Here is a 57,671-nt window from a genome sequence, read left to right on the forward strand (position 1 = left end):
CTCGCGATCCCGGCCAGCCCGTACCCGGTCCGCATGCACTGGCTGGCCCTGCGGTACCGCGCCGCCGCGGCGCCATGGGCGGCACTCGCCAGGGGCGGCGGCGAACCCGGCTGCCGCAAGGCGGTCGCGAGCGCGGCGCAACGCCTCGCCGGCGACCTCGCCGGCACGGTGCTGGACGCGTCCGAGCTGTGGCAGGACCTCCACGGCGCGCTGGGCGTGAGCCCGGACGCCGGCGCGCCCCGTGCCGTGGAGACGTGGCGCCACTGGTCCGCAGGCCCCGTCCGCCAGGCCTGCTTCACCCCACGCGACCCGGCCGACGCCGTCTCGCTGCTGGGCCGGTCCGTCGCCGCGGCGACGTTCACCTGCACCGCCTACTCGATCACCCGCCCGTTCCCGAACGGCCCGGCCCACGTCACGGCCACGGTCCGCCTCGGGGTGTCGAGCCAGCAGTTCTGGCTCACCCCCGAACGTGTCGCCGCGAAGCTGGGCGTCCGCCTTCTCCCGGCCACCGGCCGTCAGGCCCGGAGCACCTTGGCCACCCTCCCGCTCGCCTGACGTCGTCCCGGCATCGGGAGCTGTCAGCCGGGCGTCGACAGGGGGCGCAGGCCGTCGAAGACGATGGCGAGCATCCGGGTGCGCACCTCCTCGTCGAGGTGTGTCTGGGTGGCGGCGCGCGAGGTGGCGACCAGCAGTGCGTAGACCTCGGGCAGTTCAGCGTCGTCGCGTACGGCGCCCGCCTGTTGCGCACCCGCGACGAGCTTCGCGCGCACTTCGGGCCGACCGGCGCCGGCCCCGAGCTGGACCGCAGGGCGGCCGGCATCGTCATCCACGAGACGGCCGGCCCCGAGGTCATCGTCGCCGAGTTCGAGTACCGGGGCACGGTCGTCGACACCGGCAAGTCCTTCGCGCTGCCCGGCATCTTCGTGCTCCGCGTGCGTGACGGCGAGATCGTCAGCTCCCGGGACTACTTCGACCACGTCACCGCCGCCAGGGTCCGCGGCAGGCTGGACGCCCTTGTCGACGCCGTCAGGGCACGCGCGGTGGACGACTAGACCCCGGGGAAGAGGGCCGCGGCGCGCTGGGCGGTCCGTTCGGCCCACGCCCCGGTGCTGACGAGCGTCAGGAGCACGAGACCAAGACCGAGGCCGAGGAGCATCCACCACACGCTGTGCGCGGTGGTGGTGAACGCGACCCCACCCCGCCCCAGCGCCGGTCCGACGATGGCGCCGGCGATCGCGACGCCGAGCGTGGTGCCGGTCTGTCGGCCGGACGACGCGAGCGCCCCGGCCAGGCCCGCCATCGACCGTGGCATGCCGGACACGGCGGTGTTGGTGATCGGCGGGTTGACCATGCCGAGGAAGACGCCGACGAGCAGGTACATCCCCATGACCAGCGGCAGTGCGGTGTCGGGCGTGAGCCACAGCAACACCGCGCCGCCAACGGCGAGCGCGCCGCCGGCGACCAGGAGCGGGCGCCGCGGACCGTGTGCCGCGACCAGGCGGCCGGAGACGATCGAGAGCAGGAGCACCAGGCCCCCGATCGGGAGGAGGCACAGGCCCGCGGCCATGGGCGACAGGCCGCGCACGTCCTGCAGATACAGGGTCGTGACGAACAGGAACGCCTGGAACCCGCACAGCGCGAAGAGGGCCATCACGATCGCCGAGGCCAGCGGGACGCTGCGGAACAGGCGCAGCTCCAGCAGCGGCTCACGGCGCCGGGACTCGTAGCGCACGATGCCGACGAGGCTCAGGACGGCCGCGGCGACCAGGGTGAGGATCAGGCTCCAGCTCAACACCCGGGCCTCGATGACCACGTAGACGACACAGCTGAGCAGGAGCGCCACCAGGAGCTGGCCGACCGGGTCGAAGCGGCGGGCGCGTGCGGCGCGGGACTCGGGCACGAAGCGCAGCGCGGCCACGATCGCGGCGATGACGATCGGCACGTTGACGAAGAACACCGATCGCCAGCCGAGCGTGTCAACCAGCACGCCGCCGAGGACCGGCCCGAGCGCGAGCGCCAGGCCGCTCATCGAGCCGAACACACCGATCGCCCGGGCCCGCTCGGCGGGATCGGTGAACGTGTTGACCACGATCGCCATGGCGACGGGGTTGAGCATCGTGCCGCCGACCGCCTGGGCGACACGTGCCGCGACCAACCAGCCGATGCCCGGGGCGAGCCCGCAGCAGAGCGACCCGAGGCCGAAGATCGTGAGCCCGATCAGGAAGACGCGCCGCCTGCCGAACCGGTCGGCCATGGAGCCCGCGAGCACCAGGAAGGCGGCCAGGACCAGCGTGTAGCCGTCAATCGTCCACTGCAGGCCGGACGGGGAGGCGCCCAGGTCGCGCCGGACGTCGGGCAGCGCGACGTTGACGATGGAGATGTCCATCACCACGACGATGATGCTGGCGCAGCAGATCGTAAGGACCAGCAGCCGGGCGCGCCGGGTCGCGTCGGGGCCGGGGGTCAGGAGCGTTGAGGGTTCCACGTCAACCGACCGTAGGATTTAGAGCGTGCTCGAAGTCAAACCGAAGCCGGCCGAGGCGGGTCCCGTTCCCGCGGCCGGCGTGACCATCGCCGAGGCGGCCCGCCGTACCGGGGTGAGCGCGCACACGCTCCGCTACTACGAACGCACCGGTCTCGTCGTCACGCCCGTCGACCGCACGAGCGCCGGCCGCCGCCGGTACCGGGAGCTCGACCTCAAATGGATCGTCGTCTGCACGAAGCTGCGTGCGACCGGCATGCCCATCAGAGGCATCCGCAGGTACGCCGAGCTGGTCGCCGCCGGGCCGGGCAACGAACAGGAGCGCCTCGACCTCCTGGAGGCACACCGCGCCGAGGTCGTGGCGAGGCTCGCCGAGATCCAGGAGAACCTCAAGGCGATCGACCACAAGATCGACGTCTACCGGGGCAGCCTGGCCGCCGGCGACGCCGACCGCCTGTGGGCGCCGGTCGAACGGCCCGTCTAGGGCCTGACGTCGGCCCGCGACCTCGGAGTGCCGGGCCGATCCACCCCTGACCGGCGCCGGCACGGCCTGCGCGCCGCCGCCGAACCTCACGGCGTGAACCGGTCGGGCCTGAAGTCGGTCAGCATGGCGGACGGCGTGCCGAACACCTCGCCAGCCACGAGCTCGCCGAGCAGTGGGGCGAGGGTGATGCCGCTGTGGGTCGCCACGACGTAGAACCCCGGGTCGGTGAACCCGGCGACCGTGCGTCCGTCACCCGGTATCGCACGCTGCCCGATCCGGACCGCCTCGACCGGCACGTCGTCGGCGCCCGCGAGCACCTCGGGCAGCCTGCGGACGAACTCGGCCGCGACACCGGGGGCCGGCGCGGCGGGGTCGGCGAGCCCGTCGAGGTCGAGTGCGTGCAGCATCAGCCGGCCGCCGCCGTCCGGGCGGACGTGCAGCCGTGACGTGTGGAGCACGCGGGACAGCCGGACCGGCACCGGCGCGGTCGTGGCGAGGAAGGCGACGGCGGGGGAGCCGGCGAGATCCGGGTCGATCATGGGCACGTCCGCACCGGCCATGGCGGCGACCCGGGTGGTCCAGCGGCCGGCGCAGCTCACCACCACGTCGGCGTCGTACCGGGTGCCGGCCGCGGTTCTGACCTTGCCACCGTCCACCTCGGTCACCTCGGTGCGGGTGCGGACGGTCGCGCCGCGGTCCCGTGCCTCCGCGAGGAGGCGCGCGAGCAGTGGGACCGGCAGGACGTACGCCTCGCCGGGGAAGAAGGCGTGGTCGGCGCCGTCCGTGTGGGCGAGGTCGGGCTCCAGCTCGCGAGCCTGCGCGGCGGTCAGCCGGCGGGCCGGGTAGCCGCTGGCACCCAGCCGGTCCAGCTTCGCCGCGAGAGCCGCGCGGTGTTCGTCGGTGGTCGCCCGTTCGAGGTTGCCGGTGGGGAAGTACCAGGGCGCGTGGTCGCCGGCGAGGTCCCGGTGGGCCCGCATGCCGGCGACGTTGAGCGCGAAGTAGGACTCCGGCTCCTTGTTGGCGGCGTTGACCCAGGCGAACGTGGTGCCGCTGGTGCCTGCCCCGGGCCGTCCCGCGTCGAGAACCGTGACCCGCGCGCCCCGCCTGGCCAGACCGGCGGCCACGGCCACCCCGATGACGCCGGCCCCGATGACGATCGCCCGCAACTCCGCGCCTCCCGCCGAAACGCACTGAAGGATCCTTCCGGGGGCGTTCCAACGCCTCGAAAGGATCCTTCAGTCTGCCCAACGGCTAGCGTAGACGGGACTCGATGGCCTCGATGATTCGTGGCCGAAGCTCCGCGGCGCGGATCACGGCGTCGACGGAGCCGACCTCGACCGCGCGCTGGATGTTGTGCACCCGGTCGAACTCCGCGGCCACCTCACCCAGCTTCTCGGTCCGGACCGACGACCGCAGCTCGTCCAGCTCCGCCGCCAGCGACGCGCGGTCGGTGCCGGTCGCGGCCGCGACCCGGGCCTCCAGGTCGTGCACCCGCTGGTCGGCCGCCGTGCGGGCGTTGACGTCGCCGGTGAACACGACCGCCGCGGCCGGCGCGCCGCCGAGCACGGAGGCGAACGAGCCCTCCAGTGCCAGCACGGTCATCTCCGGGTTCAACCGCTTCGAGAACACCACGAACGCGCCGCCGTGGTACCGCGAGATCACGCAGAACACGATGGGCCCGCGGAAGTTCACGATCGCACGGCCGATCTCCGCGCCGTACTCCAGCTGCAGCTTGCGCATCGACTCCGGGGAGCCGTCGAACCCGGACAGGTTCGCGAGCACCACCAGCGGCCGGTTGCCCGACGCCGCGTTGATCGCGCGGGCCGCCTTCTTGGACGACCGCGGGAACAGCGTGCCGGCGGTGTAGCTGTCCGGCCCGTCCGTGGGCGGGAACCCGCGCCGCTGCACCGAACGCGACTCGATACCCAGCAGGCACACCGGCAGCCCACCGAGGTGGACGTCCTGCACGACCGCGGTCTCCGCGTCGGCCATGCCGGCCCAGCGTTCCAGGACCGGATGGTCCTGGTCGGCCAGCGCCCGCATCACGGTGCGGATGTCGAACGCCTTCTTGCGGTCCGGATTCGCCGTCGCCGAGAAGATCTCGCCGACCGTGGTGAAGTCGCTGTCCGCCACGGTGTGCGGGAAGTCGGAGATGTCCCGGTCGATCGGGTCCGTGGTGGCAGCCCGGCGTGGTGCCGACTCGCCCGGCACGACGTAGGTGTGGTCGTAGTGCGCCATCAGCACGTCACGCGCGGCGGCGAGGTTCGGCGCCCAGTACTGCGCCTGCCCGTTCGGCCCCATCACCCGGTCGTAGCCGCCGATGCCGAAGTTGTCCTCCGCCGACACGCCGCCGGAGAAGTCCAGGGCCTGCTTGCCGGTCAGCACCATCGCCGAGTCCGGCGTCATCACCAGGACACCCTTGGTGTGCATGAGCATCGTGGCCTCGGCGTTCCAGTACGGCTGCGCGCCGACGTTGACGCCCGCGACCACGATGTTGATCTCGCCGCCGTCCTGGGTGAACTCGACGATGCGCTTGAGCGCCGCGGCCACCCAGTCCATGTTCTCCGTGCCCGAGCTCATCGAGATCCGGGCGCCGGAGGACAGCGAGTACCACTCCAGCGGCACGGCCATCCGCTCCGCCAGGTCGAGCGCGGCGATCACGCGGCTGCACTCCGGTTCCGACAGCGCGCCGAGCGACTTGGTCGGGTCACCGAGCAGCACCACCCGGGTGACCCCCTCCGGGTGCCGCTCGGTCGGGGTCGTGACCACGCCCGCGACCATGGCCGCGGAGTTCCGTCCCTTGGGCCGGTCCACCGGCACCAGCGCGCCGTCGACGAGGTCGTGCTCGACGAACCGGCCGAGCAGCCCGGTCAGCTCGTACGGGTACACCGTGTTGCGGGCCGCCGCGCGAAGCACCTTCTGCCGGTAGCCGTCGAGCGGCTCGACCGGCGCGTCCGTCGGCGCGCCGACGGTCAGCTCGCTGCCGCCGGTGGCGTCGAACGTGATGCGCACGGCGATCTTGGTCAGCGTCCCGCTCTCCGGGTGCCGCTGCCGTGCGATGAACTCGATCTCCTCCAGCCCGGCGCCCGCCGTCGTCGGCAGGACGCGCTCGGCGATCGTCTCCAGCTCCGCGCGGGTGATGTCGGCCGGCGGCCACACGTAGACCACGATCCGGTTGGTGTTGAGCCGTTTCTTCGACGGCCGCCGCGACTGCTCACGGCGGATCGAGTCGAGGCACGCCGCGATCGTGTCCTCGGCCGTGGGCAGCGCGACCAGGCGGCCGTCCTGCTCACGCAGCTCGGTCAGGTCCCGCACCTGGGCGAACGCGACGAGCCGCTCGTCGGACGGGTTCTCCCGCGCCGCGCACTGGAACAGGTAGACCTCCTCGTCCGCGGCCGGCAACCGGGTGAGGTCGAACTTGCGCAGCCGCTCCAGCTGCATCCGCTGCGCGATGTACGGGTGCAGGCCGCGGATCAGCCGTTCCTCGGTCATCCCGGTGGTCGACGGGCGGAACGTGACGTGGTGGTGCATCACCGCGCCGCCACGGCCGGCGATGGTGGCGGTGAGCCTGCGGACCCGGATCGGCAGCGGATGGGCGCCGACCACCTCGTACAGGGCCGCGGCCATCGCGTCGGAGTCCTCCGGCTGGTCGTCCCAGGCGAGGTAGATGTCGGCGTCGACACCGTGGTCGCCGTTCACCAGCTCAGCGAGGCCGCGCAGCGCGTTGCCCAGCGCGTCGAAGCTCACCGCGGCGGAGACGAGCCACGCCCCGGCGCGCTCGGCGACGACGAACTCACAGCCCGCGGCCGTCATGGTGCGGACGCCGGTGAGGCCCTTGTTGCCGTAGTACCGCCTGGTCAGCACCTCCAGCATGACCGAGTTGTCCAGGTCGGCGCGGGCGAGCCGCTGGCCGAGCAGCCGCACCAGCGGCTCGGTGCTGCGCACCATCTCGGCGATCCGCTCCGCGCGGTCCGGCGCGTCCGGGTGCGCGTCGAGGTGCCGCAGGTGGTTGCGGATGTTGGCGTACACGCGGGCGCGGTTGCGGCGCAGCAGGGGCTGGCCGAACCAGGCGAACACGACGCCACGGGCGAGGTCGGCGATCACCGGGAACCGGACCTGGGTGGCGGCGACCAGGCGCTCCATCGCGAGACCGGCGGGCTCGCGCAGCGTCTCGTCCGGCGGCACCTCCTCCAGCCAGGCCCGCGTCAGCGCCGTGACCACGGCGGCGTCGGCGGCCCCGCGCTGCAGGGCGAGGAAGATGCGGAACACCGCGGCTTCCAGCTCCGGCGTGCGCTCCAGGTCCTTGACGCCGTAGTGCCCCAGCGCCGTGGCGAGCTTGGCCTGGAACGTGGCGGGCAGCCCGGCCCGCTCGACGTCGAGGCTCTGCAGGTAGGTGTGGAAGTACTCGCGGGCACTGTGCACGTGCCGGTCCCCGCCGGTCTCCTCACCGGCGGGCAGGTTGCGGCTCAGCTCCGCGAGGTCGGCGAACACCTCGACGAGCTCCAGCTCCTCGGCCAGCGGGCGGTAGCCGTCCTCGGTGGCCGCCCGGCGCGCGACCAGGTAGTCGTCGAGGACGCGGCGCTCGTCGTGCGGGTCGACGTCGAACCCGAGCAGGAGACTGCGCAGGTCCTCCTGACCGCGGGTGGCCCGCGCCCGCGCCGGGACCGTGGCGGGCGCGGCGGGCAGGTCCAGCTCGACGGTGTCGCCGGCCGAGGTGTCCTCGGCCTCCTCGTCGGCGAGCGGCTCCAGCCGCAGCAGCGGGGCGCCGGTCTCGACCTGGCTGCCGACGGACACGGCGCTTTCCTTCAGCCGTGCCTTGAACGGCGCACGCAGCACCGTCTCCATCTTCATGCTCTCGATGACCAGCACCGGCGCGCCGGCCTCGACCTCGTCGCCGACGGCCAGCGGGGTGGCGACGACCAGCGCGGGCGCGGGGGAGCGGACGACGCCGCCCTCGTCGCGGCTGACCCGGTGGGTGACGCCATCCACCTCGACCAGGTGGATCGGGCCGTGCGTGGCGGTGAGCAGCTGGTACCGGGCGCCGTTCACGGTGATCTGGCCGGTGTGCTGGTCGAACCGGTCCAGCTCGACGTCGGCGGTGCGGGCGTCCTCACCCGCCTCGATGCCGACGCGGAACCGGTGTGCGCCGACCCGTGCGACCCGCACGCGGTAGCCGATGCCCCGCAGCTTGAGGTCCAGCGGACGGCCGCTCTCGTGGCGCACCTGGGGGCGACCGCCGAAGGCCGTGGACAGCAGCCGCTGCCGCTCGGCGCGTTCCTCCTCCTCGTAGGCCTCGATGGCCGCGGCCGCGAGCGCGACCGCGGAGTGGCGGTGGGAGACGAGCCTGCCCTCGGCGCGGACGCGGTCGATCCAGCCGGTGTCGGCGCTGGCGTCGATCACCTCGGGCTGGTCGAGCAGGTCGAGCACGAAGCTCTTGTTGGTGGCGCCGCCGTCGATGATCACCGTGGTGTCGGCCATGGCGCGGCGCAGCCGGCCCAGCGCCTCGTCGCGGTCGCGGCCGTAGGCGATGATCTTGGCGATCATGGAGTCGAAGTCGGCGGGGATCGTGTCGCCCTCGCTGACCCCGGTGTCCACCCGGATGCCGGGGCCGGCGGGCAGGTCCAGCCGCGAGATGTGGCCGGGGGACGGCGCGAAGTCGCGGTCGGGGTCCTCGGCGTTGAGCCGGGCCTCGACGGCATGGCCGGACTCGGCGGGCGCGTCGCCGGTGAGTCGGCCGCCGGCGGCGACGTGCAGCTGGGCCTTGACCAGGTCGAAGCCGGTGGTGGACTCGGTGATCGGATGCTCCACCTGCAGGCGGGTGTTGACCTCGAGGAAGGCGAAGATCCGGTCGCCGGGGTGGTAGAGGAACTCGACCGTGGCCGCGCCGCGGTACCCGACCGCGACGGCCAGCCGCTCGGCCGAGGACTTCAGCTCGGCGGCCTGCTCGGGGGAGAGCACCGGCGAGGCCGACTCCTCGATGATCTTCTGGTTGCGCCGCTGCACCGAGCAGTCGCGCACCCCGAGCGCCCACGCGGTGCCCTGTCCGTCGGCGATCACCTGGACCTCGACGTGACGGGCGCCGGTGACCAGGCGCTCGAGGAACACGATGCCGCTGCCGAACGCACGCGCGGCCTCCTGGCTGGTGCGCTCGTAGGCGTCGTCCAGCTCCTCGGCGCTCCTGATCACCCGGATGCCGCGCCCACCGCCGCCGGCGGTGGCCTTCAGCATGAGTGGATAGCCGATCCGCGCCGCGGCCTCCTTGGCGGCCTCGAGCGTCTCGACGGCGCCGCGGCTCCACGGCGCGACCGGCACGCCGACCTCCTCGGCGATCAGCTTCGCGCCGATCTTGTCGCCGAGCTTGCGCATGGCGTCCGCGCTGGGGCCGACGAAGGTGACGCCGACCTTCTCACAGAGCTCCGCGAAGGCCGGGTCCTCGGCGACGAAGCCCCAGCCGACCCAGGCGGCGTCGGCGCCGGTGTCCACCAGCGCGCGTTCCAGCGCCTTGAGGTCGAGGTATGGGCGCGCCGAGGCCGGCCCGAGGTCATAGGCGATGTCCGCCTCGCGCACGAACGTCGCGGTGCGGTCGACGTCGGTGTGCAGAGCTACGGTCTCGATCCGTGACCCGGTCTCCGCGGTGAGCTCCCGGACGGCGTGGATGAGCCGCATTGCGGCCTCACCACGGTTGACGATGGCGATACGACTGAACACCCGACCGAGTCCCTGCGTGTAGGCGAATAGTGACGGGGGTGAGTGTATTGGCCGACGCGAACGTCAGGATTGAACATCGCTGGAGGCGTGACCCGGTAGTGTGTTGGTACGCGGGAGTACCAGTCCGGGAGGTGCCGCACGATGACGGGTCTGGCCAAGCCGGCGGTCCGCTGGGGCGTGACGCACGGCCTGCCGAGAGCGGCGCTGCGGGTCGCCGCGCGGCGCGGTGATCTGCAGGCACGCCTGTTCGTCGAGAGCGCGACCCGGCCGACCCGGGCGCTGACGGGGTTGTTCGACGAGGTCCGCGCGCATGGATCGCTGTCGCGCGGGACGTTCTCGTACCTGACGGCGAGCCACGCCGTGGTGCGCGAGGTGCTGGGCAGCAACGACTTTCGAAGTGGCATCACGCCGGCCGCCGGGATGTGGGGCCGGCTGGCGGAGTGGTCGGCCGCGGAGTTCCTGCACCCGATGACGCCCCCGTCGCTCCTGGTGACCGAGCCGCCGGACCACACGCGGTACCGCCGGCTGGTCACGCGGGTGTTCACGGTCCGCGCGGTCGAGAACCTGCGTGCGCGGACCACGGAGATCGCGAACGAGCTGCTCGACGCCCTCGACCCGAACGACGAGGTCGACCTGGCCGAGACGTACTGCGGACTGCTGCCCGTGACGGTGATCGCGGAGGTCCTGGGGGTGCCGGCGGCACAGCGGCGGCAGGTGCTGACGCTGGGGACCGCGGCGGCGCCGAGTCTGGACATGGGGTTGCCGTGGCGACAGTTCCGGCGGGTGGACGCCGCGCTGGCGGCGTTCGACAGATGGCTCGCGGAGCACCTCGACCACCTGCGGGCCCACCCCGGCGACAACCTGTTGAGCCAGCTGGTGGCGGCCCGTGAGGACGGCGTGGGCCTGAACGACATGGAGCTGCGGGCGACCGCGGGCCTGGTCCTGGCGGCCGGTTTCGAGACGACGGTGAACCTGCTGGGCAACGGCATCGCCCTGCTGCACGACACCCCGGGTGCGCTGGCGACGCTCCGCGAGGACCCGGAGCTGTGGCCGAACGCGGTGGACGAGATCCTGCGGGTGGACCCGCCGGTGCTGCTGACGGGACGGACGTGCGCCCGCGACACGACGGTGGCCGGGGTGGCGGTGCCGGAGGGCGCGGTGGTGACGACGATCCTGGCGGGGGCGAACCACGACCCTGCGGTGTTCGAGGACCCGGAACGGTTCGACGTTCGGCGAGCGAACGCACGCGACCACATCTCGTTCTCGGCGGGCCGGCACTACTGCCTCGGGGCGGCCCTGGCCCGCATGGAAGGCGAGGTCGGGCTGCGGGTGCTGTTCGAGCGCTTCCCCGGACTCCGCCTGACCCCGGGCGCGACCCACCGCACGACACGGATCCTCCGCGGCTACGAGCACCTCCCGGCGAGGCTGATCGACTGACCGGCTGATCGACTGGACAATAACCGGTCATTCAGATCGTTGTGTGGCAACACTTTCCGGGGCCCACCTACAGTGGGTGAGTCGTCGTCAGCCCGGAGGCGCCCGATGCCACAGTCGTGGTACGAGGATCGTGTCAGGCAGCTGCTGGACGGGCTGAAGGCCCTGGAACGGAGCGACGAGGAGGCCGACGCCGCCAGGCGGGACGCCGAGGCCAGGCTCGAGAAGATCAGGTCCGGCTCCCGGCTCAAGGACCGCTACCTGTGGTTGTTGGTGTGGGCGAACGGGGACCGCGAGGTCTACAACCGGATGAAGCCGTTACGCGACGAGATCAAGCTCCGCAGGCAACAGATCGCGGACATCCCACACCGGCACCGGACGATGCTGGCCGAGTTGGACGACATCATCACCGACGACCTGGGCCAGAACGACCCCGAGTTCCAGGCGCTCCTGAGCGAACAGCGGGGACTCAGGCGGAAACGGGACACCTGCGACGACGCGCTCAGGACGATCTCGGCGACACGCGGGAACATCACGAGCATGTCATCCTCGATGCCCATCAGCCCCAAGGGCAGGGAGCTGGCCGCCGCGGAGAAGAAGACAAATGAGATCACGGCCCAGGTCGGGGTGGTGCACGAAAAGGTCGTCAAGGTCAACGGCGTCGCCGGGACCTACGGCTCGGTGAGCGGCGCGCTCGTCAGGAAGCTGAACACAAGCTTCCTGAGCGGCGAGTTCCGCTACCAGCAGCGCAAGGACGAGCTCGACACCGCGCTCAGGACACTCGGCGAGGTCGACCGCAAGGTCCGCGCGATCAGCGGCAAGATCGAGAAACGCCTGCGGGAGCTGGACAGCCGGCGCACGAGGCTGGTGAAGGCCAAGCGGGACCGCCTCCTGGCGGCACACGGGATCAGGGCGACCTAGCCCGGTCGTCATCCCTACAGTGCTACGCGTTCCTACAGTGCTACGCGTTTCCCGCGCCGGACAGGCCGTAGGCGCGGATCACGGTCTGGGTCACGGTGTTGCCCGACGAGTCGGTCGCGTGGGCGCGGAGCGAAACGTACCTCGCCCCGCGTGGCTGGGTGATCTCCACCGAGCCGTCCTGGCCTACCGGGACCTGGCGCCAGGTGCGGCCGTCGTCGAACGACGCCTCGACGGACAATGCGGTGACGGTGGCCTCGGGCGCGTTGTACGGCCGCTGCACGATCACCGGGACGCGGACGGTGCGCGCGGTCACCGCGTTGTGCGACGACAGACCCGGTGGCGCGAAACGGACGGCCATCAGTGGCAGGCCCTCGCCACCCTTCCCCTTCCGGCCCGGGTCCTCGGCATGCGCCGACGTGAACGTCCACACGCACGACACCGAGGTGGACAGGTCCGAGACGCCGGAGCGGCGGGACCGCACCTCCAGCCGGTAGTTCGCCGGCTCCGGCGGCACGTCGAACTGGCCGAGACCGGGCTCGGCGGTCTCGCCGACCTTGACACCGTCCCGGTACAGCACCGTGCTACCGGAGTCCACTTCGGACTCGCCGAACCGGTCCAGGCCGGCGTCCGCGTACAGCGGGAGGTTCAGCGCCAGCAGGTCGCCGAACCGGCTCGCGAAATCGCCGTCCGCGGTGAACCCCGGGCCGAACACCGCGGAGTTCCAGTCCTCCACATAGGACCTGCCGGGCTCGTGCTCGACGACGCCGCCGGTCACGACCGTCTCGGTGTGCACCTGCTTGTCCACGTACGCCCACTGCTGCAGCTCACCCGACCACAGCAGACCGTCCACGTTGTGGAACTCGGTGCGGTCCAACGGCAGCCGGAACCCGAACCCGAAGCCGTTGCTCACCCCGGCGCGTGGCTCCCTCGCGACCCAGATCTTGGTGCCACGCTTGCGGTCCGCCTGCGTCCGGTAGGTCACTCGCACCTCCGCCAGGTCGCGGTCCACGATGTGGCGGGTGAACCCGGTCGGCACCGTGCCGTAGGCGAACCAGGCCAGGTTGTACGACACGGCGCTCCGCGTCACGTCGCCGCGTGAGTCCGGCACGGCCCAGACGCCCCCGAGGCTCGTGATCATCTCCTCGTCGGGCACCGGCGCCCCGACCTGCCCCATGCCGATCCGGTCGAACGTGTCCCCGAGCACGCCGGTGGTGATCTGGCTCTCCGGCGTCACCCGGCTGTACGCCACGGCCACCGCCTGCGGCGCCACCCGGGTGCGGTCGAAGGAGATCGACACCGGCCGCGCCGAGCGGGCGTCGAGCACCACGGTGGTGTCCGCGCGCACGTCGACCGTCGGGTGGACCACCTTGGCCGTGTCCGCCAGGTCGCCGCGCGGCGTGTTGATCGCGCCGTCCACGTGGTAGCGACCGGCCCGCACCCGCAGCGTCCCGGCGCCGCCGACCCCGGGCACCGGACGGAACCGCGCCCGGTCGAGACCGAACACGAACGCGAACACGTTGTCGGTCGGCGCACCGGTGGCGTCGAGTGTGCGCAGGGTCAGGTCGTAGCTCTCCGGTTCCCGGTCCACCGCGACCGGCGTGTTCACTCGCACCTCGCCGTCGGTGGCCACGATGTGCGTGCCGAACGTCCCCTCCGCCGCGGGCACCGCCGTGTTCACGGTGATCGCCACGCCGGCGTCACCGTGCGCCGGAACGGTCAGGTCCTGTTGGGACAGCTGGAACATGCCGTCCGGCGCGTCGTCGGGAAGGTCGAGCCGCAGCTGCCGGGGCCGCGCACCAGGGTTGTGGTAGGTGACGGTCTCGGTCACCTTCTCGTCGTCCTCGTGTGGCCAGCTCATCCGTCCCATCGAGACGGTCGCGGGGGAGGCGTACACGCTCTGGCCGACCGCCCGCGCCACGTCCACCCGGCCCGCGCCCTGCTCGAAGACGCCGGCGTCCTCGAGCCGCTTGGCCGAACCGACGAGCCCGGCCTTGAGCTGCTGGCCGGTCCAGTCCGGATGCCGCTGCGCCAGGATGGCCGCGGACCCGGTCACGTGCGGGGTCGCCATCGAGGTGCCGCTCAGTGACACGTACCGGTCGCGCTTCTCGCCGAGCGAGGAGAACCGCGACCGGGCCGCGGTGATGTCCACGCCCGGCGCCACGATCTCGGGCTTCAGCGCCGCGTCGTGGACCCGCGGCCCGCGGGCGGAGAAGCCGGCGAGCGCGTCGTGGTCGTCCACCGCGCCCACGGCGAGTGCGGCGTCCGCGCTGGCCGGGGAGGACACCGTCTCCGCGCCGTAGCCGCCGTCGTTGCCGGCCGCGACCACGAACAGCGTGCCGTAGCGGGCGGTCAGCCGTTCGATCGCCAGCTCGAGCGGGTCGTCGTCGGCGGTGTCCTGGCCGCCCAGGCTGAGGTTGACCACCTTCGCCCCGGCCGCCGCGGCCCACTCCATCCCGGCCAGGATCGCCGACTCCGGGCAGCCCGACCCCGCGCACACCTTGCCCACCAACAGATCCGCGCCCGGCGCGACGCCCTTGTACCGGCCGTGCGACGCGCGGCCGGTGCCAGCGATGGTCGAGGCCACGTGCGTGCCGTGCCCGTCGGTGTCGCGGCTGGACGGATCGGCGGTGAAGTTCCTCCTGGCCACCACGCGGTCGCGCAGGTCGGGATGCGTGTCGTCGATCCCGGTGTCCAGGACCGCGACCGGGACGCCGGCGCCGGTGAGGCCCGCCTGCCACGCGGCCGGCGCGCCGATCTGCGGCACGCTCACGTCCAGCGTCGGCCGGCGCGTCCCGTCGAGCCAGACACGTCCGGTGCGGGACCGCCAGAACTCCGCCGCGCTCTGCTTGGGCTGGCTCACCGCCACCGCGTCCAGGGCAGTCAGTGCCAGCCCGGTCCGCCGGCCACCCTGGACGATCAGCGGGATGTCCGTGCGGCCGGCGTCGCCGTAGCCGTCCCGCAGCAACGCGGCCACGTCGAACAACCGCTGGTCGAGCCGCCCGGCACGCAGCGGCGCCCACGCGTCGTCCGGCACCACCAGCAGCGAGTCGCCGGCCTGGGTGGTCGCGAAGTGCACGTGCGCACGGCCCGCCGCCGGCTGCACCTGCGGCACGAGCTGCGCGCCCACCTGCCGCACCGTCACGTGGTCCCCGGTGACGAGCGTGACCGACCCGACGAACCGGCTCGCCGCGGCCGGCGAGGGCACGGCCCGCGACGGTGTCCAGGCCACCGAGACCGCCACCGTGAGCAGGACCATGGACAGCTTCGCCCCGACCGGCATGGCGCCTCCCGTTCGCTTGTCTTCCAACAAAACGAATCGCCGCCGCCCCGTCAATAGCCCGGGGCGGCGGCGATATTCCCAGATCAGAACGTGAACGCCTGCAGCTCGGCGATCCGCACGGTCTGCGCGACCGTCGGGTTGCCTGTCGTGCAGTCGCTCGTCGACCGCGGGTCGTTGTCCTGGTCACCGGCGTACAGCGGCCCGCCGGTGCACTGGTTCGTGACCACCCGGATCATCAGGTGGGTGGCCACGGTCGGCGCGATCCGGAACGACCGGATCGACAGGTCGGGTGCCGTCGGTCGCGGCAGGTCCGCCGGAAACGCGTTCGGCCTGCTGTTCAGCACCCGCCGGTAGTTCGCCGGGTTACCGCAGTCGGCCCCGGACGCGGCGTTGCACGACAGGATCTCGAACTGCCGCAGCGCCGTGAACCGGTTCTGCGTGCCGGTGTCGGCGTCCCCGGTGATCGCGGGCCGCAGGTACGCACTCACCTGGACCCGCGTGACGAGCTGCGGGTGCGTTCCCGTGAGGTCGACCGTGACGCTCTTGCCGGCCACCGGCGAGCCCACCGACGCCCAGTCCGTCGCCTCGGTGTCGTCGATCAGCTTGCCCTGGTTCACGCCGTCGCCGGTCGCGGTCGCGCCCTGGCCCGCGGAGGCCAGGTTGCGTTGCAGCAGCGGCCGTACCGCGGCGCGCTCGTGTGGCCGGATCGTCTCCTGGACCCGGCTACTGCCGAACCCGTTGGCCACGACCACGAACGAGTACCTGCCCGGCGCGATGTCGATCGTGTCGGGCAGCGGGGTGTTCGGGTCGGTGTCGGCCACCGGCATCGCCCGTGCCTCGTAGTCGCCGACGTAGAGCCGTGCCGGCGCGTCGGAGCCGATCGGTGCGAACCGCAGCGTCGCGTTCCGGCCCGACGCTGACGCGAAGCTCGGCGTCGGGTCCTGGTCGTTCGGCCCGGCGCTCGCCGCGTCCCGGCCGAGGCCGTTCTGGGCGTAGACGTCCTGCAGCAGCGACACGTCCGCGCCGCCGAACCGGACCTCGTTGGCCGCGATCGTGGCGTCCCGCATGTCCACGAAGCTGACCGCGCCGGAGGCGGTGAGCAGCAGCGCGTCGAACGCCTGCTGGACCCAGCGCCGGTTGCCGGGGCACTTCTCGACCGCGACCTTGCCGTCGGCGCAGGCCCGCTGCAGTGCCGGCGTGCCGAGGCCGTACCGGTCGACCATGGCCTTGCGGACGTCGAAGCTGATCGCGTTCCAGACCTCGCCGTCCGCGTGGACCTCCTGGCCGACGATGTCGAAGGCGACGTCGCTGTAGTTCAGCGGGCTGTCACTCATGTCGTAGTCGCGGATGCCCGCCTTCAGGTCGCCGGTGACGTACCCGCCCGTGACGAACGGGGTGTCGCCGCGCGGCCGGTACCCGTACTCGTACAGGTACTCGGTGGCGAACAGGTCCGACGTCGACTCGTTCATCGCGCCGGCCTGCTGGCCCGACCAGCCCTGGTTCGGGCCGGCGATCATCCGGCCGCTGATGGCGTGCGAGTACTCGTGGCCGATCACCGACATGTCGTAGTCGCCGTCGACGCACGGCGGGTAGAAACCGCCGGGGGTCGGCTGCCACAGGTACATGTTCGTGGTCGGCGGCAGGCCGTCGGGCGGGGTCGCCTGGTTGGCGTTGTTGCGGGACGCGAAGTCCGGCGGCGCGCCACCGGCCCGGCCGCCCGCCTGCGCGTTGCCGCGTTCCGCGTCGCCGCCGAGCCCGCCGTTGGTGCCGTTGGACACCTGCATGTTCCACGTCTCCTCGGTGAAGCCGAGGTGGTAGGACCAGTCGTGCATGCGGTTGTGCATGGCGAACAGGTTGGTGAGCGCCGCGTCGATGTCGTTCTGCCGCGCGGTCGCGAACACCGCCGGGTCGCACTTGCTCTCGTGCCACTGGTTCGTCCACGCGTAGGTGTAGTCGCGGGTCGGGCTGGGCGCCGCGGTCCTGGTGCCGACCGTGTTGCTGGCGAGGCTGTCCCACTTCTCGGTCGCCTTCTCGGCGTTGCCGGCCGAGGTGAGGCTCGGCGCACCCGTCGCCGGGTCGATGTCCCACGCGACGCCGCCGTCCGCGGTGCTGACCGTGCGGGCACACCCGCGTTCCGGCGTGAGGCACCACCGCTCCCGCCGGTCGCGCGAGGAGTAGTCGGCCGGCGGGTTGGCCGGGAAGACGTCCCATTCTGGGTTGTCCGTGTCGTGGTCGACCAGGTCCTCGCGGAGCAGCACGGCACCGGTCCGCGCGTCGACGTAGGTGGCGTAGCCGACCTCCGCCCCGCCCATGAGGACGACCTGGTACGCGCTGCGTGGGGCGGCACCCGGCATCGGGACCGCGCCGAGGCGCACGCGGGTGGTCGACAGCGCGCCGGTGGGCACGCCGGCGTCCGCGGCGGCGGCATCGAGCGCGGCCTCGGGGGAGATGGCCGCCGGCTCGGGGGAGGACCGCTCGGGGCTGACGGTCGAGCTGAGGTAGATCACCGCGCCGTCGCGGATGCCGAACGCGGCAAGCCCGTCCACGATCGAGGGCAGGTCACCGAACCGTTGGCGCAGCAGGACGAAGGCGCCCTGGCCCATCGGCCGGCTGACCAGCACCTCCATGGCGTCGACACCGGCCGACGAGACGCCGAACGTCTCGCTGTTGTCCGCCAGGAAGTTCCGTGCGATGGCGACGGGATCGGCGGTCGCGCCGCGCCGCTGGGCGTCGGCACGCGGCAGGAGGGTGGCGGGCGCGCCGTACCGGTTCCACCGGACGGTCGTGCTGGACCGCCCGGCGAGCGTGCGCTGGCGGTCGGAGGGCTGCGCGGTCGCGCCACGGTTGTCGACGTCGCGGTCGGGGGCTACGTCTTCGTGCGCGGCGGCGGGATCGGGTGCCGCGGGGGTGCCCGCCGCGGTGCCCATCGCGAGCGAGCAGGTCAGGATCGTCGTGGTGACGAGCGCGAAGGCTCTTCGGAGATGGTGTCTCCGCATCTGTCGGCGCCTCTCTTAGCAGGGAAAGGACTGACCCAGCCTTCCCTCGCCGGACGCCGAAAGATAGTCACCGTTCGTTGGCCGTCGTTGCCGTCTTCCCGGTCTCGTACGGCGACGGAACCGGACGTTGCGCGAGCCGCCGCAGCACCCTCGGGGTGATCTTGCGGTAGGACCTGGGGTTCACCGGGTTGATCCAGTGACCGGCACGGACCGCCGCGCTGATGTTGACGTCCAGGTCGCCGAGCACCTCGTCCACGTTGTGCATCGAGAACGGGATGATCTTCGTGCCGCGGCAGTGGTGGGTGTCGGTGGCCTCGTCCATGAACGCCAGCTGCGCCACCACGGCCTGGCGCATGTCGGCGTCGTCCGGGAGCGGGAGCTCGCCGGCGAGGTCGGCGGCGATCCACACCGCGGCCATCTCGGCGTTGAGGGGGCTGAAGAACGACGAGTTGTAGCCGTTGAAGTACAGGCCGGGCACGCCGACCGGCCGGATCTGGCGGTACAGCAGGAAGTTCCCGCGCTCGTCGAGCACCCGTGCCTGGATCTCGGCCGGCAGGAACGGCACGCCCTGGGTGAAGCCGGTCGCGCACACGACCAGGTCGGCCGGCAGGCGGGTGCCGTCGGACAGCTCCGCGTGGGGCCGGCCGTCCGCGAGCAGCCGGGTGATCGTGCGGTCGCGGTGCACGGTGATGGCGCCGGCGGTGACACCCTCGAAGAACCCTTCCGTGGCAAGGCCGATCGCGCCACGGACGATGTCCTCCATGTGGCCGGGTGGGACCAGTGCCAGCTCACGCAGGCCGAACTGGCGCACCGACACCGACCCGATGGAGTTGAGCATGTTGCGGCGCAGGCGGTTGCCGGGGCCGTGCAGGAACCGCTCGAACCCGCGCGGCCGCAGGTAGCGGAACAGCGCCTCGCCCATCCTGGTCAGCAGCAGCATCTTGAAGTTCAGGAACCCGCCGACCCTGCGTGGCACCTTCCACAGCATCTGCCGGGCGATCACGTCGGTGCTGGCCGCGACCTCGCTGATCGGCACCGTGACGTCGCAGGCCGACTTGCCGTAGCCGACGACGAGCACGTGCTTGTCCCTCGCCCCCTCCGCGTCGTGGAACTCCGTGCCGGCACACAGCTTCCCGCCGGCCGCGGTGAACTCGTCGAGTCCGGGGAAGGCCGGGACCGCGGGCTCACAGAACACGCCGTTGGCGACGACGACCCGGTCGAACAGCTCGGTCGTGCCGCCCGCCTCGACCACCCAGTAACCGTCGCTGGGCTGCACGCTCGTGACCTCCGTGCCGAGCCGCAGCACCCGGTCGACACCGAACTCCGCGGCGTAGGCGGCGAGGTACTCCTGCACCTGCACGCCGGTCGGCCACTCCGGGAAGTCCTTGGGCATCGGGAAGTCCGACAGCGAGTACTGCGCCTTCGGGCTCTGGGTGGTGAGACCCGGGTAGCGGCGCGTGCGGCTCCAGACACCGCCGACGTCGGGCGCCTTGTCGTACACCATGACGTCGTGACCGGCCTGCAGGAGCACCTTGGCGGTGACGAGTCCGGCGACCCCGGCGCCGATGATCGCGACGTGCACGGCTACCTCACCTCGGGCGGGAGCCGCAGCTCGATCCCGAAGTCGGCCATCACGCCCTTCATGACGTTGATGTCCTTCGGCCCGGGCGGCAGGTCGGCGAGCGCCTGGTAGTACTGCTCCAGCCCGGCCGGCGAGACGACCGAGATGACGCGCGACTCCTCCTTGTACGGGTTGCGGAAGGCGTGGATGACATTACGCGGCAGGAACAGGTAGTCGCCGAACTCGATGGTGAAGTCCTCGCCGCCGAGGTGGACGTCCAGCCGGCCGGCGAGGCAGATGAAGGACTCGTCCTCGCGGGTGTGCACGTGCGGGGGAGGCCCGTCGGTCTCCGGCGGGACGGCGTACTCGAACATCGAGTAGGCGTCGTGGGTGGACTTCCCGTCGGTCTTCATGGTGATGCCGAGCCCGATCGCGGCGATCTTGTGGCCTTCGCGCGAGGGGAGCAGGTATCCGCCGCCAAGAGTCATCGTCGTCTCTCCGTTCGCCTTCGGGGGGCGAGCACAGATTGAGCGCGGCCGGACGGAACCGCAAACTCCGGTCCCGCTCACCGGGACTGGTCCGTCTCCCCGGCTCTCGGCGTTGGTGACGTTCCGGCCGATGGTGCGGGTGGCGGCGGTCAGCGCGTCGAGTACGCACGCGACGCGGCGGCAGCCGCCAACCGGACCGCCGGGCCGATGCGGTCCGCCTTCACCATCCCCGTCGGACCGGTGACCGACAGCGCCGCGGCCACGTCGCCGAGCGGCCCGAAGATCGGCCCGGCCACGCAGCTCACGCCGATGTTGCCCTCCTCGCGCTCCAGCGCCCACCCCCGGTCGGGCACCGCGGCCAGCTCACGCCGCACGGCGACCGCGCTGGTGAGCGTTCGTGGTGTCCGCCGCGGCATGTCCGCCACCAGCACCTGGTCCACGACCTCCGGCGGCGAGTAGGCCAGGATCGCCCGCCCCAGTGCCGAGCAGTACGCCGGCACCGTCCCGCCCACCTGGGACAGCATCGGCATCGGCCGGTGCCCGGTGATCTTCTCCACCACCAGGATCTGCGTGCCCTCCAGCACGCCGAGCTGCACGGTCGTCTTCGCCGCGTGGTAGAGGTCCTGCAGGAACGGCAGCACTGCCTCCCGCAGCTCGAGCCGGATCGGCGCCAGGCCGGACAGCTCGAACAGGCGGTTGCCGATCCGGTAGCGGTCCTTGGGCTTGTCCAGCCACCCCAACCGGATCATCTTCTCCGCCGTCCGGTGCGTGGTCGACCGCGGCAACCCGCTCCGCGTGACCAGGCTGGCCAGCGTCAGCTCCCGGTGGCCGGGGTCGAACGCCGACAGTATCGCCGCGGCGCGGTCGAGGCCGCCCATCCCACCGTCCCGCTCAGCGGGACTCATCGTTGGCTCCCGGAGTCATGCCGGCCAGGCTATCCCCATGTCCAGCAGGACCGCGTTCGTCGGTGGCGGCGCCACCGGTATCGGGTACGCGGTGGCCGAGGCCCTCGCGTGGGCCGGCCACCGGGTCGTCATCACCGGCCGCCGGCTCGAGCCGCTGGACGCCGCGGCCACCCGGCTGCACGAGTGCACCGGCGCCGAGATCCGGACCCTGGTGCAGGACATGGCGGAGCCCGACCTCGGCAGCCTGCCCTATGTGGACGTCCTCGTGCTCAACGCGGGTGGGCCGCCGCCGGGCCGGATCCTGGACGTGCCGGACGACACCTGGCGCGACGCGGCCGACCTGCTCCTGCACGGCCCGCTGCGCCTTGCCCGGCACGTGCTGCCTCGCATGGCCCACCGGGGCTTCGGCCGGGTGGTGTTCGTGACGTCGACGGCCGTGCGCCAGCCCCAACCGGACCTCGCGACGTCGGTCGTGCTGCGTGCGGCGGTCACCGCGGCCGCCAAGCTACTGTCGCTGGAGCACGCGGACCGGGGCGTGACGGTCAACTGCGTCGCACCCGGCGCCACGGACACCGAGCGCCGCCGCCGGATCCTCGCCGGCCGGCCCGGCGACGCCGAGCGGCGCGACCTGGAGACGATCCCTGTCGGGCGGGCAGGGCGCCCGGAGGAGATCGGCGCGGCCGTGGCCTTCCTGGCCTCGGCCGCTGCCAGCTATGTCAACGGGACCGTGCTCACGGTCGACGGTGGCAGAACGGAGACGATCTGATGGCACAGTCCGGGCCCGACTTCAGCATGGCCGACTTCCTCGGCGCGATCTCCGACACCGTCCGGCCGAGCACCGCGCGCCCGATCGTGGTGCGGGCGGCGGAGCTGGAGACGCTGCCGGCCGACCAGGTCCACAATCCCACGACGCTGTCCATCGCCGGCCGGCTGCCCACTGCCACGTTCGAGATCTTCCGCCAGACGATCCCGCCCGGCGAGAGCTCGGACATGCAGCGCCACCACCACGAGACCGTGCACTACGTCATCGCCGGCACCGGGCACAGCGAGGTCGAGGACGGGACCGGGTCCTGGGCGACCGGCGACTTCGTCTACACCCCGCCCTGGACCTGGCACCGCCACTACAACGACTCCACGGAGCACCCGGTCGAGTTCCTCACCATCGAGAACTCCCGCCTGCTCGGACTGCTCGGCGTCACGCGCCGGCAGAGCGCCGGGCTGGTGACGGTCGCGGAGGCGCGGGCGCGATTCAAGGAGGAGACCGCGTGAGCGAGCACATCAGCATCTGGGGTGAGCTGTCGGATGTGGACCATCAGCTGTCCCACGTCGAGGTCGCCGGCGTGCGGACCCGGGTGCTGCGTGCGGGGTCGGGACCGGACCTGTTCCTGCTGCACGGCACCGGCGGCCACCTGGAGGCCTACGCCCGCGACATCGCCGGCCTGGCCAGGGACTTCCGGGTCACCGCGTACGACATGGTCGGCCATGGCTGGTCGGACCTGCCGGACCACCCGTACACCATCGACGTCCTGTCCGACCACCTCGTCGGCCTGCTGGACGCGCTCGGTGTCGAGCGCGCGCACCTGTCCGGCGAGTCGCTCGGCGGCTGGGTGGTCGCCTGGACCGCGGCCCACCACCCGGACCGGGTCGACCGGCTCGTGCTGAACACCCCCGGCAACATCGCCAACAAGCCCGAGGTGATGGCCAAGGTGCGGGACACGACGCTGGCCGCGGTCCTCGACCCCAGCGACGCGAACGTGCGCCCGCGGGTGGAGTTCCTGTTCCACCACAAGGAGATGGTGACCGACGAGCTGGTGAACCTGCGCCGTGCGGTGTACGGCAGGGCGGGGTTCGAGCAGGCGATCAGGAACACGCTCGTCCTGCAGGACCCCGAGGTGCGCAGGGACTTCGCCTGGGAGCCGGGCTGGGTCGGCAAGGTCACCGCGCCGACGCTGTTGCTGTGGACCGAACACGACCCGACCGGCGGGATCGACGAGGCGGCGATGCTGCTGGAGTGGCTGCCCGACGCCCACCTGCACGTGATCAAGGACGCCGGCCACTGGCCCCAGTGGGAGAAGGTCGACGAGTTCCTCCACGCGCACCGCGACTTCCTGCTGTCGAGGTGGACCGGTCGTGGCTGACATCGTGGGGTTGGTCGCGATGTCCCACTCACCGTTCGCGACCCTGTTACCGCCGGCCGACCCGTCCGGCCCCGGTGGCGGCTTCCTCGCCGATGCCGAGCGGGTGGCCAGGGCGGCGGCCAGGCTGGCCCCGGACGTCGCCGTCGTGATCGGCCCGGACCATTTCCACGCGAACTTCTACGACGTGATGCCGCCGTTCGTGCTCGGGGTCGAGGAGGCGACGGGTTTCGGCGACTTCGGCAGCCGTGCCGGCGCACTGCCGGTGGCGACGGACCTGGCGTGGTCGATCCGGGACGGCGTCGCCGAGGCGGGGTTCGACGTGTCGCTGTCGTACTCGCTGACCGTCGACCACGGCGTGGTGCAGAGCTACGAGATGGCGTGCGGCGGCGAGATCCCGCTGGTGCCGCTGGTCGTCAACACGGCGGCGCCGCCACTGCCGAGCATGTCCCGGTGCGTTGAGCTCGGCCGGGCGTTGGGCGACGCGATCCGCGGTGCGGCCCTGCCCGCCCGGGTGCTGGTGATCGCGAGCGGTGGGCTGTCGCACTGGCTGCCGTCCAACGACCCGCGCGACCCGTCGGTGGTGGGGGAGCGGCGGGAGGCGATGATCCACGGCCGCAAGTACGCCGAGGCGTTCGCCGCGGCACGGGAGCCGCGGGTGCGTGCCATGGCCGGCAACCCGGACGCACGGGTCAACGCGGAGTGGGATGCGTGGTTCCTCCGCCAGCTGTCCACCACGGACCTGGCGCCGGTCGTCGCACTCGGCCACGAGGGCCTGGAGGAACGAGCCGGCAGCGGCGGCCACGAGATCCGCACCTGGCTGATCGGCCACGCCGCCACCGCGATGCCGTTCGCGTGGACCAGTTACGAGCCCGTCCCGGAGTGGATCACCGGCATGGGCATCGGCACGACCTTCGCCGTCAGTTGACGCAGCCCTTCTGAGGGGGGTTCGGCTGCTGGGCCTGCACCGGGTGGGAGCCGGACAGGCCCAGCAGCGGCTCGTGGGCCAGGCCGTCGCCGCCGGACTCCGCGTTGCCCGAACCGGACGAGCCCGGGCCGCCGTAGTCCGCACCCAGCAACACGGTCACGCTGCCGGCCGGCAGGTTCGAGTCCTCCTCGACCCGCGGGTTGCCGCCCAGCGCGGTCGCCACCCGGTTGCCGCTGTCCTGCTCGCCGGTGGCATGCCTGACGACGGTGTCCTGGCGCGGGTTGGCGTTGCCGACGTCGCCCTTCGCGAAGCCCTTGGCGGCCAGCTCCTCGGCGACGTCGCCGGCGAGACCCCTCCGCCCCGACGCGTTCCGCACGTTGACGGTGATGCTCTCGTTCTTCGCCGCCGCGTTGTCGGGCGGCTCCGAGGCCGACGTGCCGCTCTTGTGGTCCTTGGGGCCGATGAGGCCCTGGACGAAGTCCCTGACCTGGCCCGGGTCGATCTCGATCGCGGAGCCGTCCCCGCGGGTCCGCAGGTCGATCGTGCCGTGCGGGATGGTCTGGAACCCGACCTTGCCGCCGGTGATGCCCATCATCTGCTGGGCGAACTGGAGCACGTTCCAGTCCTTGTCCAGCACGACCGACTTCTGGATCGCGGACTGCAGCTGGTCCAGCGCGTCCGACCCCGGCGCCAGCATGTCCCCGGACAGTACCTTCCTGGCCATCCCGGACATGAACACCTGCTGGCGCACGATGCGGTCGAGGTCACCGTTGGGCAGCCCGTGCCGCTGCCGCACGAACGCCAGTGCCTGCTTGCCGGCCAGCGTCTGCGGGCCCGCCGGGAAGTTCGCGCCGGAGTAGCGGTCCTTGACCGGCGCGTTCAGGCAGACGTCGATGCCGCCGATGGCGTTCGTGATGTCGTAGAAACCGAGCAGGTTGATCTGGGCGTAGTGCTCGATGGTGACGCCGGTCAGGTCCTGGATGGTCGCGATCACGTTCTTCGCGCCCTCCTTGTTGGACCGGACCTGTAGCTCGGCCTGGTCGCTGACGCCCTCGCCACGCAGCTTGCCCATGGCGTCGTTCTTGGCCCGCGCGTACGCCGAGTTGATCTTGTGTTGCCCGTAGCCGTTCGCGATGTCGACGTAGGAGTCACGCGGGAAGGACACCCCGACCACCGGACCGCCGTCGTTGGGGATCCGGACCATGATCAGCGTGTCGGTGTTCAGCTCGCCGTCGGCCACGCCGGCGCTCAGCATCGCCAGCTGCTCCTTGGACATCGGGTTGCCCTGGTTGTCGTTGCGGCTGTCCAGGCCGACCATCAGGATGTCGATGGCACCGTCGGCCGGCTTCTCCACCGGAGGCGCGTCGATGACGTCCGCGGTGGTCAGCCCCTCGGTGAAGTCGTTGAGACGACTCGAGTAGTACCCAGTCCCGACCAACACCACCGCCGAGATCACCGCAACGAACACCTTGCCCGGCAGCAGCCCAGGCCGACCCGCGCGCGCCGCCTCGCCCCGCACCTCCCGGCGTGAGTCCGACGTACGGGGGACCGGCCGGTCGCGCGGGCTCGCGGGGTCCACGCCGAGCCGACCGGACACCCGGTCCGGCACCCCCGGCCCGACCCGGTTGGCGACGCGGTTGTCCCCTGCGGGCGCACCACGTTCGGAGTCGCGCCGCTCCGGTACGGGACGGCCGTAGCGGTCCCTCCGCCCGTCGTCGCCCTGCCGGTCGCGTCCCACGCCAGACCGGCCAACCACGCGTCCCGCATTGCCCGGCGGCGGCGTGCGTCCACCAGGACGAGGCGGCTGCTGCCGCCCCCGTCCCACTCCGGGTTCCTCCGACCGCGGCGACCGATAGTTCAACTCCGCTCCTCCTGCACGACGACCCCCACCCGAAAACCAGAGACGTTCCGCACCGCACCCGGTTGTCCGTCACGCCCACCACCTTGATCCACTCCCCTTCCATTTCATGATCTCCTATTAACTATATAGATGTCCAATTTATCGGCGCGCCGATGGGCAGCCGACGACCCACGGTCACCTCCACACCCAAAAAAGCATCCGAAGGGGAAGGCCCACCCCGGCGCGAGTCCCGCGTTCAGACATAGCGAGTCCCGCGGTCGCACACCCCGAGTTGCGATTTCGTGCAGATCTTGCCGCGTACGAAGGAACCCTTGGTGTGACGTCCCGACCTGACGTATCGACCTTCGATGTGCATGAAACCGCAACTCACCATGTCTGAACGCGAGACTCGGTGTGTTTGAACGCGGGACTCGCGGTGGCTGGACGGGGGCTTGATCGTCTGCCTGGTCGGAATGCGGGGACAATGGGAATCATGGGGAACCCAGTAGCAACTTTGCCGTCCTACGACTTTCTCGACGCGGACAATCCGTTCGACCGCCTACTGCAGATCGGTGCCGAGAGTCCGTTGAGCTGGGTGCCGTCGCTCGGCGGATATCTGCTGACCGGCTATGACAACGTGCTGGCGGCGCTCAAGAGCGACAAGATGCGTGCGGCCAACGCCACGCAGCGGTTCGACCAGCTGAGTGAGGCGGAGCAGGCCGCGCTGCGGCCGTTGCGGATGTCGATCGACATGTGGATGGGGCATGTCACGGCGGAGGGACATCACCGGTTCCAGAAGCTGCTCAAGCGGTACTTCACGCCGTCGTCGGTGAACGACCTGCGGCCTCGGGTGCGTGAGCTGACGGGGGAGCTGCTCGACGCCGTGGCCGGGCGGGGCCGGATGGAGGTGGTGAGTGAGCTGGCGTATCCGTTGCCGGCGAACATCATCGCGGAGATGTTCGGGATGCCCGTGGCGGATCGGGAGCTGTTGCGTGCGTGGTCGAAGCAGGTCGGGGCGGTCTTCCAGAACGCGGACGTCGAGCGGTTGACTGCCAGCCAGGTCGGTGTCCTGGAGATGCAGGACTACCTGCGGGAGATCGTCGCCGACCGTCGGGTGCGGCCGCGGGAGGACCTGATCAGCATGTTCACCGCCGCCGAGCGGGAGGGCCTGGTGAACGAGGACGAGATCGTCGCGAACTGTGTGCTGCTGCTGTTCGCGGGGCACGAGACGACGATGAACGTGATCGCGCGTGGGTTGCATGTGCTGATGGCGAACCCGGACCAGCTGGCGCTGCTGAAGTCGAGGCCGGAGCTGATGCGGTCGGCGGTGGAGGAGGTGCTGCGGCATGCCGGTCCGGTGGGCTCGGTCGTGCGTGAGGTCATCGAGCCGGTGACGGTGTGCGGGTACGACCTCGCGCCGGGCGCACATGTGTTCCTCGCGGTGTACTCGGCCAACCACGACCCGGCGGTGTTCCCTGACCCGCTGCGGTTCGACATCACCCGGAAGAACAACCGGCACCTGGGTTTCGGCATGGGGACGTACTACTGCCTCGGCGCGTCGCTGGCGCGGGTGGAGTCGGACGAGTGCTTCCGGTCGCTGCTGAGCCGGTTCCCGGACGTGCGCCCGGCCTCGGGTGCGGAGGCGGCGTTGCGTGCGACGGTGATGGGTCAGCGGATCGACACGCTGCCCGTGGAGTTCTGACCGTCACACCAGGTCGAGGAAGACCCACCGCCTGCCCGGGGCGAGACCGGCGAGCGATCTGCCGCAGTGCTGTAGTACGACGGGCCCGGAGGTCACGTGCTGGGTGCCCGCGTGCAGGTCGCGGAAGTACCGCTGGAGGTCGCCCCGGCGCAGGGCGGTGGTGCCGGCCCACTGGTAGGCGGCCTGGCCGACGGCGTGCGCGGACCGGGTGGTGTTGTTGAGCATCAGCAGGGTCAGGGACTCCTGTTCGGTGGTCAGGTGTTCGCCGCGGTCGAGGGTCGCCTCGTTCTCGGCCCAGAGCTCGAGTGCCCAGGCCCGTGCGGCGCGTAGTTCGGCTTCCGCGTGGGCGTAGGCGGCGTGGAAGTGGCCGGTGTCGACCGTGGCGTTGTGGGTGCCGGTCTTCTGGCCCGCCAGGGCTTTGAGCTCGTCGAGCATTCGTCTGCCGACGCCGAGGGCCCACCCGGTGTGGACGGCGGCGGCGAGGAGGACCAGTCCGAGCCGGTACACGGCGCCGCCGTGGTGGTTGTCCTTGGTGGGTGCGTCGAAGACGTGTGTGGCGGGGACGAAGAGGTCCTCGCAGACGTAGTCGATGCTGTGGGTGGCGCGTAGGCCCATCACGTCCCAGTTGTCCACGAGTCTCGCCTGTTCCTTGGGGAACGTGCACACGAGGGCTTCGCCGGTCTCGGCGCAGTAGGCGGCGGTGTGGATGTGGCTGGCCATGGAGATCCCGGACGCGAAGCTCCAGTGGCCGTCGATCCGGTATCCGCCGTCGACCCGGGTTGCCTTGCCGGGCCGGGTGCCTTGGCCGGCGACGAGTGCGTGCCGGCCGGCGGCGGTATCGGGGAACAGGTCGGCCGCGGCTTCGGCACCGAGGTAGGCGGCCGTGACGCCGGTGACCAGTTGCAGGGCCATGACGGTCCAGCCGGCGGAGGCGTCGTGGTAGGACAACGTCTCGATGGTGCGCACGATCTGGGAAGGGGAGAACTCGTACCCGCCGAGTTCTCGGGGAATGCCGATTCTGAGCACGCCGCTGGATTTCAGGGCGTTGGCCAAGGTCTCGGTCGGCCGGCGCAGCTGTTCGCTTTCCTCGGCTTCGGCGCGGAGGATTGGCGCGAGCTCGTCGGTTCGCTGGCTGAGCGTGTCGAATTCCGGGCTGATGTGTAGCTGTCCCATGTTTCCCCCAAAGGACGACGACACCTCCCAAACTAGCCCTCGGTTCAGATTCGTGGTGGGCTCTGCGCTATCCGGCGCAGGATCGGCCCGGTGCGGGAGGACGGCGACGTCGTCGAGTCCGACACCGAGGATCATGCGGCCGCCGGTGAGGCGGTCGAGGGTGGTGACCTCCCTGGCGAGTCGGGCCGGTCGCCGGCGGGCGACGGGGGTGATGGGCGGTGCCCGGGCGGATCCGGTTGGTGGCCAGGGCCGAGCCGGGATGGTGCACCCGACCACCGACGCTCACGGGGTGGCGAGTGCCTCGGTGGGGGTGAGGCGGGCCGCGCGGACGGCCGGGTACAGCCCGGCCAGCGCGCCGATGACCAGGGCTGACGCGACGCCGCCGAGTGCGGCGGCCGGCGGGATCGTGGCGGGCCAGTCGCGGGCGGCGGCGTAGCTGGAGGCGCCGAACACGCCGAGTCCGACGCCGGTCAGGCCGCCGAGCAGGCACAGTACGACGGACTCGGTGAAGAACTGGACGCGGACCTGGCCCTTGGTCGCGCCGAGGGCTCGGCGGAGCCCGATCTCGCGTTTGCGTTCGAGTACCGAGATCACCATCGTGTTGGCGACGCCGACGCCGCCGACCAGCAACGCCACCCCGGCGAGTCCGAGGAAGAGGCTGGAGAAGGTGCTTTCGGCGATGCGTTTGGCGGCCAGGGCGTCCGAGGGACGGCTGACCTGGATCCGCGCCGGGTTCTCGGGGAAGACGGTCGCGGCGAGCACCGGCCGGACGGACTCGAGCTGTGACTCCTGTGTCCGTGCGTAGACGACGGTGGGGTGGCCGTCGAACGCGAGCCAGGTGCGTGCGGCGGGCCAGCCGACGAGTACGGCGCGCTCGATGTCGGGCGCGAGTGGGACGGGTGCGAGCACTCCGATGACGGTGAACCAGCGGTTGCCGAGCCAGACGGTCGGTGCGGGTTCGCCGCGGGTGACCTCGGTGATCCCGAGGCGGGTGGCGGCCTTGTCGCCGAGGACGGCGACGGGGAGGGCGCCGGTGCCCTGGGTGAGGAAGTGTCCGGAGGTGAGTCGTGCGCCGATGACCGGCAGCAGGTCGCCGCGGGTGGCGAGGACGGTGAGTCCGGAGGACTGCTCGGGTGGGATGCGGTCCGAGCGCCGGACCTTGGCGTGCGTGTTGGCGACGGCGCTGGTCTGTTGCACGGGTCCGATGCGTGCGGCCATGGCGGCGGCGTCCTCGGGTACGGGTGGGAGTTTCTGGGTGACCTGGTCGAAGGTGGCGGATGCCTGGAGGAGGTTGGTGCCGAGGGCGGACAGTTGGTGGTCGAGGGCTCGCTGGCTGGATGCCGGTATCCCGACGACGACGACCATGGTGGCGATGCCGATCGCGATGCCGAGGGCGGCGAGGACGGCCCGCAGCGGCCGGGTCCGCAGGCCGACGAGCCCGAGCCCGAGCAGGTCGACGGGGCTGAGCCGGACCGGCCGGGACTCGTCGGTCATGGGAGAACTCCTTGCAGGGATCGGGTGTCCGCGCGGATGCGGCCGTCGCGGAGCTCGACCTGGCGGGGGAGTGCCGCCGCGATCTCGCGGTCGTGGGTGATGACGGCGATCGTCGTGCCGGCGTGGTTGAGCTCCATCAGGAGGGCCAGTACGGTCCGTCCGGTCGTCGTGTCGAGTGCCCCGGTGGGCTCGTCGGCCAGGACGATCGCCGGTTCGTTCACCAGTGCCCGCGCGATCGCAACCCGTTGGCGTTCCCCGCCGGACAGTTGTTGTGGCCGGTGGGTGAGCCGCTGGCCGAGTCCGACCCGCTCCAGTGCCACGGTCGCGAGTTCGCGGCGGTGCCGGCGTGGCACTCCGGCGTACAGGAGTCCGGTCGCCACGTTCTCCACCGCGGTCAGGCCTTCGGCGAGGTGGAACTGCTGGAACACCAACCCGATCCGCCGTGCCCGCAGCGCCGACAGCCGCCGGTCCGGCAGGGATGAGACGGCCAGCCCGTCGATGTCCACCGTTCCGCTGCTGGGCCGGTCGAGCGTTCCCATGAGGTGCAGCAGGGTCGACTTCCCGGACCCGGACGGTCCCACGATCGCCAGCAGCTCGCCCGGGTCCACGGTGAGCGACACGTCGTCCAGGGCACGCACCCCACCGGGGAACACCTTGCTCGCGTGCCGGACGGCCAGCACGGGGGTCACGACGCCCGCACCACGCGCATGCCTTCGGTGAGGCCGTCGCCGCTGACCTCGACGAGCTCGCCGGCGAACATGCCTGTCCGCACCCCCAGCAGGCTGGTCCTCCCGCCGGAGACGACCTGGAGTGCGTACCCGCCCTCGCCCAGCGCGAGCAACGCGGTAACCGGTACGGCGAGGACGGCCGAGCGGGTCTCGGTGACCATGCGCACCTGTACCGGGCCGGAGTCGGCGGGGACCGCGGTCTGGTCGTCGATCGCGATGTTCGCCACCTGGGTCGGCTGGCCCTCGCCGGATGCCGCCTGTGTCGTGACGCCGGCGACCGTGCCGGCGGTCTCGGTGCCGTCGGCCAGGACGAGCGTGACCCTGTTGCCCGTCACGACCACGGCGACGTCGACCTGCTGCGGGTCCAGTTCGGCGGACACGGACCGCTCGACCGACGTGTACCCGAACAACGCCGCGTCCGCGGGCGCGCCGGGCTGTGCGGTCACCGAGTCGATCCGTACCTTGCCGGGCAGCACCACCGCGTCGCCGGCGTCCAGCGCGCCGGTCTCGGCCAGCCCGCTGTTCTTCTGCCATCGCTTCACCGCGTTCTGCGTGCTCTCGGTGAACTCGTCGGCGCGGCCGGGGTTGCGGTAGCCGAGCGTGCGCAGGTTCACGATCAGCTCCCGCACGTCCGGCCCCGGCGGCGTCCCCAGCTCCAGCCGCCGGTACAGCGGTGTGTCGCCGAGCAGGAGCGGTACCGGCCGGGCGTCGACCGCGTACAGCTTGTCGCCGCGGTCGACGACCGTGCCCACCGCCGGCAGCCAGGTCAAGGTCCCCGGTTTGCGGCCGGTGAGCGTCGTCGGGGGACCGAAGCCGAGCGTGCCGCTGATCGTCACCGAGGTGACCAGGTCGGTTCGCTGTACGGCGACGGTGTCCGCGGCGGCCGGCCGGGTCGGTCCCGGGTCGAGCGGCGGCTCGTTGAGCCTGCTGTAGGCGAACACGCCCGCGGCGCCCAGGACCAGCACGGCGGCGAGAGCGGGCAGCAACCACCGCCTCACCTGTGTGCCTGCTCCTTCTCACAGGAGCCGACCAGGTTGAGGCCCTTCGAGATGGAGTCCGAGTCGTTGTTCGGGCCGCCGAACGAGATGGCCCTGCGGTTCTCACCCGGCGTGGGCGGCTCCTCGTCGACGTACTTCACGCCCTTGGCCCGCAGGCACTGCACGACGCCGTGCACGAAGTCGGCGGACTCCGGGTTCGACGTGTCGTACTCCCACGGCGGCAACGGTTCCTGGCCGACGCACGCGGCCTCCGCGGCGGCCTCCTTGCCCGAGTCGGGTCGGGAGTCCTGTACGGGTCCGCTGCCGTCGCCACCGCTGGGCTTGCCCTTGGGGAGGCCGTGCTCGCTGAGGCACTCGCCGTAGGCCTCGTACAGCTCGTTCACCTCGTCGACGGTCATGTCGAGCCGTTCCCTCGGGCGGCTCGCGGCGGGCGACGTGCTCGAGACGGTCACGCTGGGGACCGACCCGGTGGTCTCCAGGGAGGCGACGTGGTCATCGGTTTGGGGTGGCGTCGAGCAGCCGGCCAGCACGGCCAGGCAGGCGAGTCCGACGACACGCAGGACTGGGTTCATGTGGTCCAAGGGTGGCCCGCCGGTGTGAAGATCCTCTTGGGGACTTGTTCGGGTTTCTTCATAGTGTGCCGGGCAGGCGCAGTGTGAACGTGGTCCCGGCGCCGAGTGTGCTCGTGACGGACACCGTGCCGCCGTGTGCCGCCACGAGCTGCCGGGCGATGGCCAGGCCGAGTCCGCGGCCGCCGGTGGCGCGGCTGCGGGAGCGGTCCGCGCGCCAGAAGCGGTTGAACACGTGCGGCAGGTCCTCCGGTGCGATGCCGCTTCCGGTGTCGGCGACCTCGATGACGACCTCGTCGCCGGCGCGGTGGGCGCGCAGCGTGATCTCGCCGTCGGCCGGGGTGTGCCGGACGGCGTTGGTGACCAGGTTGGCGACCGCCTGCCGCAGCCGTACGGGGTCTGCCCGCAGCCGCAGGTCGCCGGTGGTGACCACGGTGACCCGTGCCGACGCGGCGAGCTGGTTGAGCAGCTCGGCGGCGTCGACGGGCACCGGCCGCAGCCGTAGCTCGCCGGCGTCGGCGGCAGCGAGGTCCTGCAGGTCGTCGACGAGGTGCTGGAGCACGAGTGTCTCCTCCAGCAGGGACTCGACGAGTGCCGTGTCGAGGTCGGCGACGCCGTCCTGCGCGGCGACCAGCCAGCCGCGGATGTTCCCGAGCGGCGTGCGCAGCTCGTGCGAGACGTCGTTGACCAGGTCCGTGCGTTGCTGTTCGACCCGCGCGAGGTGCTCGGACATCTGGTTGAACGCGGCGGCCAGCTCGGCGACCTCCCAGCGGGTCCGTACCTCCGCCCGTGCGGTGCGGTCGCCGGCCCGCATCCGTTTGGTCGCCGCGGTCACCGCGCGCAGTGGCCGCAGGACGGGGCCGGCGAGCAGCATGCTGATCCCGACGGTCAGCACCAGCACGATCGCCGCGGCGGTGACGATCCGGACGGTCCCGGCCGCGGGCAGCCCGACCACGGCCGGCTCGGCCGGGGCGCTGACGAACAGCAGCGCCGCGGGCGTCACGTACGGGGTGAGCAGCAGGTGCCGGCTCCAGCTGAGGCAGTCGAAGAAGGCCTGCCGGTCCACGTCCGGGGCGGTGGCCTCGAAGCCGCCGGAGGTGATGAGCCGGACCTCGGAGGTGTTCGTTGCCCGGTCCTTGAGGCAGGTGCCCAGGTAGTCGTTGAGGATCAGCAGGGCCTGCTCCTCGGAGGGCGTCACCCTGACCACGGCCGAGTCCTCGGCGACCCCGTCGCGGACGCAGTCGCGGTCGGTGGCGTCGGGGGAGCGCACGAACGACCGCCCGGTCGCCGTCTCCACGACGGTGGCGGTGAACCCCTTGGCGCGCATGCAGTCCGCGGCCGTCCCGGCCTGTTCGCGGACGCCGGCGGCCTCCTCGGGGAGCAGCCGGAACGGGCCCACCGCGCGGGCGTCGATCCGGTCGTCGGGGACCCGTGGGTCGAGGGTGACGTCGACGGCGAGCGGGTCGGCCACCGCGGCCGGTTTGGCCGGCAGCGGCGGGTCGTCCGGCCCGAACGCGCCGGCGATCGGCACCCGGTTGCCGGTGGTGAGCCCGATCCGCAGCCCGGTCGCGTGGCTCAGGTTCGCGAGGACCGGTGCGACGCCGTCCCAGCTCGGGTGGGTCGCGGCGTAGGCGAGCACGCCGTCGTAGATCCGTGCGACGCTGGCCCGGTTCTGGCCCTGTTGGGCCTGGATGGTGCCGGTGGTGCTCTGTACCGAGAGCCACGCGGTCGCGCCGATCGAGCACATGGCCACGAGCACGGTCCCGGCGAGCAGCCTGGCGCGCAGCCCGTGGCGCCAGTGCGGCTCAGAGTCGCCGGCCATCGGTGACCTTGTAGCCGACGCCGTAGACGGTGCGGAGGTACTCGGGGTCGCGCGGGTCGGCCTCGATCTTCCTGCGCAGGTTCATGACGTGCACGTCGATGGTCCGTTCGGTGATGTGGCCGTCGAGCCCGTAGGCCTGCTCGACGAGCTGTCCGCGGCTGAACACCTGGTCCGGTGCGGCGACCAGGGTGGCGAGGAGGCGGAACTCGGCGGGGGTGCACGGGACCGGCCGGTCCCGGATGCGGACCTCGTGCCGCACGGGGTCGAGCACCAGGTCGCCGATGCGCAGCCGTGCGTCGGCCGGTCCGGCGGCGCGGCGCAGCAGCGACCGCACCCGGGCCATCAGCTCACGCGGGTCGTAGGGCTTGGTGAGGTAGTCGTCCGCGCCGAGGTCGAAGCCGAGCAGCTTGTCGTCGGCGCCGGCCCGGGCGGTGACCATCAGCACGGGCAGGTCGTACTCGCGGCGCAGCACCCGGCACACGTCCAGGCCGTCGACGCCGGGCATCATCACGTCCAGTACCAGCAGGTCGGGCCGGTTGCGCCGGACCTCGTCGATGGCCGACCGCCCGTCGGCCACGACGCGGACCGTGTGCTCCTCGCGGCACAGATACCGGCGCACCAGCTCGGCCTGCTTCGGATCGTCCTCGGCTACCAGCACATATGCGCACACGCGCGCCATGATGCCAGGAGTCAGCGGACGACCATCCAGTCCAGCACCGGCGTGCTCTGCAGGAACACGAGCACGCACATGAACAGCAGGAAGATCAGGCTCCACCCGAGCACGCGGCGGAACAGGTCGCCCTCCTTGCCCTGCATGCCGACCGCGGACGCGGCGATCGCCAGGTTCTGCGGCGAGATCATCTTGCCGAGCACGCCGCCGGAGGAGTTGGCGGCGGCCATGAGCGTGGCGGACAGGTCCGCGTGTTGTGCCGCGGTCACCTGCAGGACCCCGAACAGCGAGTTCGACGAGGTGTCCGACCCGGTCACGGCCACGCCCAGCCAGCCGAGGATCGGCGACAGGAACGCGAACGCGGCGCCCGCGCCGGCGACCCACAGGCCGAGCGTGGTGGTCTCGCCGGACTGGTTCATGATGAACCCCAGTGCCAGCACGAGCATCACGGTCAGGATCGCGAACTTCAGCTGGTCCAGTGTTTTGCCGTACGCACGCAGCGCCCGGCCGGCGCCCACGCGCAGGATCGGCAGCGTCAGCAGGCCCGCGATCAGCAGCAGCGTGCCCGGCGAGGACAGGTAGTTGAGCTTGAACGTGGTCGCGACCTTCTCGCCCGCGTCGTTGAAGATGTGCAGGCCCGGCCAGTTGAGGATCTGTGTCACCGACTCCAGGCCGGTGCCGGACTGGCCGGGTTTGGCCGGTGGTTTGCCCGTGATGGCCGGCACCCGGGTGGCCAGCACGAACACGGCGATGATCACCAGGTAGGGCGCGTAGGCGCGGAACACCTCGACCCGGGTGTCGGCCCTGGTCTCGACCTTGGTGGTGGTCTCGACCTCGGTGGTGCCGCCGGTCTCGGTGTCCTCCGTGTAGCTCTCGGCCGGGTGCCAGACGCGGGTGAACAGGAGCACCGCGAGCGCCGACGCGAGCGCGGCGACGATGTCGGCGAGCGGGATGGACCAGTAGTTCGAGGCGAGGAACTGGAACACGCCGAAGACGACGCCGCAGACCAGCGCGGTCGGCCACATCTGCCGCACCCCGCGGCGTCCGTCCACGATGAACACCAGGGCGAGCGGCACGAGGACCGACAGCACCGGAGTCTGGCGCCCGACCATGGCGCCCAGATCGTCCAGCGGCAGGTCGGTGACCCCGGCGAGCGTGACGATCGGCGTGGCCAGCGCCCCGAACGCGACCGGCGCGGTGTTGGCGACCAGGGCGAGCGCGGCGGCCTTGATGGGCCGGAACCCCAGAGCGATCAGCATGACCGACGTGATCGCCACCGGCGTGCCGAACCCGGCCAACGCCTCCATCAGCGCCCCGAAACAGAAGGCGACGATGATGGCCTGGACCCGCTGGTCGTCGCTGATGGAGACGAAGGACCGGCGGAGCACGTCGAAGTGGCCGGTGTCGACGGTGAGGTTGTAGACCCAGATGGCGTTGATGACGATCCACATGATCGGGAAGAACCCGAATGCGGCGCCCCAGAGACCGCTGTTGAGCGCGTCGAGCACCGGCATGGAGTACACCCAGACGGCCAGGACGACCGCCACGGCGACGGCGATCAGGGACGAGAGCCAGGCCCGCATCCGAACCGCACCGAGCAGGACGAACAGGACGAGCAGGGGGACGATGGCGAACAACGAGGAGAGCCCCAGCGAGTCCGCGACAGGGCTGTAGTCCTGCTGATAGTCGGCGATGACCATGAAAACACCCCTTGGTACGCAGGGACGGGGAGTTCAGCACGATCAAGATAGCCCCGCCGCCGACCCCGGCGCACCGTCCGGCGCCCGGGTTTTCGCGCGGCGCGGGAATATCGTCCGAGTAACCTGCGCCCATGACCGGGGCAGGCATCGCACGCGCGATCATCGACGCGCAGTCGTTCATGACACTGGCCACCGCGGACGAGGCCGGCGTCCCCTGGGCCAGCCCGGTGTGGTTCGCGACGGAGGACTACCGGGACCTGTACTGGGTTTCGTCGCCCACCTCCCGGCACTCGCGGAACCTGGCGGTCCGCCCGGAGCTGTCGATCGTGGTGTTCGACTCGGCGGCGACCCCGAACGTCGTGCAGGCGGTGTACGTCGAGGCGCGGGCCGCATTGGTGGCGGACGCGGACCTGGAGGGTGGGTTGGGTGTGTTCTCCCGTGCGTCGGTGCGCGCCGCCATCGGCGAGTGGACCCGGGGCCGCGTCACGGGCGCGGCCCACCTCCGCCTCTACCGCGCGACGGCCACCGCGCACCACATCCTCGACCCGGACGCCGCCACCGACACCCGGATGGCCGTCTCGCTGTAGCAGCTCTCCTAGCTGGGAAAACCCTTGTTAGACGCCGCGTTCCGAATTGTGCTGCCCGTCTGAGTAGGATCTTGGTCGCCCGTTAGAGTCGATCTTCACTCGACAGGAGGAACTTCTCCCGTGCATATCAAGGGCCGCCTGTTAGTCGCAGGCGTCGTTGCGGCCGGCGTTCTGGTCATGTCGGCGCCTGCCGCGGTCGTGGCGGCCGAGCCGCAGACCGACGGAGCCGACAAGACGGTGGCGCTGTTCGATCCCCACCGCGTGACCGACGGCATTGATCTTTTCGATCCCCACGCCATCACCAACATCGTGGATCTCCTCGATCCACGTGGGGCAGTTGCCTAGTTCGTCTGGCGGTGAGCCGTTCATCCTGGCATCGGCCGACTACGACGCCGCGCGTCGGCCGGCCGGTGCCAGGTAGACGCCGGCATACATGACAGTTAATGGACTTCCCGCGCGCTACCGATCAGTTGGCTACACATCAGCATTTCATTTTCGTCACGCGCCCTCGCCCGCGACCGACGCTCAGTAGTATCCGCTCTAGTTGATGCCGCCACTAAGGGCTCACCTGGGTGATCTGAATACCCAGCTTCGGGGGGTGGATTCCGATCGAAACGATGTTTGGCGTGCTCGGCCGGACCGCATTGTTGATCGACGGTGTCGTGATCGACCACTGGGGTCGGCCCAGAGAACGGGCGATATTGGGAGCTCTGCTCATACAGGCTGGTCGCTGGGTGTCCGTCGACGCCCTGATCGACTGGGCGTGGCCGGCGGAGAACGCACAACCACTTAACCGGGGACCGACTTTCCACACATATGCCGTGCGCATCCGCAAATGGCTGCGGCAAATGCCGGTACCGGCGGACCTCGACCCCGGCAACGGTGGTTATCGGCTCAACGTCGACAAATCTCAGATCGACTACTACAGATTCACCGCGCTACTCGGCGAGGCCCGGGCGCACGCGAAACAGCGCGATTCCCAGAAGGCCGTGGCGTGCGCGCGACGTGCGCTGAACCTCTGGCGCGGCCGCCCGCTCGACGACCTCGCGGGCGAGCCGGCGCGGGCCTGGCGACAGCGGGTCGTGCAGGACGACTGGCTCGGCGCCAACCGAACGCTCCTCGCCGCGCTGCTGGACCTCCACGACTACGACGAGGTGCTGACCCGCACCGGCGAGCTCCAGGCCGACCACCCCAACGACGTCACACTCGCCACGCAGCGGATGTCCGCACTGCACGGCCTCGGCCGGTACGAGGACGAGACGGCCTTCTACTTCGCCGTCCGGAACCGGCTGCGTGACGACGGCGACGACTCCGCGGCCGGGCACCTGTGGCGACACCACGAAGGACTCCGCACGAGCGGCGGGCCGAGTTCCGTGCCGGTCGCGGAACCGGTCCTGGTTCCACGCCAGCTCCGCCACGACATAGCCGACTTCGTCGGACGCGAGGCGCTTCTGCGCGCGCTCGACGCGGCGGCCACCGACCAGGCGGGCAGAATGGCCGGCGGCGTGGTCGTCGTCGACGGCATGGCCGGCGTCGGCAAGACCGCGCTCGTCAAACATTGGGGACACCGGGCCAGACGCCACTTTCCGGACGGCGACCTCTACGTGGACCTCCACGGGTTCGCCGAGGACACCGCGGTGACGGTCCCACAGTCCACCGTGGTCGACGACTTCCTCATCGCGCTCGAACGCCCACCGCACGCGGAGCTGAACGCCCGGGCACGCGAACTGCTGCTGACCCGTCTGATGTCCGGCCGGCGCATGCTCATCGTGCTCGACAACGCCCGCGATGCTGGCCAGGTCGAGCACCTGCTCACCCTGCTGCCCGACGCGCTGGTGGTCGTGACCAGCCGGCGGCGGCTCGGCTCGCTGAGCACGACGACCGGTGCGCGCCGAGTCCAGGTGGAGCCCATGACCACGGCCGAGGCGACCCGGCTGCTCGGGGTGCGCATCGGCACCCGCCGCAGCGTGACGCACGACGACCAGGGCCGTCTCGCGGGACTCTGCGGCGGACTGCCGCTGATGGTCAGCCTGCTGGCCGAGCACGTCGCGACCCGTCCGGCCAGCCAGCTGCCCGCGTTCACCGAGCAGCTCGACCGCCACCAGCTCGTCTTCGACGTCGGCGAGGACAGCGGTTCGGCCAACGCCCAGACCTTCTTCGAGTGGTCCTACCACTCCCTGGCCGAGCCGGAACGGCGACTGTTCCGGCTGTTGGGCCTCCATCCGGGAGCGGACTTCAGCATCGAGGCCGCGGCCGCACTGGACGGTCGGGGCGGCGACGAGACCGCACGCAGCGTCCGGGCACTCGTCGGCGGCCACCTGCTCGAACGAGCGGAGACACTGGACCGCTACCGGTTCCACGACCTCATTCGCGTGTTCGCCACGCACTGCGCGGAGTCGGACGAGGAAACCGCCACCCGGCAGGCCGCGAGCCGCCGGCTCGCGAGCTTCTACCTGGCATCGGCCGTGAACGCGAACCACCGCCTCTACCCCAGCCGGCTCAGCGCGGACGCGCTGACGATCGAGGACGCGGTCGAGCCGGTCGAGCCCGCCGACACCACACAGGCCAAAGGCTGGTTCGACACGGAGCGGAACAACGTGCTCGCCATGATTCACCGCGCTGCGGCCGACGGGCACCACGGGCACGCCTGGCGGCTCACCGACGCCGCCGTGATCTTCTACGACAGACACGGCTACTACGAGGACAGCCTGTCCGTGCAACGGGTCGCGGCGCGGTCGGCCAGAGCCGCGGGCGACCAGGTCGGCGAGGCGTCCTCGTTGATGGGGATCGGCAGGGTCTACCTGGCGATCGGCGACCACACCGAGGCGCGGCGCCACCTCGACTCCGCGCTCGGCCTCGTGGAACGCATCGGGCACGAGGTCGGGCAGGTGAACGTGCTGAGCCTGCTGGGCAAGCTGGAGACACAACGCGGTGACCTGTCCGCGGCACTCGACCTGTACCGGCACAGCATGAAGATCGCCCAGCGAACCGACTCCGAGCAGGGCCTGTGCTGGACGTCCTACCGCATGGGCGAGGTGCTGCGTGCGATGGACCAGCCCGACCGGGCACTCGTGTACCTGACCCGAGCCCAGTTCCTCGCGGAACGCAGCGGAGACCAGTCGGCACAGGCGAGCACGATGATCGAGGTCGGCCTCGTCCACCACGACCGGGGCGACCACGCGTCCGCGGCGGCGCACTGCACACAGGCGTTGAGCATCGCGGAGGCCATTCCCGATCTGGCCGTCACCGTGGCCGCGTGCGTCGCGCTCGCGAAGATCAACAAGGCGCGGGGAGCCACCGCCGCCGCCATCAGGTTCGCCCAGCGGGCCATCAGCAGGTCCGAGCACGGCGCCGCCGCCCACGCGTACGAGGTGCTCGGCGACGTCCACCACGCCAGCGGCGACCTGGCCGGCGCGTCATCGGCGTGGCAGGAGGCCGAGGAGCGCTACGAACAACTCGGGAACCCCACCCGCGCGACCGTGGTACGCGTGAAGCTGACGCGACTCCCCGGCACGGGCCCGGACATGGGCCGAACCGGCTGACCCACGCCGGCACGCGAATCCACTCCGTGACGTACCGGTGTGGATTCGTCATGTTCAGGGGGTCACGTGAACCACTGGGCGGGCGATTCGTAAATAGCCGATGACCCAGTGGAGGTAGCGATGGCAGCGACGAGTCAGCGGGCACGGCGGCGGGCCGTGCCCCCGGTCTTACGGGCGCGATGGGTGGTGATCACGTTCGTCGTGGTCAACGTCGCCGTCGTCGAGGTGCTGTTCCTCGCCGCGGGGGAGGGCAAGAACGGCACCCTCACCGTGGCGAAGTTCTTCGGGTTGCACGCCGCACTGCTCATCATGTTCCAGCTGCTGCTCGTCGCCCGGCTGCCCTGGCTGGACCGTCGCGTCGGGATGGACCGGCTCACCGTCTGGCACCGCTGGATCGGGTTCACGCTGCTGTGGACCATCCTCACCCACGCCACCCTGATCATCCTCGGCTACGCCCAGCACGACCACGCCTCGTTCGGCGGGACCTTCCTCTCGCTCGCCGGGGTCACCGCCACCCTGCTCGGCATGTCCGCCGCCGCCACCATCGTCATCGTCGGGGTCGTCTCCACCCGCCCCCTCCGCCGCCGCCTCGGCCACGACACCTGGCATGCGCTGCACCTGCTCGTCTACCTCGCGCTCGGGCTCGCCTTCGGCCACCAGCTACTCGAGACCACCACCTTCCGGTCCTCCGTGTTCGCCACCGTCTACTGGTGGGCGCTGTGGCTCGGCGCATTCGGCGCGCTCCTCGTCGGACGGTTCGTGGTTCCCTTGTGGCGCAACGCCTACCACCAGTTCCGGGTACAGGCCGTCGTGCCCGAGGCGGACGACGTCGTGTCCGTGTACGTGACCGGCCGCCACCTCGACCGGCTCCCGGCCCGCGCGGGACAGTTCTGCGTCTGGCGGTTCCCCGGCCACAACAACTGGTGGCTCGCCAACCCGTTCTCCCTGTCCGCCGCCCCCAACGGACACACCCTGCGCCTCACCGCGAAGGCCGTCGGCGCCACCAGCGCGGGGCTGCGCCGCGTCCCGGTCGGCAGCCGCGTGTTCCTGGAAGGCCCGTACGGCGCGTTCACGTCACTGCACCGCACCCGGCCAGGGGTCGTGCTCATCGCGGGCGGCGTCGGGATCACCCCCATCCGGGCGCTGCTCGAGGAGCGGCCCGCGGGTGACGTCATCGTCCTCTACCGGGTGCGGGAACCCCGCGAAGCGGTGCTGTTCAACGAGGTCCGGCAGTTGGCCCGGCGCGTGCACCTGCTCACCGGCCGCACCGCCGACGGCGCCCGGCCCTTCGACCCCGCGACGATGCGGGCCGCCATCCCGGACATCACCGACCGCGACGTGTACGTCTGCGGCCCGGCGGCCATGACCGCCGCCGTCCTCGACGCGCTCAAGAAGATCGGCGTCCCCGCCACCCAGGTCCACGCCGAGAAGTTCACCCTCGCCTGAACACGACAGGACGTGGTCGGGTCACCGAACCGGCGGTTCGAAGGTCGGTTCCGCCGCGTCCGAACCGCGCCACAGGTACCTGGTCACCGCCAACCCGATCTCGCGTTCCTCGGCCGGGTTGGCCGGCAGCGGCCAGCGCAGTTGCTCGTACAACCGCACCCGGTACAGGTCGAACGCCGCCTCCAACAGGTCCCCGAACGCCCGCGCCCGCCCCGGCAGCCAACCCCACAACGCCAACCCGAACACCGCCAACCCCACCGGAACCGCCCACAACGCGAACACCCCGAACCCCACGAACGACAACCCCCACAACCCGGCCCCCACCGCACCCGTCATCGCCTGCCGTGCCGCACTCAGCTCCGCCCGCGCGGTGTCCGGCAGCAGCAACCACAGCCGCGGCCACACCACCACCGCGTCCAACCCGTACTTGTCGAAGGGCAGGCTCTCCGCCGTGCGCAGGATGTTCCCCACCCGCGTCGGCATCCGCCGGTAGGGCACCGCGGGCTCGCGACGCAGCCGCCGGTCCAGCCGCAGGTACTCCGCGAAGTCCACCGGCGCCAGCGACGGATCACCCGCCGCGATCCGCCCGTGCAGCTCCTGAAACCGCGCGTCCCCGACCGGCGCGCCCGGACGCCACAACCGCAACGCCCACAACGGCCAGTAACCCTCCACCACATGCAGCATCGGCTCGGTCAACCGGCCGACCACCACCGCCGAACCACCCACCACGGCGAGCCCGCCGGCCAGCACCAGCCCACGCGCCGCCAGCGAGTCCACCGTAGACACACCGCCCCACGCGACCACGCCGCCCAGCCAGAACAGCAACGCCGGCACGGCCAACCCGAACCACCGGTCCGCGAGCTTCCCGCCCGCCGCCTCCCAGAACTTCGTCAGCACGTCAGCCCCGCACCAACACGACGCTGTGGGTCCCGCACGTCGGCACCGGCACCCCCACCTTCGGCCGGTACCACACCACGTCCCGGTTGACCGGACACACGAACCGGTCCGCCGTTACCGGCTCACCCTGACCCGGTAACGGCTCGAAACCCCGCACCGCGCCCGCGGGATCCGCCAACGCCCGCTCCACCCACGCGACCACCGCGTCGTCCGACGCCAGCACCGCACGCAACCGCGGGACCCGCTCCCGCGGCGGACCGTCCAACGCGGCGCCGATCCGCGCGTCAAGGTCCGCCGCGCGCGCACCCACCAGCTCCGGCAGGAACGGCCGGACCAACCGCGCCACCTCGACGAGATCCTCCACAGTCACTCCATCCCGCGAACCCACCAGGAAACCGACGAACCGTGACATACGTCGACCGGGCCGTCCACCTTGTTAACGGCCGGCTCACACCACGCGACACCCGGGCCATGGGGTGGTTCTCCGGGGTGAAAGTAAGACGTGGCGTCACGGCCGCGTCCGCGGCCTTCGACGCGGGTGAGTACCAGCGGGCGATCAGCCTCGGACAGGACGCCGCCGCGCTCGCCCACCAGAACCACCGGTTCACCGACGAGACCCTCGTGCTCCTCGTCCTCCACCGCGCCCACGGCACGCTCGGCGACCTCGACGCCGCCCGCCGGGCACTCGACGCCGCCCGCGCCGCCGCCACCAGCGACCGGTCGGCCGTGCGACCACTGCTGACCTGGCACGTCGAGCACGCGCAGGCCATCCTCCACGACATCAACTTCGAGCCACAGGCCGCGATGGCCGCGTTCGACCGGGCCATCGAGGCCATCGACGGCGCCCTCCAGATCCCCGGCGTGCAACTCTTCGGCGGCGCCCGCGCGCTCGCCCACTACCGGCGGCAGACCCTGCTCGGCATCGCCGACCTCCTCGGCCGCGGCGGCCGCATCGGCGAAGCACTGACCCGCAACGCCGACGTCATCGACTCCGCGTCGACCGACCGCGACGGCCCCCTGCTCATCGCGGCCCTGGCGGACCGGTCCTGGCTCCTGCGGATCGTCAACGACGACGACGAGGCCGCACGCGTCATCGACCGGGCCGCCAACGCGCTCGCCGAGGTCGACTTCAGCACCACACACCGGTCCGCCGTCCTCACCGCCATGACCCGCGTCGGGCTCGAGGTCGCGCGCCTGCAAGCACTGGCCGGCAACGGAGAGGGCCTCGACGAGGCCTTCGCCCAGGCCCGCGACGTGGTCGATCGGGAAGGCACCCCCGACCTGCTGAGCGAGGTGCTCGCCGCCGAGGTGGAGGTCGCGTTGCAGCTCGGCCGCACCGACCACGCGCTCACCGTCGCCAGGACCCTGCAGGGCGTGAAAGGCACCACCGGCATCATCAGGCTGCGGAGCCTGCAGAGCCAGGCGATGGCCCTCGCCGCCGGCGAGCGGTACGACGAGGCCCACACCTGCTTCGCCGAGCTCCTGCCCCGCTGCGCCGAGACCGACCAACCCGTCACCGGCTTCCACATGTCCCTGCTCGCCGCCCACGTCGCGGCGAAGCTCGGCAGGACCGGTGACGCCGTCGCCCGGATCCGCCACGCCGTGCGCGACTACGGCACCATCAGCGCCGCCGTCGGCACCACCGCCACCCGCGACCGGCTCCTCGCCGGTGACGCGAGCCAGCGCGCCGAGTGCTTCGCCGTCGCCGCGGCCGGCGCCGCCGACCGCGTGCCCGAGGCGGGTCTCGCCGCCATCGAGGTGGCCGAGACCTGGCGCGAGGACACCCTCGCCGGCACCCTGCGCGCCAACCACCAGAACCTGCCCGCCGACGTGCACGACCTCGTCACCCGCATCGACGCCCTCCGCGCCGCCGTCGCGCAACCGCCGTCCGCCGCGTCGCTCGACGACTCGTTCGACCCGCGCGTCCACGGTGAGTCCCGGCTCCGAAGCCAACTCGACCTCCTGCGTGGCCAGCTCGCCCACACGGTCGGCGAGGCCTTCGCCCGCGGCTACGTGCCCGCGCCGGTCTCCGTCGAGGACATCCTCGCGGCCTGCGGCGACCGGGCACTCCTGTCGATCACCCCGACCGAGGGGGAGCGGGACGGCCTCGTCGCCGGGTACACGGTGTGGGCCATCCCCGGCGAACAGCCGCGAATCCGGCGGTTCCAGCTGACGGCGGCCGCGTCCACACTGGTACGCGTGCTGCACACCGGCCGGCCGGACCACGACACGTTCCCGGCGGCCTGGCGGGACGTCCGCGACGAGCTGGCCGACCTGCTGCTGCCCGCGAAGTTCCGCGCCTGGCTCACGACCCGGACCACACAGGTCGTCGCCTGCGCCGACGGCGTGCTCCGCAACCTGCCCATCGCCGCGCTACCCGTCGCCGACCGGACCGTCCTGGCCGACTGCGCGGTCGTCAACCGGTTGCCCCTGCTGCGCCTCGCCGCCCAGAGTCCACCCGAGACGAAGCCGGACGGGCCGCTGCGTGTCCTCGGCGTGTTCGAACCGGGACTCGGCGGCGCCGTCGGCGAGCGCGCCACGCTCCGCGAACTGCACGACGTCGGCCGCGTCACCCTCACCGAGGTCACCGGCCCGACCCCGTTGATCACCGCGCTGACCGAGCACCGGTTCGACCTGCTCGTACTGTCCACCCACGGCTCCGGCGCCGGCCTGGACTACCGGTTCCACCTCCCCGACGGCGACCTCGCCGTCGCGTCGCTGCTGCGGATGCGGGTGCCGCCGACCGTCGTCGCCGCGGCCTGCTACTCCGGCACGGACGCCGGCACCGACGCCACCGGCGCGCTCGCGCTGCTGCTGTCCAGCGGCGCCCGTGACGTCGTCACCGGATCGTGGTCACTGCCCGACGGGCGGACCGGCACGCTGCTTTCCGAGGTGTACCGGACACTCGACGGCACCACCGCGCTACCGGAGCTGATCACCCGCGCACAACGCGAGGCGCACCTGCGGCTGCACGCCGCCAACCCGCTGTCGTGGGCCGGGCTCGTGGCGACGTCAATGCGCTAGGTGGTCCCGCAACGCGTCCAGCACCGCCACCTGACCCTTGACCAGCTTCTCCCGCGCCACCTCGACCGTCACCCACTCGGCCCGGTCGACCTCGGGGAACTCCCGCATGCGGCCCGACCCACGCGGCCACTCCAGCTCGAACGTGTTGCTGTGGAACCCCGCGAGGTCGAAGTCGCCCTCGACCGCGAACGTCGTGACGGTCTTGCCGCCGGACTGCTTCACCGTGCCCAACGGAATCGCGGGCCCCTCGGGCGGCGCCGACCCCATCTCCTCCTCGAACTCCCGCACGGCCGCGTGCCACGGCTCCTCGTCGGTGTACTCGCCCTTCGGGATGGACCACGCGCCCGCGTCCTTGCGTGCCCAGAACGGGCCGCCCATGTGCGCGATGAGGACTTCCAGGGACTCCCCGCGACGGAACAACAACAACGCGGCGCTGGTCTTGGGCATGCCGGTCACCCTAGTGAAGCGGCGTGCGCCGGCACGTCCAGGACGCGGCAGGTCGGCGGGGTCCGCGTTCGTAGACTCCGAGACGTGCGTATCAGGGACGTTCACCTCACGCCGGTCGCCTTCCGCGACCCGCCGCTGCTGAACACCGTCGGCGTGCACGAGCCGTTCGCGCTGCGGACGATCGTCGAGGTGGTCGCCGAGGACGGCACCGCCGGCCTCGGCGAGTCCTACGGCGACGCCAAGCACCTCACCCGCCTGCGGGCCGCGGCCGCGGCACTGACCGGCGTCGACGTCTGGCACCGCCACGAGCTCGCCCGCCGCGTCCGCGGGTCGCTCGACGACGGGGTCGGCGGGCACGGCATGTCCGGCATGGTCACCGGCAGCAGCACCGCCGACCGCGTGCTCTCGCCGTTCGAGGTCGCGTGCCTGGACATCCAGGGCAAGATCATCGGCCGCCCGGTGAGCGACCTGCTCGGCGGCGCCGTGCGCGACCGGGTCGACTACAGCGCCTACCTGTTCTACAAGTGGGCCGGACACCCCGGCGCCCCCGAGGACGAGTGGGGCGCGGCCCTCGACCCCGGCCAGCTCGTCGCCCAGGCCAGGCGGATCGTCGACGACTACGGCTTCGGCGCGATCAAGGTCAAGGGCGGCGTGTTCGCGCCCCAGGACGAGATCGCCGCGATCCGGGCGCTCGCCGAGGAGTTCCCGGACCACCCGCTGCGGCTCGACCCGAACGGCGCGTGGAGCGTGCGCACCTCGATCCGCGTGGCCGAGGAGCTGGACGGGGTGCTGGAGTACCTGGAGGACCCGACCACCGGCATGACCGGCATGGCCATGGTCGCCCGCGAGGCGCCGATGCCCCTGGCCACCAACATGTGCGTGGTCGCGTTCGACCACCTGCGGCCGGCCGTCGAGCAGGACGCCGTCCAGGTGATCCTGTCCGACCACCACTTTTGGGGCGGCCTCCACCGGTCCCGGTCACTGGCCGGGATCTGCGACACCTTCGGGCTGTCGCTGTCCATGCACTCCAACTCGCACCTGGGCATCAGCCTCGCGGCCATGACCCACCTCGCCGCGGCCACCCCCAACCTGACCTACGCGTGCGACACGCACTGGCCGTGGAAGGCCGCCGAGGACGACGTGATCGTCCCCGGCGCACTGCGGTTCGCCGGCGGCGCCGTGCCCGTGCCGACCGGACCCGGCCTGGGCGTCGAACTGGACCGGGACGCACTCGCCCGGCTGCACGAGCAGTACCTGGCCTGCGGCCGCACCGAACGCGACGACACCGGCTACTACCGGCGCGTCCACGACGCGCACTTCGACCCGACACCACCGCGCTGGTGACCGTCTCACCTCTGTCCATTGTGGACATGAGTTAGGAATGGGCCTCGGTCAACCGCAGCAGCGAGTCGAGCGCGGGGTTGCCGTGCCCGGCGCGCCACACGCAGTGCGTCTCCACGATGTCCGGCCGCAGCCCGGCGATCTCCGTGAACGCCAGGTTGGGCAGCCGCAGCCGCGCCGCCGACCTCGGCACGAGCCCGACACCGACACCCGCGTCGATCAGCGCGAGCAGGCTGTGCACCTGGCTGACCTGCTGCACGTACCGCGGCTCGACACCAGCGGTGTGGAACACGCTGATCACGAGCTCCTGCAGGTACCGGGCCGCGATCGGCGTGTAGGTGACCACGTCGTGCCGGCCGATGTCGGTCAGCGCCGGTGGCCTGCCCAGCTCGGCGAGGGCATGACCGCGCGGGCAGGCGAGGATCAGGCTCTCGACGTGCACGCGCCGGGTGTTGAGCACCTCCGACGCCGGCACGCCACGCGCGAGCCCCACGTGGAGGTCACCCGCGAGCAGGGCGTCCACCTGGTCCCGGGTGACCATCTCGGTGAGCGTCAGCTCGACCGCCGGCAGGTGCTGGGAGATCGTGCGGATCCACGCGCCCAGCACGGTCAGCGCCGAGATCGCGGTGAACCCGAGGCGCAGGTTGCCTGCCGTGCCGCGGGCCGCGTTGCGTGCGGTGATCGGCGCCGCCTCGGCCAGGCTCAGCATGCGTCTGGCCTCCGGCAGGAACGCCTCGCCGGCCGGGGTGAGCAGCACCGCGCGCGGCGTCCTGACCAGCAGCAGCACCTCCAGTGCGCGCTCGAGCTTCTGCACCTGCCGCGACAGCGGCGGCTGGGTGATCCGCAGCCGCGCCGCGGCCCGGCCGAAGTTGCCCTCCTCGGCGACGGCGACGAACCCGCGGAGCTGCTCGAGCGTGAACGACATGCCCGGAAGGTATCGCAGAATGCGTTGTTGGACTTAGACAGGTATCGGACGCGGTCATAGTCTCGGAGACAGTCGCCCGACACCGATGGAGCCTGCCTTGACGCTGAGTCCGGAAACCCTGCGCGACACACTCGGCACGGGGTTGCTGTCGTTCCCCGTCACGCACGCCACCGCGGACCTCGCGTTCGACGAGGACGCCTACCGCGAGCACGTGGCCTGGCAGTCGTCCTTCGCCGCCGCCGGCCTGTTCGCGGCCGGCGGCACGGGCGAGTTCCCCGCGCTGACCCCCGCCGAGGTCGCCCAGGTCGTGCGGGCCGCGGTCCAGGCCGCCGGGAGCACCCCGGTGCTCGCCCCCGCCGGCTACGGCACGGCGCAGGCCGTCGCCATGGCCCGCGACGCCGAGACCGCCGGCGCGTCCGGCCTCCTCCTGCTCCCGCCGTACCTGACCGAGGTGCCGCAGGAAGGGCTGGTCCAGCACGTCAGGGCCGTGTGCGCGGCGACCTCGCTCGGCGTGATCGTGTACCACCGGGCCAACGCCCGGTACACCTACGACACCACCGCGCGCCTCGCCGACGACTGCCCCAACCTGATCGGCTTCAAGGACGGCGTCGGCAACGTCGACCTCATGACCCGCGTCCACGCGAAGCTGGGGCGGCGGCTGCTGTCGATCGGCGGCCTGCCCACCGCGGAGACCTACGCCCTGCCGTACCTGGAAATGGGCGTCACCACCTACTCGTCGGCGATCTTCAACTTCGCGCCGGCGTGGGCGCTGGAGTTCTACGCCGCCGTCCGCGCCCGCGACACCGACACCGTGTACCGCAAGCTGGACGAGTTCGTCCTCCCGTACATCGAGATTCGCGACCGGCGCAACGGGTACGCGGTGTCGATCGTGAAGGCGGGGCTGCGCGCGGTGGGCCGTGACGCGGGTCCCGTGCGACCCCCCTTGGCGGATCTGACGCCGAGCGAGTTCGATGAGCTCAGGACACTCGTGGAGAAGGTGAAGCTTGCATGACCGCCACACTGGCTTTGACGGGATCGATGCTGATCGGCGCTTCCGACGTGCGGGGGAGCGGCGGCGAGGTCCGCGGCGTGAACCCGGCGACCGGCGAGGCACTGGAACCCGTATACGGGCTCGGCGACGAGTCCGATGTGGACACCGCGGTCTCGCTGGCCTGGCAGGCGTTCCCGGCCTACCGGGCGACCACGCTGGCGGCCCGGTCCGCGTTCCTCGGGACCGTCGCGGACAACATCGACGCGCTCGGTGACACGCTCGTGTCGCGTGTCGTCGCGGAGACCGGCATCCCCGCACCGCGGGTGCGGATGGAGCTGGGCCGCACCACCAACCAGCTGCGGCTGTTCGCGTCCGTGGTGGCCGACGGCCGGTTCCTCGGCGCCCGGCTCGACACGCCGGACCCCGACCGCACGCCGCTGCCCAAGCCGGACCTGCGTCAGCGGAAGATCCCCCTCGGCCCGGTCGCGGTCTTCTCGGCCAGCAACTTCCCGCTCGCGTTCTCCGTCGCGGGCGGCGACACCGCGTCCGCCCTGGCGGCCGGCGCGCCCGTCGTCGTCAAGGCCCACAGCGCCCACCCCGGCACGTCCGAGCTGGTCGGCCGCGCCATCCGCGCCGCGGTGGCTGAGCACAACCTGCCCGAGGGCGTGTTCTCACTGCTCTTCGGCGACGGCCGCACCCTCGGCACCGCCCTGGTCAGGCACCCGCGGATCGCGGCGGTCGGCTTCACCGGCTCCCGCTCCGGCGGACTCGCACTGGTCGCCGCCGCACAGTCCCGCCCGGCGCCGATCCCCGTGTACGCCGAGATGTCCTCGGTGAACCCCGTGATCCTGCTGCCCGGCGCGCTCGCGTCGTCCGGCGCCTCGCTCGGCACCGCGTTCGTGACCTCGCTGACCACCTCGGCCGGGCAGCTGTGCACCAACCCCGGCCTGGTGTTCGCGCTCGGCGACCCGACGGACTTCCTCGCCGCCGCCGGGGAGGCCGTGCGGGCGGCGCCGGGCGCGGCGATGCTGACCGCCACGATCCAACAGTCCTACGTGGCCGGGGTGAGTCGGCTCGTCGACGCGGCCGGCGTCGACGAGGTGGCCCTGGGCGGCGCCGACGACACCATCGCCGCGTGCGGCCAGGCCGGGCTGTTCGTCACCGACGGCGACACCTTCCTGGCCGAACCCGCGCTGCAGCAGGAGGTGTTCGGCGCGGCCTCGCTCGTCGTGCGGGTGCGTGACGTCGCACAGCTCGACGAGATCCTCTCCACCCTGGAAGGACAGCTGACCGCGACCGTCCACGCCGACGAGACCGACCACGGCACCGTCACCGAGCTGCTGCCGACCCTGGAGCTGCTGGCCGGCCGCGTGCTCTACGGCGGCTGGCCGACCGGCGTCGAGGTCGGCCACGCGGTCGTGCACGGCGGCCCGTTCCCCGCGACGTCCACACCGTCGACCACCTCGGTCGGCACTCTCGCCATAGAGCGGTGGCTGCGGCCGGTCGCCTACCAGAACCTGCCGTCCGCCCTGCTGCCGGCGGAGCTGCGGGACGGCAACCCCCTCGACATCCCGCGACTGCGTGACGGGGCCGCCGAGTGACACCCCCGCTCGTCACGGGGTACCGGGTCGTCCCGGTCGCGGGCCAGGACAGCATGCTGCTCAACCTGAGCGGCGCGCACGGCCCGTACTTCACGCGGAACCTGCTGATCCTCACCGACTCCGACGGCCGCACCGGCGTCGGCGAGGTGCCCGGCGGCACGTCGATCACCGACACGCTGACCGAGGCACGCGACCTGGTGGCCGGCGCCCGGGTCAGCGACCACAACGCCGTGCTGGCCGCGGTGGCCGCGCGGTTCGGCGCGCGGGACGCGGCCGGACGAGGGCCGCAGACCTTCGACCAGCGGGTCGCCGTGCACGTCCGCACGGCCATCGAGGCCGCGATGCTGGACCTGCTCGGCCAGTACCTGGAGGTGCCGGTCGCGGCACTCCTGGGCGACGGCCAGCGCCGGGATCGCGTGCGGGCGTTGGGATACCTGTTCTTCGTGGGGGACAGTTCGAGAACCGACCTCGGCTACCGGGCCGGCGACGGTGACGACTGGTTCGCCGTACGCGATCGCGAGGCCCTCGACGCGGCCGGGATCGTGGCCCAGGCGGAGGCCGCCCGGAAGCGGTACGGGTTCACCGACTTCAAGCTCAAGGGCGGCGTGCTGCCGGGCGAGGCCGAGGTCGAGGTCATCCGTGCCCTGGCCGCCCGCTTCCCGGACGCCGACCTGACACTCGACCCCAACGGCGGCTGGCTGCTGCGGGACGCGATCCGGCACGGGCACGCGCTGCGGGACGTGCTCGCCTACGCCGAGGACCCGTGCGGCGCGGAGGACGGCTACTCCGGGCGCGAGACCCTGGCGGAGTTCCGCCGCGCCACCGGATTGCGGACCGCCACCAACATGGTCGCCACCGACTGGCGGCAGCTCGGCCACGCCGTACGCCAGTCCGCCGTGGACATCCCGCTCGCGGACCCGCACTTCTGGACCATGCGGGGCTCGGTGCGGGTGGCGCAGCTGTGCGAGGCATGGGGGCTGACGTGGGGGTCGCACTCGAACAACCACTTCGACGTGTCGCTGGCGATGTTCACCCACGTCGCGGCCGCCGCGCCGGGTGACATCACCGCCATCGACACCCACTGGATCTGGCAGGACGGCCAGCGCCTCACCGTCTCGCCGATTCCGTTGGTGGACGGGCATCTCACCGTGCCGGCCGCGCCCGGCCTCGGCGTCGAGCTCGACCTCGACCAGGTGGCGGCGGCCCACGAGCTGTACCGTCGAGCCGCACCCGGCGCCCGCGACGACACCGCCGCCATGCAGTACCTGGTGCCGGGATGGCGGTTCGACCCGAAGCGACCGTGTTTGGAGTCCGTGTGACCGTTCTGCAGGTCTGCCCGCTGCTGCCGTCGCTGGAGGAAGCGCTGCGCGCCAACTTCAAGATCGTGGAGTCGCCGGCCGACGACGTGGTCACCGCGATCACCTCCTCCCGGTACGGCGTCACCACCGAGCAGATGGACGCCATGCCGTCGCTGCGGGCGATCGTCCACTTCGGCGTCGGCTACGAGACGACGGACGTGTCCTACGCCCGGTCGAAGGGGATCGTCGTCAGCAACACCCCTGACGTGCTGAACGACTGCGTGGCGGACCTGGCCGTGGGCGGCCTGATCGACGTCCTCCGCCGCCTGTCGGCCGCGGACCGCTTCCTGCGGCGCGGCGACTGGGCCCACGACGCGTTCCCGCTGGCGGTGAAGGTGACCGGGAAGCGGGTCGGCATCCTGGGCCTGGGCCGCATCGGTGGGGCGATCGCCCACCGACTGGCGGCGTTCGACTGCGTGCTGAGCTACCACTCCCGCCACGAGGTGCCCGACGTGCCCTACCGGTACGCCGACTCGCCGGCGGCGCTGGCGGAGGCCGTTGACGTGCTCGTCGTGGCGACCTCGGGCGGGCAGGCCACAGCGGGGCTGGTGTCGGCGTCCGTGCTGGCGGCGTTGGGCCCGGCGGGCTATCTGGTCAACATCGCCCGAGGCAGTGTGGTCGACGAACCGGCACTGGTGGCGGCGCTGGAGTCCGGCACGATCGCGGGCGCGGCGCTGGACGTGTTCGCCGACGAGCCGAACGTGCCACCCGCGTTGCTGGGCATGGACAACGTCGTGCTGCTGCCCCACATCGCGAGCGCCACCACGGAGACCCGCGAGGCGATGGGGGACCTGGCGTTCCGCAACCTGCGTCAGTTCATGACCGACGGGACCCTGGTCACGCCGGTGCCGTGACCAGGTGGCGTGCCCCATCCACGTACTGCGCCACGCCGTCGCCGAAGGACCAGTCGGGCAGGTCGTTCTCGGTGAGGGTGACCAGGACGTTGCGGGGCTCGGTGCCCGCGTAGTCGTGTGCCAGCTCGGCGATCCGCCGGTAGAGCGCCTGCTTCTGCTCGACGGTACGCCCGCCCCGCAACGTGATCGCGACGAACACGATGTCGTCGTCGCGGCGCACGCCCAGGTAACCGGCGTCGTAGCGGACCGTGCCGGAGGCGCCGTCGTGGCTCGTCAACACCTGGAACAGGTCGTCCGGCGGGATGCCGATGGCGTCGACCAGGGCGTCGTGCACGGCCCGCCCGAGCGCGTCGAGCCGCGCGCTGTCGCCCCGCAGGGCGTCGATACGAACGAAGGGCATGTGTACATACTAGTAGGTACAGAGGTCGGGTGTCGATTCCCCGGGTTCCCGTTCGTGTCAGTGTCGATCGGCTGTCCGATGCGGAAGGATCACCGCCATGAAGCAGTACCTGCTGAGCATCTACCAGCCCGAGGGCAGGCCCGCGCCCGAGGTGCTTGCCAGGGTCACGAAGGACCTCGACGTCCTCAACCAACAGATGCGCAAGGCCGGCGCGTGGGTCTTCTCGGGCGCCCTGCACCCGCCGAGCACCGCCACCGTCCTGAAGGCCACCGACGACGAGATCCTGGTGACCGACGGCCCGTTCGTCGAGGCCAGGGAGTTCCTCGGCGGCTTCACGGTCGTCCAGGCGGCGGACCTCGACGAGGCGCTGGACTGGGGCCGCAGACTGGCCGCGGTGCTCACGCCGCTCTCGGTGGAGGTCCGGCCGTTCCAGTGACCGCACGCTCATGAATGTCGTCAGGTCGCTGGTGTTGTTCGTGCTGGCGGCGCTCGCCGAGATCGGCGGTGCGTGGCTGGTGTGGCAGGGCTGGCGTGCCGACCGCGGCCTGTGGTGGATCGCCGGCGGCGTCGTCGCGCTCGGCGCGTACGGGTTCGTGGCCACCTTCCAGCCCGACGCCCACTTCGGCCGGATCCTCGCCGCGTACGGCGGGGTCTTCGTCGCCGGCTCGCTGGCCTGGGGCGTCGTGGTCGACAAGTTCCACCCGGACCGGTGGGACTACCTCGGCGCCGCCATCTGCCTGGTCGGTGTCGCCGTGATCATGTACGCGCCACGCCGATGAGCGCCGCGGACGTGGCCGAGATCTTCCGGGCCGAGTACGGGCGCGCGGTGTCCGTGCTGGTCCGCGCGGTGGGCGACATCGGACTGGCCGAGGAGTGCGTGCAGGACGCGTTCGTCGAGGCGGTGCGCCGCTGGCCGGCCGACGGGCCGCCGCCGAGCCCGGCCGGCTGGCTGATCACGACCGCCCGCAACCGCGCCATCGACCGCCTGCGCCGCGAGGCCACCCGCGACGAGCGGCAGCGCCGGGCGCTCGACATGCTGGTGACGACCGGACCGGAGGAGGAGGGTGCGGTGCGCGACGACCGGCTGAGACTGATCTTCACCTGCTGCCACCCGGCACTCGCGCTCGGCGTCCGGGTCGCGCTCACCCTGCGGCTCATGGGCGGCCTGACCACCGCGGAGGTCGCCCGCGCGTTCCTGGTCACCGAGCCGGCCATGGCCCAGCGCCTGGTCCGCGCGAAGAACAAGATCCGCGACGCCGGCATCCCGTACCGCGTGCCGCACGAGGCCGACCTGCCCGAACGCGTCCGCGGCGTGCTGGCCGTGGTGTACCTGATCTTCAACGAGGGCCACCTGGCGCGCCCGGAGCTGGCCGCGGAGGCCATCCGTCTCGGCCGGCTGCTGGTGGCACTCATGCCCGACGAGCCGGAGGCGCTCGGCCTGCTGGCGCTGATGCTGCTGAGCGAGTCCCGCCGCCCGACCCGCACGACCCCCGGCGGCGACCTGGTCCTGCTGGCCGACCAGGACCGCACCCGCTGGGACCACGACCTGGTCACCGAGGGCCAGACGCTGGTGCGCGAGTGCCTGCGGCGCGACCAGCCGGGCCAGTACCAGCTGCAGGCCGCGATCAACGCCGTCCACAGCGACGCACCGTCCACCGGGGAGACCGACTGGGCGCAGATCGTCGCCCTGTACGACCAGCTCATGGCCGTCACGCCGACCCCGGTGGTGGCGTTGAACCGGGCGGTCGCGGTGGCCGAGGTCGCCGGTCCCGCCGCGGCGCTGCGCCTGGTCGACTCGCTCGAGCTGGACCGCTACCACCTGTACCACTCCGTCCGCGGCAACCTGCTCAACCGCGTGGGCCGCACCGGTGAGGCGACCGCCGCCTACGAGAAGGCACTGGCCAGGGCCACGACCGAGGCGGAACGCACCCTGCTGCGCCAGCTACTCGGCTGAGCCGAGGAAACCGGCGAGCGCCCGGCGAAGCTCGGCGACGTCCGTGCCCGCCCAGCCCACGTACCCGTCCGGCCGGACGAGCACCAGCGGACCGCCGGTCTCGGCCGGAGCCACCACTCGGACCCCGCTGACCTCGGCGGCGCCGACGAGCACGAAACGCCGCTCCCGCAGCTCCTCGTACAGGCGGCCGCCGCCGGCGAGCGGGATGTCCTCGGCGCGGGTACCGACCATCGCGTGCGCGCCGGCCGGCGCGGGGTAGCGGTAGCCGATGCCGCTGAGCTGCCCGGTGAGCTTCGCGCGGAGCCTGGGGACCGACAGCGCGGTGCCCGCGACGAAACCGCGGACGGCGCGACCCGCCGCCGAGCTGATCATGGCGGCGCGGATGAGCGCGCCACTGCTGCGCAGCACGGAGCGGCCGACCGGGTGCCGTTCGGCCTGGTAGGTGTCGAGCAGGGCCGCCGGGGCGCCAAGCAGCACCGCGGAGAGCTTCCAGCTCAGGTTGGCCGCGTCCTGCAGCCCGGTGTTCATGCCCTGCCCGCCGGCGGGCGAGTGCACGTGCGCGGCGTCCCCGGCCAGGAAGACGCGGCCGACCCGGTAGTGCGGGACCTGCCGCTCGTCGCTGTGGAAGCGGGACAGCCAGCGGGCGTCGTGCATGCCGAAGTCCGTGCCCAGTGCCCGCTTGGTGACCGCGCGGACCTCCTCCAGGTCGAGCGGCTCGCTGTCGGGCACGGACCGGTCGCGTTCCCAACCGAAGATCCGGTAGTAGCCGTCGCCGAAGGGCGCGACGAACGCGAACGCGTCACCGACCCCGTTGGCGGTCAGCACCTCCGGCGGCTCCTCGGTGACCAGCACGTCCGCCAGCATGATCGACCGCAGCACCGACCTGCCGGGGAACGGCTGGCCGATGGCGGCCCGCACCGCGCTGCGCAGTCCGTCGGCGCCCACCACGTACGCGGCGCGGTGGGCCGCGTCCTTCGTGGTGACCGTGACGCCGTCGCCGTCCTGTGTCAGGCCGGTGACCTCGGCGTCGTGCACGATCCGCGCGCCGGCCTGCTCCGCCCGGTCGAGCAGCAGGTGCTCGACGTTGAACTGCGGAGTGACCAGCAGGTATGGGAACCGGCCCGGCAGCGTGCCCAGGTCCACCTCGGCACGCTCGAACAGCCGCAGGGTCCGGAGCCGGGTCCCGGTGGCCACGAGCCGGTCGGCCACGCCCCGCGCGTCCAGCTGTTCCAGGGTGCGGGCGTGGACGGCGAACGCCCGCGAGAGGTTCGAGAGCGTGCCGTCCC

The 57,671-nt window shown here is 71.8% G+C and carries 47 protein-coding genes (1 of these 47 running past the window's edge); 23 read left to right on the plus strand and 24 right to left on the minus strand.

Going from position 1 to position 57,671, the window contains the following annotated elements; genetic code table 11:
• On the plus strand, window positions 1-555 hold a 555-nt coding region (locus VET29_RS30765; protein ID WP_324926959.1), incomplete at its 5' end, for a type VII secretion protein EccE.
• A gap of 23 nt (window positions 556-578) precedes the next feature.
• Here the strand turns inward: VET29_RS30765 and VET29_RS30770 are convergent.
• A complete protein-coding gene (locus tag VET29_RS30770) occupies window positions 579-770 on the minus strand; it encodes a hypothetical protein (RefSeq protein ID WP_324926962.1) in 192 nt (63 codons plus the stop codon).
• On the opposite strand from VET29_RS30770, the gene VET29_RS30775 reads away from it, so the two are divergent.
• Window positions 741-1,052, plus strand: coding sequence for a nuclear transport factor 2 family protein (locus VET29_RS30775; RefSeq protein ID WP_324926966.1), 312 nt, complete (start codon window positions 741-743; stop codon window positions 1,050-1,052). The genes VET29_RS30770 and VET29_RS30775 overlap by 30 nt on opposite strands.
• Here the strand turns inward: VET29_RS30775 and VET29_RS30780 are convergent.
• The gene (locus VET29_RS30780; protein ID WP_324926970.1) at window positions 1,049-2,485 is read right to left on the minus strand and encodes an MFS transporter; all 1,437 of its coding nucleotides are present in this window, start codon (window positions 2,483-2,485) and stop codon (window positions 1,049-1,051) included. The two genes, VET29_RS30775 and VET29_RS30780, sit on opposite strands and share 4 nt — an antisense overlap.
• Window positions 2,486-2,510: 25 nt before the next feature.
• On the opposite strand from VET29_RS30780, the gene VET29_RS30785 reads away from it, so the two are divergent.
• Entirely contained in the window at window positions 2,511-2,966 is a 456-nt protein-coding gene (locus VET29_RS30785; protein ID WP_324926973.1) for a MerR family transcriptional regulator, read from the plus strand.
• An 86-nt stretch (window positions 2,967-3,052) separates the two neighbouring features.
• Here the strand turns inward: VET29_RS30785 and VET29_RS30790 are convergent, their stop codons facing one another.
• Together VET29_RS30790 and VET29_RS30795 are read right to left on the minus strand one after the other, a co-directional pair.
• A complete protein-coding gene (locus VET29_RS30790) occupies window positions 3,053-4,132 on the minus strand; it encodes an FAD-dependent oxidoreductase (protein ID WP_324926976.1) in 1,080 nt (359 codons plus the stop codon).
• Between the two features lie 85 nt (window positions 4,133-4,217).
• Entirely contained in the window at window positions 4,218-9,674 is a 5,457-nt protein-coding gene (locus VET29_RS30795) for a carboxyl transferase domain-containing protein (protein ID WP_324926979.1), read from the minus strand.
• 141 nt (window positions 9,675-9,815) lie between these two features.
• Here VET29_RS30795 and VET29_RS30800 point away from each other — a divergent pair, with 141 nt between their 5' ends.
• Both VET29_RS30800 and VET29_RS30805 read left to right on the plus strand, forming a co-directional pair.
• Window positions 9,816-11,111, plus strand: coding sequence for a cytochrome P450 (locus VET29_RS30800; RefSeq protein WP_324926982.1), 1,296 nt, complete (start codon window positions 9,816-9,818; stop codon window positions 11,109-11,111).
• Between the two features lie 105 nt (window positions 11,112-11,216).
• The gene (locus VET29_RS30805) at window positions 11,217-12,029 is read left to right on the plus strand and encodes a hypothetical protein (protein ID WP_324926984.1); all 813 of its coding nucleotides are present in this window, start codon (window positions 11,217-11,219) and stop codon (window positions 12,027-12,029) included.
• A gap of 40 nt (window positions 12,030-12,069) precedes the next feature.
• On the opposite strand, the gene VET29_RS30810 is transcribed toward VET29_RS30805, so the two are convergent.
• From VET29_RS30810 to VET29_RS30830, 5 genes are all read right to left on the minus strand, one after another.
• Window positions 12,070-15,309 carry a S8 family peptidase gene (locus tag VET29_RS30810; protein ID WP_324926987.1) on the minus strand — a complete coding sequence of 1,080 codons (3,240 nt, stop codon included), beginning with the start codon at window positions 15,307-15,309 and terminating at the stop codon, window positions 12,070-12,072.
• An 83-nt stretch (window positions 15,310-15,392) separates the two neighbouring features.
• On the minus strand, window positions 15,393-18,305 hold the full coding sequence (locus VET29_RS30815; RefSeq protein ID WP_324926990.1) for a M36 family metallopeptidase: 2,913 nt from the start codon (window positions 18,303-18,305) through the stop codon (window positions 15,393-15,395).
• Window positions 18,306-18,372: 67 nt separating this feature from the next.
• Window positions 18,373-19,887, minus strand: a complete 1,515-nt coding sequence (locus VET29_RS30820) for an NAD(P)/FAD-dependent oxidoreductase (protein ID WP_324926993.1) — start codon at window positions 19,885-19,887, stop codon at window positions 18,373-18,375.
• Window positions 19,888-19,889: 2 nt separating this feature from the next.
• Window positions 19,890-20,354, minus strand: coding sequence for a cupin domain-containing protein (locus VET29_RS30825; protein WP_324926995.1), 465 nt, complete (start codon window positions 20,352-20,354; stop codon window positions 19,890-19,892).
• A 149-nt stretch (window positions 20,355-20,503) separates the two neighbouring features.
• Complete coding sequence (locus tag VET29_RS30830; RefSeq protein WP_324926997.1) at window positions 20,504-21,259, minus strand: IclR family transcriptional regulator; 756 nt, start codon at window positions 21,257-21,259, stop codon at window positions 20,504-20,506.
• Between the two features lie 37 nt (window positions 21,260-21,296).
• Between VET29_RS30830 and VET29_RS30835 the strand changes: the two genes are divergently transcribed.
• Genes VET29_RS30835 through VET29_RS30850 form a run of 4 tightly spaced genes read left to right on the plus strand, consistent with a single transcriptional unit; the run spans window position 21,297 to window position 24,322 of the window.
• Complete coding sequence (locus VET29_RS30835; protein WP_324927000.1) at window positions 21,297-22,025, plus strand: SDR family oxidoreductase; 729 nt, start codon at window positions 21,297-21,299, stop codon at window positions 22,023-22,025.
• Window positions 22,025-22,528, plus strand: coding sequence for a cupin domain-containing protein (locus VET29_RS30840; RefSeq protein ID WP_324927003.1), 504 nt, complete (start codon window positions 22,025-22,027; stop codon window positions 22,526-22,528). Before VET29_RS30835 ends, VET29_RS30840 begins: the two co-directional genes overlap by 1 nt.
• Complete coding sequence (locus VET29_RS30845) at window positions 22,525-23,397, plus strand: alpha/beta fold hydrolase (RefSeq protein ID WP_324927006.1); 873 nt, start codon at window positions 22,525-22,527, stop codon at window positions 23,395-23,397. Before VET29_RS30840 ends, VET29_RS30845 begins: the two co-directional genes overlap by 4 nt.
• Window positions 23,390-24,322, plus strand: a complete 933-nt coding sequence (locus VET29_RS30850) for a 2,3-dihydroxyphenylpropionate 1,2-dioxygenase (RefSeq protein WP_324927009.1) — start codon at window positions 23,390-23,392, stop codon at window positions 24,320-24,322. Before VET29_RS30845 ends, VET29_RS30850 begins: the two co-directional genes overlap by 8 nt.
• On the opposite strand, the gene VET29_RS30855 is transcribed toward VET29_RS30850, so the two are convergent.
• Window positions 24,315-26,060 (minus strand): LCP family protein, encoded by a 1,746-nt coding sequence (locus tag VET29_RS30855; protein WP_324927013.1) that lies wholly within the window; start codon window positions 26,058-26,060, stop codon window positions 24,315-24,317. The two genes, VET29_RS30850 and VET29_RS30855, sit on opposite strands and share 8 nt — an antisense overlap.
• Before the next feature lie 595 nt (window positions 26,061-26,655).
• On the opposite strand from VET29_RS30855, the gene VET29_RS30860 reads away from it, so the two are divergent.
• Entirely contained in the window at window positions 26,656-27,864 is a 1,209-nt protein-coding gene (locus tag VET29_RS30860; protein WP_324927016.1) for a cytochrome P450, read from the plus strand.
• Between the two features lie 3 nt (window positions 27,865-27,867).
• Here VET29_RS30860 and VET29_RS30865 read toward each other — a convergent pair whose 3' ends face one another.
• The 8 genes from VET29_RS30865 to VET29_RS30900 form a co-directional block, all read right to left on the minus strand.
• The gene (locus VET29_RS30865; protein WP_324927019.1) at window positions 27,868-29,037 is read right to left on the minus strand and encodes an acyl-CoA dehydrogenase family protein; all 1,170 of its coding nucleotides are present in this window, start codon (window positions 29,035-29,037) and stop codon (window positions 27,868-27,870) included.
• 282 nt (window positions 29,038-29,319) lie between these two features.
• Complete coding sequence (locus VET29_RS30870; protein ID WP_324927022.1) at window positions 29,320-30,531, minus strand: ABC transporter permease; 1,212 nt, start codon at window positions 30,529-30,531, stop codon at window positions 29,320-29,322.
• On the minus strand, window positions 30,528-31,220 hold the full coding sequence (locus VET29_RS30875; RefSeq protein WP_324927025.1) for an ABC transporter ATP-binding protein: 693 nt from the start codon (window positions 31,218-31,220) through the stop codon (window positions 30,528-30,530). The genes VET29_RS30870 and VET29_RS30875 overlap by 4 nt, the downstream gene beginning before the upstream one ends.
• Window positions 31,217-32,257 carry a peptidoglycan-binding protein gene (locus VET29_RS30880; protein WP_324927029.1) on the minus strand — a complete coding sequence of 347 codons (1,041 nt, stop codon included), beginning with the start codon at window positions 32,255-32,257 and terminating at the stop codon, window positions 31,217-31,219. The genes VET29_RS30875 and VET29_RS30880 overlap by 4 nt, the downstream gene beginning before the upstream one ends.
• Window positions 32,254-32,829 (minus strand): hypothetical protein, encoded by a 576-nt coding sequence (locus tag VET29_RS30885; RefSeq protein ID WP_324927032.1) that lies wholly within the window; start codon window positions 32,827-32,829, stop codon window positions 32,254-32,256. The genes VET29_RS30880 and VET29_RS30885 overlap by 4 nt, the downstream gene beginning before the upstream one ends.
• Window positions 32,830-32,887: 58 nt before the next feature.
• Window positions 32,888-34,648 (minus strand): sensor histidine kinase, encoded by a 1,761-nt coding sequence (locus VET29_RS30890; RefSeq protein ID WP_324927035.1) that lies wholly within the window; start codon window positions 34,646-34,648, stop codon window positions 32,888-32,890.
• The gene (locus VET29_RS30895; protein WP_324927038.1) at window positions 34,632-35,318 is read right to left on the minus strand and encodes a response regulator transcription factor; all 687 of its coding nucleotides are present in this window, start codon (window positions 35,316-35,318) and stop codon (window positions 34,632-34,634) included. Before VET29_RS30895 ends, VET29_RS30890 begins: the two co-directional genes overlap by 17 nt.
• Window positions 35,319-35,338: 20 nt before the next feature.
• Window positions 35,339-37,018: an L-lactate permease gene (locus tag VET29_RS30900; protein WP_324927041.1), complete on the minus strand. Its 1,680-nt coding sequence runs from the start codon at window positions 37,016-37,018 to the stop codon at window positions 35,339-35,341.
• 131 nt (window positions 37,019-37,149) lie between these two features.
• On the opposite strand from VET29_RS30900, the gene VET29_RS30905 reads away from it, so the two are divergent.
• The 4 genes from VET29_RS30905 to VET29_RS30920 all read left to right on the plus strand — a co-directional run bounded on the left by VET29_RS30905 (window position 37,150) and on the right by VET29_RS30920 (window position 42,593).
• Window positions 37,150-37,605 (plus strand): pyridoxamine 5'-phosphate oxidase family protein, encoded by a 456-nt coding sequence (locus VET29_RS30905; protein WP_324927044.1) that lies wholly within the window; start codon window positions 37,150-37,152, stop codon window positions 37,603-37,605.
• A 120-nt stretch (window positions 37,606-37,725) separates the two neighbouring features.
• Complete coding sequence (locus VET29_RS30910; RefSeq protein WP_324927047.1) at window positions 37,726-37,950, plus strand: hypothetical protein; 225 nt, start codon at window positions 37,726-37,728, stop codon at window positions 37,948-37,950.
• Between the two features lie 503 nt (window positions 37,951-38,453).
• Window positions 38,454-41,147, plus strand: coding sequence for an ATP-binding protein (locus tag VET29_RS30915; RefSeq protein ID WP_324927050.1), 2,694 nt, complete (start codon window positions 38,454-38,456; stop codon window positions 41,145-41,147).
• Window positions 41,148-41,267: 120 nt separating this feature from the next.
• Window positions 41,268-42,593, plus strand: coding sequence for a ferredoxin reductase family protein (locus VET29_RS30920; protein WP_324927053.1), 1,326 nt, complete (start codon window positions 41,268-41,270; stop codon window positions 42,591-42,593).
• Window positions 42,594-42,614: 21 nt separating this feature from the next.
• Here the strand turns inward: VET29_RS30920 and VET29_RS30925 are convergent, their stop codons facing one another.
• Together VET29_RS30925 and VET29_RS30930 are read right to left on the minus strand one after the other, a co-directional pair.
• The gene (locus tag VET29_RS30925) at window positions 42,615-43,490 is read right to left on the minus strand and encodes a hypothetical protein (RefSeq protein ID WP_324927056.1); all 876 of its coding nucleotides are present in this window, start codon (window positions 43,488-43,490) and stop codon (window positions 42,615-42,617) included.
• A 1-nt stretch (window position 43,491) separates the two neighbouring features.
• Complete coding sequence (locus VET29_RS30930) at window positions 43,492-43,854, minus strand: hypothetical protein (protein WP_324927059.1); 363 nt, start codon at window positions 43,852-43,854, stop codon at window positions 43,492-43,494.
• A 41-nt stretch (window positions 43,855-43,895) separates the two neighbouring features.
• On the opposite strand from VET29_RS30930, the gene VET29_RS30935 reads away from it, so the two are divergent.
• Entirely contained in the window at window positions 43,896-46,514 is a 2,619-nt protein-coding gene (locus tag VET29_RS30935; RefSeq protein ID WP_324927062.1) for a CHAT domain-containing protein, read from the plus strand.
• Here VET29_RS30935 and VET29_RS30940 read toward each other — a convergent pair.
• Complete coding sequence (locus VET29_RS30940) at window positions 46,503-46,961, minus strand: NUDIX domain-containing protein (protein ID WP_324927065.1); 459 nt, start codon at window positions 46,959-46,961, stop codon at window positions 46,503-46,505. The genes VET29_RS30935 and VET29_RS30940 overlap by 12 nt on opposite strands.
• A gap of 84 nt (window positions 46,962-47,045) precedes the next feature.
• Between VET29_RS30940 and VET29_RS30945 the strand changes: the two genes are divergently transcribed.
• Entirely contained in the window at window positions 47,046-48,305 is a 1,260-nt protein-coding gene (locus VET29_RS30945; protein ID WP_324927068.1) for a glucarate dehydratase family protein, read from the plus strand.
• 31 nt (window positions 48,306-48,336) lie between these two features.
• Here VET29_RS30945 and VET29_RS30950 read toward each other — a convergent pair whose 3' ends face one another.
• A complete protein-coding gene (locus tag VET29_RS30950; RefSeq protein ID WP_324927071.1) occupies window positions 48,337-49,227 on the minus strand; it encodes a LysR substrate-binding domain-containing protein in 891 nt (296 codons plus the stop codon).
• Window positions 49,228-49,312: 85 nt separating this feature from the next.
• Here VET29_RS30950 and kdgD point away from each other — a divergent pair, with 85 nt between their 5' ends.
• Genes kdgD through VET29_RS30970 form a run of 4 tightly spaced genes read left to right on the plus strand, consistent with a single transcriptional unit; the run spans window position 49,313 to window position 54,031 of the window.
• The gene (gene kdgD, locus VET29_RS30955) at window positions 49,313-50,239 is read left to right on the plus strand and encodes a 5-dehydro-4-deoxyglucarate dehydratase (RefSeq protein ID WP_324927074.1); all 927 of its coding nucleotides are present in this window, start codon (window positions 49,313-49,315) and stop codon (window positions 50,237-50,239) included.
• A complete protein-coding gene (locus VET29_RS30960; protein WP_324927077.1) occupies window positions 50,236-51,819 on the plus strand; it encodes an aldehyde dehydrogenase (NADP(+)) in 1,584 nt (527 codons plus the stop codon). Before kdgD ends, VET29_RS30960 begins: the two co-directional genes overlap by 4 nt.
• The gene (locus VET29_RS30965) at window positions 51,816-53,138 is read left to right on the plus strand and encodes an enolase C-terminal domain-like protein (protein WP_324927080.1); all 1,323 of its coding nucleotides are present in this window, start codon (window positions 51,816-51,818) and stop codon (window positions 53,136-53,138) included. Before VET29_RS30960 ends, VET29_RS30965 begins: the two co-directional genes overlap by 4 nt.
• Window positions 53,135-54,031, plus strand: a complete 897-nt coding sequence (locus VET29_RS30970) for a 2-hydroxyacid dehydrogenase (RefSeq protein WP_324927085.1) — start codon at window positions 53,135-53,137, stop codon at window positions 54,029-54,031. The genes VET29_RS30965 and VET29_RS30970 overlap by 4 nt, the downstream gene beginning before the upstream one ends.
• Here VET29_RS30970 and VET29_RS30975 read toward each other — a convergent pair.
• Window positions 54,015-54,431, minus strand: a complete 417-nt coding sequence (locus VET29_RS30975; RefSeq protein WP_324927088.1) for a tautomerase family protein — start codon at window positions 54,429-54,431, stop codon at window positions 54,015-54,017. The two genes, VET29_RS30970 and VET29_RS30975, sit on opposite strands and share 17 nt — an antisense overlap.
• 97 nt (window positions 54,432-54,528) lie before the next feature.
• Between VET29_RS30975 and VET29_RS30980 the strand changes: the two genes are divergently transcribed.
• From VET29_RS30980 to VET29_RS30990, 3 genes are read left to right on the plus strand one after another with little or no spacing between them, the layout of a single operon-like run.
• Window positions 54,529-54,867, plus strand: a complete 339-nt coding sequence (locus VET29_RS30980; protein ID WP_324927091.1) for a YciI family protein — start codon at window positions 54,529-54,531, stop codon at window positions 54,865-54,867.
• A 10-nt stretch (window positions 54,868-54,877) separates the two neighbouring features.
• Window positions 54,878-55,210: a YnfA family protein gene (locus VET29_RS30985; RefSeq protein ID WP_324927094.1), complete on the plus strand. Its 333-nt coding sequence runs from the start codon at window positions 54,878-54,880 to the stop codon at window positions 55,208-55,210.
• Window positions 55,207-56,385 (plus strand): RNA polymerase sigma factor, encoded by a 1,179-nt coding sequence (locus VET29_RS30990; RefSeq protein ID WP_324927097.1) that lies wholly within the window; start codon window positions 55,207-55,209, stop codon window positions 56,383-56,385. Before VET29_RS30985 ends, VET29_RS30990 begins: the two co-directional genes overlap by 4 nt.
• On the opposite strand, the gene VET29_RS30995 is transcribed toward VET29_RS30990, so the two are convergent.
• Window positions 56,374-57,671, minus strand: the 3' portion of a protein-coding gene (locus VET29_RS30995) for an FAD-dependent oxidoreductase (RefSeq protein WP_324927099.1). 97 nt of this gene lie beyond the right edge of the window; only the last 1,298 of its 1,395 coding nucleotides appear in the window; the start codon falls outside the window, past its right edge — the gene reads right to left on this strand; its stop codon occupies window positions 56,374-56,376. The two genes, VET29_RS30990 and VET29_RS30995, sit on opposite strands and share 12 nt — an antisense overlap.

The organism is Actinophytocola sp. (assembly GCF_035634895.1).
Lineage (GTDB): Bacteria > Actinomycetota > Actinomycetes > Mycobacteriales > Pseudonocardiaceae > Actinophytocola.

Coding starts and splice junctions, on each gene's coding strand:
- VET29_RS30800 (WP_324926982.1), top strand. CDS start 9,816: ATGACGGGTCTGGCCAAGCCGGCGGTCCGCTGGGGCGTGACGCACGGC.
- VET29_RS30805 (WP_324926984.1), top strand. CDS start 11,217: ATGCCACAGTCGTGGTACGAGGATCGTGTCAGGCAGCTGCTGGACGGG.
- VET29_RS30810 (WP_324926987.1), bottom strand. CDS start 15,309: ATGCCGGTCGGGGCGAAGCTGTCCATGGTCCTGCTCACGGTGGCGGTC.
- VET29_RS30815 (WP_324926990.1), bottom strand. CDS start 18,305: ATGCGGAGACACCATCTCCGAAGAGCCTTCGCGCTCGTCACCACGACG.
- VET29_RS30825 (WP_324926995.1), bottom strand. CDS start 20,354: ATGACTCTTGGCGGCGGATACCTGCTCCCCTCGCGCGAAGGCCACAAG.
- VET29_RS30830 (WP_324926997.1), bottom strand. CDS start 21,259: ATGAGTCCCGCTGAGCGGGACGGTGGGATGGGCGGCCTCGACCGCGCC.
- VET29_RS30835 (WP_324927000.1), top strand. CDS start 21,297: ATGTCCAGCAGGACCGCGTTCGTCGGTGGCGGCGCCACCGGTATCGGG.
- VET29_RS30840 (WP_324927003.1), top strand. CDS start 22,025: ATGGCACAGTCCGGGCCCGACTTCAGCATGGCCGACTTCCTCGGCGCG.
- VET29_RS30860 (WP_324927016.1), top strand. CDS start 26,656: ATGGGGAACCCAGTAGCAACTTTGCCGTCCTACGACTTTCTCGACGCG.
- VET29_RS30865 (WP_324927019.1), bottom strand. CDS start 29,037: ATGGGACAGCTACACATCAGCCCGGAATTCGACACGCTCAGCCAGCGA.
- VET29_RS30870 (WP_324927022.1), bottom strand. CDS start 30,531: ATGACCGACGAGTCCCGGCCGGTCCGGCTCAGCCCCGTCGACCTGCTC.
- VET29_RS30885 (WP_324927032.1), bottom strand. CDS start 32,829: ATGAACCCAGTCCTGCGTGTCGTCGGACTCGCCTGCCTGGCCGTGCTG.
- VET29_RS30890 (WP_324927035.1), bottom strand. CDS start 34,648: ATGGCCGGCGACTCTGAGCCGCACTGGCGCCACGGGCTGCGCGCCAGG.
- VET29_RS30900 (WP_324927041.1), bottom strand. CDS start 37,018: ATGGTCATCGCCGACTATCAGCAGGACTACAGCCCTGTCGCGGACTCG.
- VET29_RS30905 (WP_324927044.1), top strand. CDS start 37,150: ATGACCGGGGCAGGCATCGCACGCGCGATCATCGACGCGCAGTCGTTC.
- VET29_RS30915 (WP_324927050.1), top strand. CDS start 38,454: ATGCCGGTACCGGCGGACCTCGACCCCGGCAACGGTGGTTATCGGCTC.
- VET29_RS30920 (WP_324927053.1), top strand. CDS start 41,268: ATGGCAGCGACGAGTCAGCGGGCACGGCGGCGGGCCGTGCCCCCGGTC.
- VET29_RS30940 (WP_324927065.1), bottom strand. CDS start 46,961: ATGCCCAAGACCAGCGCCGCGTTGTTGTTGTTCCGTCGCGGGGAGTCC.
- VET29_RS30950 (WP_324927071.1), bottom strand. CDS start 49,227: ATGTCGTTCACGCTCGAGCAGCTCCGCGGGTTCGTCGCCGTCGCCGAG.
- kdgD (WP_324927074.1), top strand. CDS start 49,313: ATGGAGCCTGCCTTGACGCTGAGTCCGGAAACCCTGCGCGACACACTC.
- VET29_RS30960 (WP_324927077.1), top strand. CDS start 50,236: ATGACCGCCACACTGGCTTTGACGGGATCGATGCTGATCGGCGCTTCC.
- VET29_RS30975 (WP_324927088.1), bottom strand. CDS start 54,431: ATGCCCTTCGTTCGTATCGACGCCCTGCGGGGCGACAGCGCGCGGCTC.
- VET29_RS30980 (WP_324927091.1), top strand. CDS start 54,529: ATGAAGCAGTACCTGCTGAGCATCTACCAGCCCGAGGGCAGGCCCGCG.
- VET29_RS30985 (WP_324927094.1), top strand. CDS start 54,878: ATGAATGTCGTCAGGTCGCTGGTGTTGTTCGTGCTGGCGGCGCTCGCC.
- VET29_RS30990 (WP_324927097.1), top strand. CDS start 55,207: ATGAGCGCCGCGGACGTGGCCGAGATCTTCCGGGCCGAGTACGGGCGC.